The organism is Brasilonema angustatum (genome assembly GCF_059505445.1).
On sequence record NZ_JCACKO010000149.1, the window covers coordinates 57672 to 114635 of the forward strand.

Sequence of the window (56964 nt, forward strand, 5' to 3'; positions counted from 1 at the left end):
CGAGTATCGGCTCACGATATTTTGAAACTGGAGCTTTTTGTGAAGGTGCAGTTTACTTTGGATCTGGTATTCCGTTTGGAGCTGAGTTCAGTTTTATTGGCGGCGATTCCTCGCCTGTTGTGGATGAACAGCAGCAATCTAGAACGGGCGATGCCTCAGCGCGCCCTACTGCCAACCCTGTTGTGGAAGAACAGGGTTGGCAGTATACGGGCGATCGCCGCATGCGTCTGATTCAACAGTTTGATTCCTTCAATAGCCAGCTATACAGGTTAACGTTGGTTCGAGAACAACGAGCTGCAACCAACGCACCAGAACGCCCAACCTTGGTTCTAGAGGATTTACTCGGAGAGTGGCAAGGAATTGCAGTCACTTTATATTTAGATTCGCGTCCACCTGTCACCACTCCCACCACCCTCAAGCTTGCTCGCACTTCCCAAAATGAATGTGTACAAGATTTCTTCTGGGGGGGAGAGAAAACTCAGTGTACGATGGCAATTGCGGCTGATAGTAATGAATCGCGTCTGAACTTTGACCACGAGTCTCTAGCTTACCAAGTTTTGCTACTACCCGATGGCGCATCTTCCACCTGTCCAACCCAGATAAAACCGGGACACCCTTTTTTTCTTGAAGTTGGTTGGTTATTTCAGCCAGGGTTACGCCAGCGCATGATCCGTGCGTATAATGACCAAGGGAAGTGGAGTAGCTTGACTTTCGTGAGTGAGCACCGAATACGTTAGTACGAGAACGCACAAGAAAAAACATGAAGTCTGAACTCAGTGAAGCAGTCAAAGAACTTATTCAAAAAGCGAGAATTGTCAGTTTTTCCGGCTGGGAGACGACGCACCCAAGAGCAATCATTCCCCTGTTCCAAGCAGCCGATGATCAAGGGCGATATCTCACCGATGAAGATTTACAGCAGATCCAAACCATCTCTCCCCAAACCTCAGCATTCATTCCAGTTGCACGGTTGTTGCGCGATCGCGTGACTGAAATCGTAGACGAAGCCAGAGAAAAAGTCCTGATAACTTTCCCTGACATTACTCAACCCGGAGGTGGTCTTTACCCACCAGCACGTGCTGAAGCTTGTTGGCGTGATTTTTGGCACTTTCTGCGTTGCATTACGTATGGTATAGCCGGTCAGAGCACTGATAACACGAGTCCTTCAGGACTGGATTACATGAATTTACTGTATAAAGAGTTACTAGTTCCTTTAGATGCAATGGTTGTCGGCTTGGAAAATATTAAAATTGCGAGTTTGAAGCGGATTGACTCTGAGGAGCAAGCAGCACTCGCTCCTTATTTTGACCATCTGATCACTCAACTGAAATCTTTCAAGCCGTGAACAGTGAACAGTAAACAGTGAATAGAGGGAGCGATTTATTGACTCCCTGATAACTGATAACTGATAACTGATACCTGATACCTGATACCTGATAACTAATAACTGATAACTGATAACTGAACAATGGATTCCTCTGACGCAGTCAGCTCGGCAGTTGCCAAACTTTACAACACCTATCCCTTCCCTCCAGATCCGCTTCTAGATGAACCCCCACCAGGATATAACTGGCGATGGAACTGGAACACAGCTTATAACTTCTGCACGGGGCGCAAACCTGAGCGAGAAAATGTTCGTATTCTCGATGCGGGATGCGGAACGGGAGCAGGGACAGAGTATATCGTACACCTAAATCCCCATGCTCAGGTAGTCGCGATTGATTTGAGTGCAGGGGCGATCGCAGTTGCTCGCGAACGTTGTCAGCGTTCCAAAGCTGATGGCGTTGAGTTTCACAACCTGAGTCTGTATGATGTAGAACAGGTCTCAGGTCAATTTGACTATATCAATTGCGTTGGTGTTTTACACCATCTCCCCGACCCGATCAAGGGCATACAAAGTCTGGCGGGTAAGCTGGCTCCAGGGGGGTTGATGCATATTTTTGTGTATGCCGAATTAGGACGCTGGGAAATTAGCCTAATGCAAAAAGCGATCGCACTCCTCCAAGGCGATCGCCGTGGAGACTATGAGGATGGGGTGAAAGTCGGTCGGGAAATCTTTGCCAACCTGCCGGAAAATAACCGACTGCTGAAGCGGGAAAAGGAACGTTGGTCGCTGGAAAATCACCGCGATGGTTACTTTGCCGATATGTACGTCCATCCCCAGGAAATAGACTATCGCATCGATACTTTGTTTGAGTTGATTGATGCCTCTGGGTTAGAGTTCATCGGCTTCTCAAATCCTTTGTACTGGCAATTGGAACGCTTGATTGGTCAACAACCAGATTTGATGGAACGGGCAGCACATTTGAGCGAACGTCAACGCTACCGTCTCACTGAACTTCTTGATCCAGAAATCAGCCACTACGAATTCTTCCTCGGTCGTCCTCCAATATCCCGCATGGATTGGTCAGATGACGCGACTGTTCTCAATTCCATTCCCGAACGCAGTCCATGCATGGAAGGGTGGCCAAGTCAAGTCATCCTAGACTATAACTATCAAGTCGCCAGACTCAGTGAAGCAGAGTATGCTTTTTTAGAGGCGTGCGATCATGCTCAGGGACAGGAAACCGTTGAGACATTAATACAGAACACGGGGATAGATTTGGAAGGAGTGCGATCGCTCCAAAAACGTCAGTTGATTCTGCTTACACCGAAGCTGCAGTAATAAAGAAGGGGTGTAAGGGTATAAGGGTGTAAGGGTAAGGATTAATTGGATCGGTGTACCGCCTAACCCCTTCTTCTTTTCACGCCAGATACCTAGGTCGGGAAACCCTCCTACAGTACTGGCTCACGCCACATGCCTCAACGCGGGGAACCCCTTCGGGGAAGACCTCCGGTCTCGCTGCGCTAACGCCAGATGCCTAGGTCGGGAAACCCTCCTACAGCACTGGTCTCACCGCGCACGGCAGTGGCTCCCCTACACCCCTACACCCCTTCTTTCTTTCCCCTACACCCCTACACCCCTACACCCCTACACCCCTACACCCACTCGCGAAGCGAGATAATGTGAGCGAGAAGTCTACCTCAGGCTACCCGTAACCGTTCAATATCCCTGATGGGCGGCGCACCAAACATGCGAGCATATTCGCGGCTGAACTGCGAAGTGCTCTCATATCCAACCTGATAAGCAGCCTGTGTCGCATCGAGATTCTCGGCAAGCATAATCTGACGTGCTGTCAATAGTCTCAATTGTTTTTGATATTGCAGGGGACTCATCGAGGTGACTGCCTTGAAGTGGCGGTGGAACGATGCAGGAGACATATTCGCTTGCTCTGCTAGATTCTCAACCCGCAACGGTTTTGTAAAATCTGCTTTAAGCCGTTTGATCACTTCAGCTATCCGCTGCATGTTGCTGCCAGAGGTAGCAATCTGACGAACCGCTTCACTTTGTTCACCCATGAGTAAACGGTAATAGATTTCGCGGATGATCATCGGTGCTAGAAACGGGATATCCTGCGGTGTATCTAAAAGCTTTGTCAGCCGGAGGGCGCAATCAATCAACAGTGGATCGGCATCGCTAATGAACCAGCCTCTGACCGATTCTTTCTTACCGATGTCTGGGTTCGTTTGAGCAATGATGTCACAGAGTTGGGCTGGATCTAGCTTCAGTTTAAATCCCAGATAAGGCTGATCGGGTGTCGCCTTTATCGCACATCCACCCAGTGGCAAATCAACCGAAACAACTAGATACTGAGCGACACCGTACCAATAGGTTTCCTCATTTAGGAACACTTCTTTTTTGCCCTGCACCACAATGGCGAGGAGCGGTTCGCTGACACTGTGAATTGCTTTGGAAGTATTACATTCTCGCGCGAACGCTAAGGGATCGATCGCAGTTGTATGGAAACCGTTTCCCTTGCCATCAGTGTGCCTCGCAACCAATGCCGCCAGTTCTTCACATTTGGTGATGGCTGCCTGGTGGCTCAGTGTGTCAATCGTCATGTTGAATTTTTGACTGATTTAACCATGTGCCCATTATAGGAAATATTTCTTCGTTGCCAATGCCTTGCTTGAGAGGATTGGGCAATCATCTGCAAGGTTTGTGTATTTAGAGCCAATTTTTTTAAGGCTATTATGAAAGCCATGCCAAACAATGTGGCGTTTTTTCTTACCAACGAGGACATATGAAAACATGGTTTATTACGGGTGGCTCACGCGGGTTTGGTCGTGTATGGACTCAGGCGGCGCTGGAACGTGGCGATCAAGTAGCCGCGACGGCGCGCAATCTTGACAGCCTCAACGACCTGGTGGAGCGTTTTGGTGATCGGATCTTGCCCCTTTGTCTGGATGTCACTGATCGAGCGGCAGACTTCGCAGCCGTGAAGGCAGCGCACGAGCACTTTGGACAGCTTGACGTGATTGTGAATAATGCAGGCTACGGCTTGTTCGGAGCGATCGAAGAAGTCAGCGAAGCCGAAGCACGTGCGCAGATCGAAACCAATTTGTTCGGGGCGCTGTGGCTCACTCAAGCGGCGTTGCCCTACTTGCGTGCGCAAGGCAGTGGGCACATCCTGATGGTTTCCAGCATTGGCGGGATTGGTGCATTCCCGCTGCTCGGACTCTACCACGCCAGCAAGTGGGGACTCGAAGGCATGAGTGAAGCGCTCAGTCAGGAAGTTGCGCCCTTGGGCATCAAAGTCACCTTGATCGAGCCGGGTGGGTTTAGCACGGATTGGTCGGGTAGTTCGGCAGTCCACGCTGCACCAATTCCAGTTTATGACAGTTTGCGTGATGCGCGGGCAAAGCGAACTGCGGGTGTGAAAAGCGGTGATCCGATCGCATCAAGCTTGGCAATCCTCAAGCTCGTCGATGCCGAGAACCCGCCGTTGCGACTGCTGCTTGGAGAATTTGCCACCCAAATGGTGCCGCAACTCTATGAGCGGCGGTTGCAGGTCTGGGCGGAATGGGAAGATGTGGCGATCGCTGCTGACGGCGATTAATGTCCCTAGCTTATTGAGCCTACAAAGAACCTATGCCGCAAGATAAGACTGAAAATCGCAAGTTAAATCAGGAGAACTTTAGTGAAAACACGTCAACTCGGCAAAGAACTGATAGTTTCAGAACTAGGGCTAGGCTGCATGGGCATGTCTGAATTCTATGCAGGGCGTGATGAGCAAGAATCGATCGCCACAATTCACCGCGCTTTAGAACTCGGTGTCACGCTGCTGGATACGGCTGATATGTACGATCCCTTCACAAATGAACAATTGGTGGGCAAAGTAATCGGCGATCGTCGAGATCAGGTTGTGTTAGCCACAAAATTTGGTAACGTCCGTAATACCGATGGTCAGTTTTTGGGCGTGAGCGGCAAACCGGAATATGTGCATCAAGCGTGTGATGCTTCATTGCAACGCTTGGGAGTGGATGTAATTGACCTTTACTATCAGCATCGAGTTGATCCAACGGTGCCGATTGAAGAGACCATCGGGGCAATGGCAGAACTGGTGCAGCAGGGCAAAGTCCGCTATCTTGGGATGTCCGAAGCAGCTCCCGCCACGATTCGACGGGCACATACAGTTCACCCGATTACTGCCCTGCAAACGGAATACTCCCTGTGGAGCCGTGATCCAGAAGATGAGATTCTGCCGACTGTGCGCGAGTTAGGCATTGGCTACGTGGCTTACAGCCCGCTCGGTCGTGGATTTCTCTCAGGGCAGTTCACCAGCCCAGAAGATTTTGCTGAAGATGATTATCGCAAAAATTCACCCAGATTTCAGGGCGAGAATTTCTACAAGAATCTGCAACTGGTAGAACAGGTGAAAGCGATCGCTTCCGAAAAAGGGGTGACCCCCAGTCAACTTGCCCTGGCATGGCTACTGGCTCAGGGCGATGATATTGTGCCGATTCCGGGTACGAAGCGGCGGAACTACCTGGAAGAAAACATTGCCGCAACTGATATTACGCTGACTGATGAAGAGTTGAGCCGAATTGAAGCGGTTGCGCCCAAAGGCATCGCCGCCGGATCTCGCTATGCCCAACAGCAAATGAAAGCGCTCAATCATTAAAGCTTTCTACCTCTAATAAGAATGAAAAAGCGCAAAAAATAAACCGTAGAGAGCGAATTTGCGGTGTGGATGTTCCTCACTCGTTTGCGGTGGACGCTTCAGAACACAGAGGAATAAGAGTTTGAGAGACTTTTTGTGTAAGTCCTAAGAATAAAAAGCGAGGCAAAAAAATCTATGAAATACAAATTACTCGGAAAAAGCGGATTGCGGGTGTCGGAAATTTGTCTTGGCACGATGACCTTCGGCGAGGACTGGGGCTGGGGCGCGGGAAAAGATGAGAGCCGCCGGATTTTCGACGCATTTTTAGAGGCGGGCGGAAATTTTATTGACACGGCGAACGGTTACACGAACGGTTCGAGCGAAAAAATGCTCGGCGAATTTATCCAAAAAGAGCGCGAGCGCATTGTTTTGGCAACCAAATACACGCAGGCGTTGAATTTCGGCGTTGACCCAAACGCGGGCGGCAACCAGCGCAAAAATATGGTGCAGTCGGTCGAAGCCAGTCTCAAACGCCTGAACACCGATTATATTGATCTTCTGTGGATGCACATCTGGGATAAGCTCACGCCGATTGAAGAAGTGATGCACTCTTTTGAAACGCTCGTCCGGGCGGGCAAAGTTTTATATATCGGCGTTTCGGACGCGCCCGCGTGGTGGACGGCGCGGGCGAACACTCTAGCGGAGCTGCGCGGCTGGACGCAATTTATCGGGCTGCAAATCGAATACTCGCTGCTCGAACGTACGCCGGAGCGCGAGCTGCTGCCGATGGCAAAAGAATTGGGTTTGACAGTCACGGCGTGGTCGCCGCTGGCGGGCGGCGTGCTGACCGGCAAATATCTCAATCAATCAGAGGAGAATAAAGATTCCCGTTTCAGCAGCGAAATGATGCAGGGATATATGGATGATCCGGAACGCGGCAACCGCATTGCCCGCGAGATTAAAGCTGTCGCTGAAGAAACTGGAAAATCGGCGGCGCAGATTGCGCTGGCGTGGTTGCGCTACCAGGAAAATCAGATTATTCCGATTATCGGAACACGGAAAATCGCCCAACTCGAAGATAATTTGGCTAGTTTAGAAATCGAACTCGGTACAGAACATCTCACACGCCTTGACGAAGCGAGCCGCATCGAACTCGGTTTTCCGCACGATTTCTACGAGAGTGAAATGGTCAAGAATTTCGTTTATGCCGGACTCGCTGACCGGATTGAGCGTAAGTAATCCCAAAGGCTTTGGTTTGACCGAAGGATTGAGGCAAGTTTATAGTTTTTCGGTTTAACGAAGCGATAATCTCGAAACGCTCACATCAATAATGCTACAGCATCGCTTTATTTAAACAACTAAAAAACCCCGGAGGCAACAGCAATATGTCTGAGCAAACAAATCTTGGCGGTAGTTTCACGCTGCCAAATACTTCGATCACTCTGAAGCGTCTAGGATACGGTGCCATGCAACTCGCCGGTCCAGGAGTATGGGGACCGCCACGCGATGTTGACGCCGCCGTCGCCGTTCTCCGCGAGGCAGTTGCAAGCGGCATCAATCACATCGACACCAGCGACTTTTATGGGCCGCACATCACCAATCAGCTCATTCGGCAGGCGCTTCACCCGTATCCCGAGGAGCTGGTGATTGTCACAAAGGTCGGAGCTCGTCGGGCAGAGGATAAGTCGTGGCCAGTCGCCCTCTCACCGAAGGAACTCATCGCCGCCGTTCACGACAATCTTCGTAACCTCGGTCTTGAGGTGTTGGATGTTGTCAACCTCCGAGTCGGTGGCGTTCACGGACCGATTGAAGCATCCATTGAGGAACCGCTCACCGTGCTCGCTGACCTGAAGCGTCAAGGTCTCATCCGGCATCTCGGACTCAGCAACATTACCCCTCGGCAGTTTGCAGAGGCTCAAGCGATCGCCGATATCGTTTGCGTCCAGAATCAGTACAACTTGGCGCACCGTGATGATGACCCCTTTATCGACGAACTTGCAAAGCGGGGCATCGCCTTCGTACCGTTCTTCCCGCTGGGTGGGTTCACGCAGCTACAGTCGTCCAAGCTCACAGCTGCTGCATCCGCTGTTGAGGCGACACCGATGCAGGTTGCGCTGGCATGGCTCCTCCAGCGCTCCCCCAACATCTTGCTGATTCCCGGAACGTCATCTGTTGACCATCTGCGCGAGAACCTCAAAGCCGCAGATTTACAACTTCCACCTCAAATGCTCGCAGATTTGAACTTGATCGCTGCAACTGCTAAACGCTGAAGGTGGACGGTAGAACTAGGTCAAATTAGTAAAAATGAGGAAAGTCAATATGTTAAACGTTGAAAACAAAGTCATTGTCATCACCGGAGCTAGTAGCGGAATCGGGGAAGCTACTGCTAAGCTGCTAGCCAAAAACGACGCAAAAGTTGTTCTAGGCGCACGGCGCACTGAAAAACTAGAAAAGATTGTTGAGGAAATTCGCGCATCAGGTGGAACAGCAGAATTCAAAGCCGTGGATGTCGCCAATCGCGAGGATATGAAAGCGTTCATTCACTTTGCCAAGGACAAGTTTGGCCGCGTCGATGTCATCTATAACAACGCAGGCGTTATGCCCCTGTCCCCGATCAACGCTCTGAAAGTAGAGGAGTGGGATAACATGATTAACGTGAACATCCACGGCGTGCTCAACGGCATTGCTGCAGGTCTGCCCATTATGGAAGCGCAAGGCGGCGGGCAGTTTATCAATACCGCGTCCATCGGCGCGCATGTGGTGGTACCCACCGGTGCGGTCTATTGCGCGACAAAATATGCCGTTTGGGCAATATCCGAAGGACTGCGTCAGGAATCGAAAAATATCCGCGTGACAACAATATCCCCCGGTGTGGTTGAAACTGAACTTGGCTCTGATATTACAGAGGAGTCAGCAAAAGGTGCTTTGAAAGAATTCCGCAAAATCGCACTGACCCCGGATGCGATCGCCCGAGCCGTCTTGTATGCCGTGTCCCAGCCCGATGATGTCGATGTCAATGAAGTGATTGTCCGCCCAACAGCAAGCGCATTCTAACCGTGGGAGACATAGCTATCTAGTTTGTGTTTGTGACCAAGTATCGACGCAAAGCAATAACCCCACACTCAACGCTTTGTAGTGTGGGTACTTTCGCTAACCCTTAAAAGGAGAGTTGGATTTTCCATTTACCAAAACTTGTCAAAAGTCAACAATAAAAGAGACTTTTGTAAAAATTCTTTATAAATAGAGTTCAAAAAAATTAATAATTTTATGTCTGGAAATCATAACAATAGGAGTCAAAACTGCGGTTACACTACAATGAAATTGCTCAATTTTCTGCTGTAGAGTCTTTTTTGAAGAAAGATTGGGTATTTTTATTTTTTGATAAACGTCGCCAATATTATGAAAAATTATACTACATTGGTAAAAGCTTGTAAATACGTAAATAATTGCGAATAGTGTCAATATTTTTTCTTATGTTAAGTGAATATTTCATTCAGTATCGATTTATGAATCGCAATAGCTGATGAAAAAACATTATTGTATGAACTTACCTGATGAATGAAGTGAAAGAGTTAATGAAGGATAGCCGAAAAATTATAAATTGAAATATCAGTCTCGATAACTACAATCTTTGATAAGATGAACGACTTACCCCAGCAACGAATGCTGCTTTCTCATAACTTTAATGTGTCAGACAACAGTGTTCCCGAACTTGATCGAGAACAGTTTGCCACCATCTTTATTGAAGGATTCGGTGATCACAAAAATATCAAATGTCAGCCAGTGGACAATCCTCACTGGATCGTAGAAATTCTGTTTCCCATCGATGAACTTTCACCGCAGCAGGTTGGCAAACACTGCGCCCAGATACTAGCCCAAAAGCGTCAGTCGCAACAGTCTGCCGAACAAGCAATCCCACAAATTTTGGTACTGGGAGGAATGAAAACGACTCCACCAACGAGTACTTCGCCTGGCTCCCTGCAACCCGGACAATGGGGAGTGGATGTTGTAGAAACACCATCAACAGAAGAGTTTTTGCAGGCGATCGCCTGGGAAGCGACTATAGCCCAAAAGCCTGTTGATAGTGTATTTAAAGTTGAACTCAAGACTGCTTAACTCACGCAACAACTCTCTCAAGTCTCAAGTTTGTGTCCTATGCGTCGCAAGCTCCCGCACTCCTCCGAAAGCGTCCCCTTGAGATATACAAAGAACCTGTGCTTTGTGGTTTGTTCTATAGTCAGTGTAGGGGGTAGAAAACTATGTCTTCACTGAACAATGAATTGATCCGAGCAGTTGTTCGAGGAGATGCTACGACAGTGGCAGATCTGTTAGCTCAAAATGCAAATGTCAATACAACCGGGGGAGTCACCTCAGTTGGAGAAAGCAATACTTTACTCATGTGGGCAGCGGGAGAGGGTTATGCGGATGTGGTAAAAATCCTACTGACTCATGGTGCAGATGTAAATGTAAAAAATAATGCTAACTATACTGCCCTGATGTACGCCGCAGAGGGTGGGTATTCAGAAAGCGTTAACGCGCTGCTGGATTATGGAGCTGATATCCATCCGAGAAACCACTACAGTGAGACTGTGCTGATGTCTATTGCTCGCTTTGGTCTAACAGATCTCATCCTGCGTCTGATTGACTTGGGGGCAGATGTACATGCAACCAACAGGATTGGCGATACGGCGCTGTACTTGGCAGTTGACAATGGACAGTTTTATACTGTCAAGGCACTGATTTCACGGGGAGCCTCGGTGAATACGCACAACATTGGCGACTGGACTCCGTTAATGATGGCATCAGCACGGGGAGATTTGGAGGTGATGGAACTCCTGCTTGAGCATGGCGCGGACTTTCGTCCCAAAAACCGTTGGGGGGCAACGGCATTAAGTGAAGCAAAGCGATCGTTTCGTCCCGTCAGTGCAGTTCAAATTTTACAACAGGCAGGCGCAACGGAGTGAATTGACAAAACTAGGGGTGTAGGGGTTGGTCCCCGAATTGAATTCGGAGGCCAACCCCTACAAGAGCAGCTACTGGTGAGCTTTGGAGTTGAACAAAAAACTTGAAAAATGAGTTAAGAAACGTTAAGACTTTGTCAGCGCGATCGCCTGCTTGGCGACTAAAGTCTTGGATGCCACAATAGCCCAGTTTGAAGAAACCTTGATCTCCACCGTTGCCTATAGTGGCTTTCAGCAACAGTAATTTACTGCATTTTGGTGATGTCTCAGTGATGTCAAACTGATGTAACTAATCTATACAATAAAACTTAATAATTCTTAATCTTTTTGGTTACAACGTTATATGAAGATTGAGGGTGTGCAAGGTGTCAAACCTTGGTATAAAGTTAAAAAACTCACACGGTTAAGAGTTTTTCTAGCTCCCAGAGTTAATAAAAACTCTAAACTCTAAATTTCTTGCTTGAAAGAGCAATTCATAATTTACTTAATCTTTTGAGATAATTACTCTCAGCTTATGTTGTTAACCAGGAGATTTGCTTAATGCCTTTTGGACCAGCATCACGTTTAGGAGTTAGCTTATTTGACGAAACCCCTCCACTTGAGTGGGTTCCAGGTCGCTCTGAAGAAGAAGCACAAATCCTGATTCAAGCCGTTTACAGGCAAGTGCTGGGTAATGCGTACGTCATGGAAAGTGAGCGGCTGACAGTGCCAGAATCACAATTCAAACGTGGTGAACTCAGTGTTCGTGAGTTCGTTCGGGCTGTAGCAAAGTCCGATCTCTACTTCTCGCGCTTTGGTGATACCCCCCGCTATCGTTTTATCGAGCTAAACTTCCGGCACTTACTTGGTCGCGCCCCTAATAGTTACGATGAAATGAAGGCTCACAGTGCCATCCTCGATGCAGGTAATTTTGAAGCTGAAATCGACTCCTACCTTGACAGTGACGAATATCAGAACACCTTTGGTGAAAACCTGGTACCTTACATTAGAGGCTACAAGACCGAAGCATTAAGCCATATGATTGGCTTTACCCATACCTTTCAGTTGGTGCGGGGTGCTTCCACTAGCTCTCTCAAGGGAGACTTGGCAGGTAAGTCTCCGAAACTCAACTCACTAGTCATTAGTGGAATACCAACCCCTGTGGTTGCACCAGGATCAACCTTCCGCAACCCGCCAGTAAGCTCACGTGTCCGTCTTGGTGTGGGAGCAAGCGAAGAAGGCAAAGTTTACCGCATCGAAGTCACTGGCTACCGAGCAAATGCGGTTAACCGAGTTTCCAAGTTCCGCCGCAGCAATCAGGTTTACTTGGTACCGTTCGAGAAGCTTTCGGAAGAATATCAACGGATTCACAAACAGGGTGGTGTCATAGCTAGTATCACGCCTGTATAGCAAAAATGGCCATCAGTGATTAGCAGGCGCACTATAACGGCGCGCCACACGCTATGAATGAAACACCTTTTTGCCTTACACACGCCCTAGGAACGGCCACGCCTTACGGTGAGTCCAGCGCTGCGGGAGGTGAGACCAGTGCTGCGGGAGGGTTTCCCTCGTGCCGGCTCTGGCGTATGCGCAAAGCGCACGCCCAGAGGTCTAAAGCGTAGCAAGACCGATAGGCGTTTGCGCAGCGCCCCCTTAGGGGCTAGCCGTGCCGTAGGCATAGGTCTTCCCCGGAGGGCGATCGGGAACGCCCGTCGCCGTGAGAGCGGGAGATCCTCCTGCATAGCGCTGGTCTGACCAGATATCAAGTGAGAAAAAACGCGCTTGTGCTTCAACGGTCAAAGCAGCCAAGGCACAATCAACCGCTAACGTCCGGGGAAGCTTGCTCCGACAGACTTTGGGGGCGCTGAGTCGCAAAGCGACACGTGCAAGGGACGCAAACGCGCTTGCTGTACTCGCTCCCCTACACCCCTCAGTGTTTATTAAGAGCACAGACTTGGGGAACAGGTAAGCCCGTTGAGCTATGGTGATGCTCCTTTGAAGCTACCCTATGGCTCAAATCTTCGATTTGGGGAGAGAGATTTTTAAAGAATCTCTCTGGGCAAAAAAGGCGATTGCCCAAAGGGCAGACGCGACGAGCGCGTATCGCTCGTGGGGAAAACACAAAGCTTGTGCACTCGACAAGAGTATCTCCCAAGTTCTGAAGTTAGAGGCGCTTTCCCAAACCCCAGATTATGGGAGCTATTTGTTCTCACAGTTATCCTAAGCGGTTGAAACTGCAAGCCCTAACCTCTACGCAGCAATCATCGCGTGCGTACCGTAAGGCATAGCGAAGTAGGTAATCGCTACTTCAGTTGCTAATCACTGATCAGTATGAACTGAGTTTTGAATTCTGAGCAAAACAAGTGTTAGGAGTATTCCCTTAATTATGGCAACAATAGCACCAATAGAACTCTGGCCCACCCGCGACCTAGAGGATGTACAAGCAGTCATTCGGGCAGTCTACAAGCAGGTTTTAGGCAATCCTCATGTGATGGAAAGTGAGCGCTTGGTAAGTGCAGAATCACAATTGAAAGATGGCACTATCTCTGTACGGGAGTTTGTCCGCGCAGTTGCTAAGTCGGATTTCTACCGCTCGCGTTACTTTGAATCGTGTGCTCCTTATCGTTTTGTAGAATTGAATTTCAAGCACTTCCTTGGTCGTCCGCCCCAGTCGCAAGCGGAGATTTCCGAGCACATCGTTCGTTGCGTGGAAAAGGGATACGACGCTGAAATCGACTCCTACATCGATAGCGAAGAGTACCAGTCAGCATTTGGCGAAAATGTTGTACCCTACAATCGTGGGGCGAAAACGGAAGTTGGGCAGAGCCAGGTTACCTATAACCGTACGTTTGCTCTGGATCGTGGTCCTTCTCAAATCAGTAGCGCTGTTAAGTCCTCTCAACTGGTTTATGCAGTGGCAACCAACAGCCCGAACAAGATAAAAGCAGCAGATGTTAACCTGGGTGGTTCGGGTGAAGCGAACAAAAAGAAATTCAAGATTTTAGTGCGGGGTTCCAAGTTTGATAGCCCTCGTCGGATCAGCACCACCGAATACATTGTTCCTGGTGACCGCATGACCCCTCAAATTCAGCGGATTAACCGCACTGGCGCTAAGATTATCAGCATCACTGAGATTGTCTAGGCATGAACCTTCAAGAATTGCACAGGCATGTTCTTTGCGATTCTTGAGAGCAATCCTCATCTTCCTTCGCAAATCTTAGATTTGAGAAGAAGACACGCTAAGGGAGCATCGCCCAAAAGTGCTGATCAAAATACAGTCAAGAACTAGAGGGGCGGACAGGTGACTCAAATCGGGAAACCCTAACGGAGGTCGCAGCCTACGGCTCGCTCCGCTAACATGGGGAGCCAGTACAGCAAGCGCGTAGCGTGGCACTTTGTGCCATAGGAGGGTTTCCCGACAGAGGTATCTGGCGTTGGAAACCACGGCAGGTGCACTCAACGGGGGGAACCTCCGCAACGCGGTGCCTCACCCCGGCACTGTCCTCCCCTACACCCTTAGCTTTGGTCGCCAAACCCCATTCTCGCATAAAGATCTGCCCAAGGGGCGATGATCCTTTGGATCTGCCTCACACTAGCGATAAAAAAACTTTGAAGCTCTGGTTTAAGGGATTGAAATTTCGATAAGATTATGCTAGCAACTATGTGCAATGACCAATTGAGTCGTTCCATTGGAAATCACTCATACTAATCATTCGCCGTAGGAATTGAAAATCAGCTTTGAACCTATTGTCTAATCAGCTTTTTGATTATTTTCCCTTTACCGATGAAATCACTCTCGTGATTTCTCAACTTTATCAAACTGAACAATAAACACTTGATTAGGACAAATTCCCATGGCACTTTGGATTGAAAATGCAGAGTCTGTTGAACTACGCCCCAACACCTTAGAAGATGATCTACAGACGATCATTCGGGCGGTCTATCGGCAAGTGCTAGGCAATGCCCACGTTATGGAAAGTCAGCGCCTTACCAGTGCAGAATCCTTGCTGCGCAATCGTGATATTACCGTTCGAGGATTTGTCAGAGCCGTTGCCCAATCAGAACTTTACCGTTCGTTGTTTTTTGAGACTTCATCCTCCTACCGTTTCATTGAATTAAACTTCAAGCATCTGTTAGGACGCGCTCCGGCTGAGCAGACTGAGATTTCTAGACATGTTCTCATTTACAATGAGCAGGGCTACGAAGCGGAGATTAACTCCTACATTGACAGTGATGAGTATATCGCGAGTTTTGGCGAAAACGTGGTTCCTTACTCACGCGGTAATCGTACTCAAACTGGCATTAAGAATGTCGGCTTTAATCGCACCTTCGCTCTAGATCGGGGATTTGCTGCCTATGATGCTGCTAGCAAAAATGCGAAATTGATTAGTGATGTAGGAAGTAACCTGCCAACAAAAATCAAATTCCCAACAACTGGCTCTGGAGCTTACAGCAATACTGGTAAGCGTTTCCGGATTACTGTTGCAAGTGGTAGCTCTAATCCTCCTCGTATAAATATGGGCAAAGTTACCTTTGAAGTCGGCTATAACCAAATGTCGCAGAAGATTCAGAATATCCAAAAAACTGGTGGCAAGATTCTCAGTATTACTGAAGTTGCCTAGAGAATAATACAGTGAGCAGTTATCAGCGAACAGATATAGATGAGTGCTGGCTTTGGGTTTCCCTCATGCTGGCTCTGCCTCTGCCGTTGGGTTATCCTACCTTGCTCACTGATAACTGTTCGCTGCGTTTTTACATGCTTATTACTCCCTTCGCTGCTCTAAAATTACCTCTGCCAAAGCGTTGCGTATTTTCTCTGCGCTCTAATGGGGTTTTCAGATTGGTAATCTTTTAGGTCGCAAGGGAGTAGTCAAAAACTAGGGGTGTAGGGGGGTAAGGGTATGGGCGTGTAGGGGAACGTTCTTAGTAGGGGCTTGAAGCCACTACTAATTAAAGACCATCAAATTGTAAATTTGGTGGGGCTTGAACCCAAATGGCTCCGGGGTAGGGGTGTACAACAATAGAATTTCCGCGCGTTTTCACGCCAGATGCCTCAAGTCGGGGAACCCGGACGCCGGATACCTAGGGAGGGAGAACGCCAGGTGCTACAACGGGGGGAACCCCAACGCCAGATGCCTACGGAGGGAAACCCTCCGTAGGCGACTGCGAACCCGAAGGGCAGTGGCTCCCCTACACCCTTACACCCCTATACCCCTACACCCCTTTCTTGCTCACACAACGTTTCAAAATCACCGACGAAGTGGCAAACAAACACCCGAAAAGTTAGTGGTTGTTCTGTTGCTCTTAAAATTCATTGCATGAAATCGATGGATATAACGGAATTTGTTGAGCTTTCAATTGGGCGTTGGCGATCGCAGCGTAGCGCCCACCATTTAGCATTTAGCCACTTTGAAGCTGTACAATCGGTGATTGATATTATTGCACTTTCACCTGAAGACCAGGCTGTGATTGCTCTGTGTAAGTCATACAATATTGACCAAAGTCAGATTGTGTCTCCCTTTGCGATGACTTGGGAGGGACAGTCGGATTGGGATGAAGACGCACAGATGAAAGGGAGTAGTATCCTGGTACCAGTTCCCGATCCTGATGTCCCCAATCGGGGCAAATTACTTAGAGATCAAGGATACGCTGAAACTATAGCAGCAGCTGGTGACTATCACCTGACAGAAGACGGGACATTTGTGCTGCTGACGACATATGATCGGGCGGCGGCTGAAGAGAAAATTTGGTTCGCCAATCCAAACTTGCGATTTCGGGTGTCACTCATCAAAACGAGTGCTGGAACTGGAGTGGTGACTGCATCCTTTGCCTCAGAAATCCGTTCTCTCAGTAGCAAGTAGTCATTGTTACCAGTTATCTGTTATCTGTTATCTGTTGTAAATTATTAGCTATCAGTTATCAGTTAACCCTTACAACGCGCGATCATGAATTCAGTAAAAGCCAATGACTTAACAACGCTGGCTCAGTGGATGGCAGGTGATTTCAGCAATTATAAGCAATCCTACCATAACCCTCAGCAATTTGCTCATATCCATATCTTTTTTCGTCCCTTACCCTTTGAGTTTTTCAATGCGATTGGTTTTTACTCGGAACAGGTTTACGATCACGATTTATGGAGTCCCTATCGTCAGGGAGTGCATCGATTAATTGACGAGGGAAATCAAATTTATATTGAAAATTACAGTCTTAACGATCCGTTGCTGTATGCAGGATCGGCACGGGAATTAAGCATTCTCAGAACTATTACACCTGATTGTATCGAACGACGATATAACTGCTCTATGATCTTCAAACGAGAGGGCGAGATGTTTCTAGGTAGTGTGGAGCCAGGAAACAAGTGCCTAATCGAGCGAAAGGGATGTTTAACTTATCTAATCAGTGATGTGGAGCTGACGGCAACAACCTGGGTTAGCCTTGACAAAGGTATGGATGTCAATACTCATCAACAAGTTTGGGGATCTACGTTTGGGGCGTTGGAGTTTGAAAAGCGTGAAAGTTTTGCAGATGAACTTCCCCTGGATCGTCTTTGAATTAATAGTTTTATGAACGTATTAGGTGAGCAAACAGAAGCTGGGGTGAAAATAGGAATGTTGCCACCGGAAGCTGAAAAAAAAATGCAATGCTGGATCCGGAGCCGACATTTGATCAGTTCAGGAAATTTTTTTGTTTTTGAATCAGTTGATTACAGTGCGGTTGAACGATTTTCAGAGTGTATTGCGGCGCTGGGAGGAGCGTTATTATCCATTGAACCCATTGGCAAAATCTGGATGGGCGATCATCGTCAGGTGATTCTTTATCGAGCGAAGGCAAGTTTACATACGCCCCACCATACCTTAAAGCAATACTGGTTGAAATACGGTGGTTTTCGCACAAGGTTTGATGAGCGTGTTTAACAGATTAACTCACAGCTATAAAAACATCCAGATTGCCGCCTACGGCGCGGCTACGCCTAACGTTTTTATAAAAAGCCGTGGGGAAATCGAAGTTCTTAGTCCTTAGGGAATCATTGCTACTTTAATCACCTTACGATCTCTCATATCACAAAACACCTGTTCTAAATCCTGCAATGGACGGTGTTCGCTGATGAGCAACTCAAAGGGAATCTTCTGACTTGCAATCAGTGACAATGCTGCCCGAACATACTCTGGAGTGTTATGAAAAACTCCTTTGAGAGTCAGTTCGCTGTAGTGTAGTTGTTCTGTATTCACGCTAATAGTTGTATCTCGTGGACAACCACCAAACAGGTTAACAGTTGCACCAGGACGAGCACAAGCAATTGCGGTTTCCCAGACACTTGGTACACCAGTTGCTTCAATCACCACATCTGCACCCCATCCCTGTGTCAGTTCTTTAACTAAATTAGGAATCTCTGGGAACTGATGATAATTAAAGGTCTTTGCTGCACCCAGTTTTTCTCCAATTTCTAACCTTTGGTCATTGCCTCCAAAGAGTAACACCTCAGCTTTAAGATCATGAGCCAATTTAGCCACAAACATCAGCCCGATCGCCCCATCTCCTAACACCACCACAGAATCACCTGGTTTGACGTTGGAACGAGCGACTCCATGCAGCACACAAGCCAGAGGTTCAGTCATTGCTGCCAACTCATAAGGCAACTCATCAGGAATTGGCAACATATTATGTTGCACAATCGGTGCTGGAATTTTTAAATATTCGGCAAAAGTGCCGTTATTCCATGTCAAATTTGGACAGAGGGAATATTCTTGGCGTTGACAAAAAAAGCAATTCATGCATGGGGCAGAATTATTTGCTACCAGGCGATCGCCCACTTGCCAAAGAGTGACACCCTCTCCGACAGCGACAATTTCCCCCGCTGCTTCATGACCAAACAGTGTTGGTGGTTTGAGCATCTTAGCATGACCGCCGCGACGCCAAACTTTTAAATCTGTACCACAAGTTGTTGCTGCTCCCACTTGGATGACAACTTCACCAATACCGGGTGTGGGGGACGCAACTTGTTCTAAACGTAAATTTTCTTTGCCGTAAAGTAACGCTGCTAACACGCGAGCTTTAACCAATAATTTGCTCCACCTGATTTTACCAGGTGGAGCCGGGAACTTTATCAGTTACCAGTGAACAGTTATCAGTTATCAGTTATCAGGTAGGAAACGGACTCGTCCACCCGTTGTTTAGTGTTCACTGTTCACTCACTACGCTTTGAGTACTGTTTGAGCAATAGATACCTTACTTCTTCCTTCCAAGTTCGGCATCTGACTCACAGTTAACACTGGCACTTCTTGGCGACAGGTTTTGCAAAACCAGTAGAGTTCACCATGACGAATATGACGTAGCAAAGAACCCCCACAGCACGGGCAATCGTCGGATCTCATACTCATATTTATGTCCTCCATTTGAAAAGCTATTGATTTATAGATGTAATAGATGCGTTAAAAAATCGTTAATTAAACTTTGATTTTTGCATCATGAATACGACCGTTTGAATGAATGCGGTCTTGTATGATTTTTTTATAGACCGCCTCGTACCCATCCACCATTTGGCTGACACTAAACTTGTTCTCTACATGTTCTCGACAAGTTTGACGATTGAGTTCCAAAGCTGCTGGAATCATTGCCGCCATTTCATCGTAGCTTTGGCAGACAAAACCTGACACACCGTGGTCAATAACTTCTGATACGGAACCTAGATTCATCGCAATAACTGGTGTCCCAGTTGCCATTGATTCAGTCATCACTAAACCAAAAGGTTCTTGCCAGCCGATTGGAAACAAAGTCATGGCAGCATTGCCCAGCAGTTTAACTTTCTGGGCGTGGTCGATTTCGCCTAGGTATTGAATTTGCTCACCATCAATCTGTGGGGCAATCTCTTGTTCAAAGAACTCAGAGTCTACTACATCAACCTTTCCTGCCATTTTTAGATGCCAGCCAGCTTTTTTCGCAATGGCGATCGCATGATGCGGTCCCTTTTCTGGCGCGAAGCGTCCTAAGAATGCCAGGTATGGCGGTTGTTGATGTTGGGGAACAAAAGGATAATCTTCTAGATCAATTCCGTTGTAGACCGTCTCAACGTAGTTCAGGTTTATTTGACGTTGAGCGTTACTAATGCTAACGTATGGTTGCCGTTTATGGTGGATGTATAGGTTTTGGTTATCCGTTGTAAAATTGCTGTGCACGGTATGCACGGTGGGTGTTTGTACAAAACTCGCCAAAGGTAATGCCGTAATCCCCACATGGGAATGGATGATATCGAATTCCTTTGCTATTTCGTAAACCTGGCTCAGTTCCAGCATTTCGTACACTCCGTACTCTTTGACGTTCGGGTCTAAGCGCAATGCACGAGGATAAACTGCTTCTAACTTAGCCAATGTTTGCGAGTCGCCTGATGCGAACAAAGTCACATCGTGACCTCGACGTACCAGTTCATCTGTCAAGCGACTCACGACTAGCTCTATTCCTCCATATGTTGGAGGTGGAACTCGTTCCCACAGGGGGGCTACTTGAGCAATTTTCATAGGTTGTTTTGGTTCAGCAAGTAAGATGATCCTATTACTAGGACATATATCTGATGATAGAGCATTTATACTTAATCACCTGATTATTAAGTTAACCTGACTGACTCACCCGAGTGCAATTTCGGTTAACCCTACCCTGATAAAGTCGTTGGCTAATTTGATACTAGCCATTTTATTAGAGTGGAAGTATACTTTAACATTACAGTTTGCTCAGAGCACGATTCATCTATCTTGAGGCTCATAATAATTTAATTTTTTTTTAACTAAAAATAGGAAAATCTCGAAACGGAAGCAATTCTAGAGAATATTGCAGGAGGAGAAGATCGATGACGAAAGGACGCAAAAACCTGGAGAATGACGACAGACTAAGATGAAAATTGCGACTTGGAATGTCAACTCGATTCGCACTCGTTTAGAGCAAGTTATTGATTGGCTGGGTCAGAGTAACGTAGATGTCCTGTGCCTGCAAGAAATTAAAGTTGTAGACGCACAATTTCCCCGCGCACCTTTTGAGGAATTGGGCTATCACCTTTATGTATCAGGACAAAAAGCTTACAACGGTGTTGCGATCGCCAGCCGTCAACCACTAGAGAATGTCAGTTGTGGTTTTACGCCGACTTTATTGAACATCCAACCAGATTGGGATGAGCAGAAACGGGTGATTACCGGTAAGATAGATGGTATAACAATTGTCAATCTTTACGTACCCAATGGTTCAGCAGTGGGAAGCGAGAAATATGAATACAAGCTGGGTTGGCTAATAGTGCTGCAGGAGTATTTGCGATCGCTTCTTTTATCACAAGCTGCTATTTGTGTGTGTGGAGACTTTAACATTGCTCTGGAAGATAAAGATATTCATCAGAGTGCAAAGAGCGAAAATCACATCATGGCATCAGAACCAGAGCGCCAAGCCTTACGAGATATCCTCTTATTAGGATTTGCTGATGCTTTTCGCAAATTTACCCCGGAAGGCGGACACTACAGCTGGTGGGACTATCGAGCAGCATCTTTTCGCCGTAATTTGGGTTGGCGAATTGACCATCACTATCTCACGCCTGATTTGTATGATCGTGCCAAAAGCTGCACTATTGACGTAGCTCCCAGAAAGTTACCTCAACCCAGCGATCATGCACCAGTGATTGTCGAATTTTAGAATTTAGTCATGAGTCAACACTCATCCAAAATCCACGCATCCAAAATCCAAAATTGATATGTTTCTAGTCACTGGAGCCACAGGGGGAATAGGTCGCACAGTTGTGCGACTTTTACGTGAACAGGAAAAGCAGGTGCGAGCATTTGTCCGTCTTACTTCGCGCTACAGCGAGTTAGAACACCGAGGAGCTAACATCTTTATTGGTGATTTGCGCCAAGAAAAAGATATTCAAAAAGCTTGTCAGGGCGTACAGTACATTATCAGCGCTCACGGTTCTGATGGAGATGCCTTAGCTTTAGACTATCGCGCTAACATTGAACTCATAGATTCCGCAAAAGCTAATCAAGTCCAGCACTTTGTTTTTATTTCCGTGCTAGGAGCAGATAGAGGATACGAAGATGCTCCTGTGTTTAAGGCAAAACGAGCAGTGGAGCGATACCTGGAAACTAGTGGCTTGAACTACACTATTCTACGCCCATCTGGATTAGCATCCGACTTACTACCATTAGCAGAACGTTTTCGGGAAACGGGGTTTTACCTGCTTGTTGGCGATCCCAAAAACCGTACCTCTAGTGTTAGTACAGATGATTTAGCAAGGATAGTAGTAGATTCTGTGACAGTTGAAGCGGCTCGAAATCAGATATTATCAGTTGGGGGACCAGAGATTTTAATGCGAGAGGATATTCCCAAAATTATTAGTCGCATTTTTAACCGAGAGCCACTGATAATTAACCCGCCACTCTTAGCTGTAGATGGGCTGCGGGGTGCATTAGGTTTTTTCAATCCGCAAGCACAAAAAGCTTTGGGAACGTTTCGTACATTACTAGCTAACGAATTTTTCTGTACAAGAGAAGAAATTGCGAAATTGGAAGCTACTTTCAATTTTGAGCTGGAAACACTAGAAAGTTTCTTGCGACGTTATCTAGCGATTTAATTCAGTAAACAGTGAGTAAGCGTGCTTGATGAGGGTTTCCCGACAGAGGCATCTGGCGGAGCGCGTTAGCTCCGGCCCCCTTAGGGGCTAGCGGAACCGTTCGGCACGGGGCCGTGCCCGTTAGGCGCAGCCGTGGCGTTAGCCATAGGGCTCAGGTTCTCCCCGATAGCCTTACGGTGAGTCCAGCACGGCGCGGGAGGGTCTCCCTCCTGCGCCGTGCTGGCTCACTGATAACTGATAACTGATAACTGTTTAGGAGTGACTACTCACCTATAATCTAAAATCCCAAATCTAAATTCTTATGAGATATTCCCTAGCTGCAAATACGGCTACAGCACGTAAAACAAAACAGCGATTTGCAAAACCTGATGAACACCTATCCTATGAACTGGGTAAAGCAGTACAGGAACTGCCACCATTGTACACTAGATTGTTAGCGGGAACACTGAGTGTAGTGGTACTGGGAACAATCGCCTGGGCGAATTTTTCCAAGATTGATGAAGTGGCGACAGCACCAGGGGAGTTAATCGCTTCGACACAAGTACGACCGGTGACATCCATAGGTAACGGAACAATTGTCAAGGTCAACGTTAAAGAAGGCGATCGCGTCATCAAAGGTCAAACCCTAATTCAACGTGATCCAGATTTGCAACAAGTCGATGTGACTCGCTTAGCCTCATCTGCTGAATTAATTCAAGAAGATTTGCGACGTTTAGATGCAGAACGTACGGGTGGCAAAATTGCTGGAACACAACTTCAAGATCAATTGTTAAACTCTCGTTTACGAGATTATCAAGCGCGTCAAGCAGCTTCCGTTGCGGAAGCAAATCGCCAACAAGCGCTGACTAACCAGGCAAAAGTGCGCCAAACTCGCTTGCAAGAAAATCTGGTAAACGCAAGAACTAGCTTTACCAACGCCAAAACAAACTTGGTTAACGCCCAAAATATCCGCAAGAAAGTTGAAAGCGGCTTAACCATTGCTCAAAAAAGGGAACAAAGCCTCAAAACTCTAGTAACTCCTGGTGCTATTCCTCGAATCGATTACTTGGACGCCCAAGAAAGACTCAATCGAGCAACTACGGATATTACCCGAGCGAATGATGAGGTGATAAACTCCCAAAATAAGGTGACAGAAGCTCAAGACAAAGTTACATCCTTTGAAAAGGATATAGCAGCTCAAGTTCAGGAAATTCGCCAAGCTCAAGCTGCATATCAAGCTGCGCTTACTCAAGCACAACGTATAGAATCAGAACGTCAAAGTGAAATTATCACCCAGATCAACAAACGCAAAGAAGAACTAACCACCGTTCAAGGTCAACTTGAGCAAGCCCAGAAGCAACAAGAGAGGGAAACTATCAAAGCTCCAGTCACAGGTACTATCTATAGAATAAAAGCCACAAGAGGACCAGTGCAATCGGGTGAAGAGTTAGTATCTATTTTACCAGAAGGGGAAGAACTTCTCTTAGAGGTGAAAGTCCTCAACCGAGATATTGGTTTTATTCGCGAGGGAATGAAAGCAAAGGTTAAAATGGCAACTTTCCCATTTCAAGAATTTGGCATCATTAATGGTGAAGTCGTGCAAATCAGTCCCAATGCTATTGTTGACAAAGAAATGGGGTTAGTTTTCCCCACCAGAATTAAGCTGAATAAACACTCCATAATGGCTCAGGGACAAGAAGTTGCATTTACTCCTGGGATGGCTGCAAATGGTGAGATTGTCACTCGCAAGAAGTCAATTTTAACATTCTTAATTGAGCCAATTACTCGTCGATTCAGTGAGGCATTTTCTGTCAGGTAGGTGTGGAAGGGGCGAGTATGCAGCGCTTTGCGGCGCTGGGCGCATGGACAATCGCCCTACTAAGTATTAGACTTCGTGGCAGTTGTCAGTTAAAAGTGACAAGTCAAAAGTGAAAAGAAAAAGAAAATCTCTTCACCGAAAGACGGCTTCGGTTGCCCCGTCTCTATCAACTCTTTCCCCCCCCTGCCTCCCCCTGAATCAATAACTAGTAAGCTAATGTACTTTTAATTTGCATAATTAGGGAGAACCAGATGCCCACCCTACAAGAGTTTTACTTTTAGGTAACATGCAAGTTAAATGTCCAACAGCTTAACTTGGCTTAATACATATGGATAAAATAGATTTGTTGCAAGTGGATCTTAATCTTTTACTGGTGTTACATGCCTTGCTGCTTGAGCGTAACGTCACGAATACTGGAGAAAAAATTGGTTTGAGTCAATCAGCTACCAGTCACACCCTGGGGCGGTTACGCAAAATATTCAACGATCCACTGCTTGTGCGCTCAAACAAAAACATGGTTCTCACACCATACGCTCTTGAGCTACTCGAACCACTAGAGAAAATTTTGTTAGATATCAAACAGTTGATTCAACCAACCGTTTTTGATCCGAAAACAGCACAAGGTACAATCCACCTAGCGGCATCAGATTACTCAATCGTTGTGATTTTGCCAAAGGTTCTCAAGCTTATTTGTGACAATGCACCCCACCTGAATCTGGAGTGTCATCATTGGCGTTCTGACACACTAGATTTACTAAGAAGTGGAGAGATCGATCTAGGCTTAGGAGTTCTAAATCTAGCCCAAACTACGGAGTTTAAATGCCAGAAGTTATTTGTTGAAGATTTTGTGTCTGTCGTTCGGGCTGACCATCCCATCACTCTAACGGATTTTACCGTTGAATCTTACGTTGCTTGGTCACATGCCTTAATTACAATCACAAACTCCCCTGTAAACGCAATCCCCAAATCACCTACAAGGCACGTAGATACTGTGTTGTCAGGGTTAGGTGTGAAGCGTCGGGTGATGTTGAAGTTACCGCATTTTCTCGCGGCTCCTATGATTGTCGCTCACAGCGATCTCATTTTGACATTACCTCGTCGAATTGCAATGCTCTTTGCTAACTATACAAACCTTGCTATCCTGGAGCCACCGATTGAACTTGGTCAGTACGACTATATGCAGATTTGGCATATGCGTCTCGATCACGATCCGCTACACATTTGGGTACGCGAGATTATAGCGTCCCAAACGCAGCTACTCTAAAACTTTAACAAAAATGCGTGTAACCAACACAAAAGCGCCATCATTGTTTCATAACCGTGCGATCGCTGAGTCCTCTAGCATTTCTTGACGTTTCTTGAGTATGTTTTCAGAATCAATGGTACTATCATAATGACTAGTACTATAGTTCACATAATTATTCAATCCTGCTTGGTAGCTTGAGAATTGTGACCCCAGTGTAGAACTGACACTAAAGCCAGAGAATTGCAGAGTATTGCTATCATCGAACTGGTCTTGTGACCCATAAGAGTCATCCTGGTAATTTGTAACGCTGAAGTTAGAAGTTGTAGCACTGCTATTGGTTGCAAAGTTGCTCAGACCAAAGTTTGGCATTTGTGTGTCGTGTACCGCTGTTTCTGCGACAATCTGACGTACTTGAGCATCAGTAAGATTGTGATTAGCACTGAGCATGAGAGCAACTACACCAGCAACGTGAGGAGCCGCCATAGACGTGCCACTATAGGAAGCATATTTATTACCCGGAATTGTAGAATACACATTGACTCCTGGGGCCGTCACGTAAGTAAGTGGATTCACTCCCGCTTTGTTGGAGAAGTCAGCCATCTGATTATTTTTATCAACTGCTCCAACTGCAATTCCTGATTTATCTGCATAGCGCGCTGGATAGCCTGGTTGCAAGCCACCATCATTGCCAGCTGCCATAACGACAATCACTCCTTTAGTGCTGGCATATTCAATAGCTTTCTCTAAAGTACTGTCAGAAGAACCACCACCAAGACTAAGGTTAATCACGTTAGCTCCATGATCCACGGCATAGTGAATGCCATTAGAAATCGAAGTATAGGAGCCAGAACCATCATCACCAAGGACTTTGACTGGCATAATTTTGGCATCGTAGGCAATACCAGTCACACCAAAGTCATTCTTTTCCCCAGCAATAGTTCCAGAGACATGGGTTCCATGACCAAATTTATCTGAAACATCGTTGTTGTTATCAACAAAGTTCCACCCGTGAACGTCATCAACCAAACCATCACCATCATCATCCTTGCCATTGCCAGCAATTTCCTTGGGATTTGTCCAGATATTATCCTTCAAGTCATCGTGGTTGAAGTCAACCCCAGTATCCAGAACAGCAACAACTACACCCTTACCAGTGTATCCTTTTGCCCAGGCTTCTGGAGCCTTCACAAGGTCGGCTCCCCAATTGTTACCACCTAGGTTAGGAACATCAGCAAAGGTAGTTTGACCAGCTGCTTTAGCCACTGCTGCTGCTGCATTTATTAAGCCATAGCCAGAGGTGAAACTGTACCCATTGTCATTGAACAATTGTTCTTGAGCATTAGATTCTAAGCCATTCATAGCTGAGTTAAAGCTACTATGACCGTTAAGGTTTACGTTGTAATTGTTGTTATAATCAAAGGTATTTACTGAGGATAGAGAAGTAATATTTTGCCCTTGATTAAAAAGAGAACTGTTACTACTAAGACGAGTGAACATCAGTATTAATTTCCTCAATAAAATCTCGATTGATTGACAACAAAATTGACAAAAACCTTATCTTTATCTATGATCAGGGTTTTGTATTACAAATATTTTGTCCTATATAATAATTACTATTTAAATAAAATAAAAAAAGCTAATTATCTTACAAATATTATCTATATAAATAGAAATCAACATTTTATAGACGAATCCTATTTGATTTGTGAGAGTTTTTTGACAAACTGCAAAGGACATCTAGACGCCTGAAAGGTCTCCCGCAATTTTTGGGTAGAAAAGACATAAACAGAGGTTCTCACAAATCATTTAGAACTGCTATTTTTTGAAAAAATTGTATAATTTAGTATCCTAAATAAGTTAACGGTGAGGCAAGTTGCTGCTTTGAGGGTAACTCGAAGGCAGGCAACTACCTCTGCCGTTGAGTTATCAAGATTTCAGACGACAACAAGTACTGATAATTGATAACTGTTAAAATATTTTTCCCCCGTGTTCCTAAATCAGGGTTATTAAGTGATGTTTTTAAAATTACAAAATAAGCTACGAAAAAACCCAGAGTTGTACTCAAAGACACGCACTGATATTAATTTTGTCTTGCCATTGGCAACAGTATTCTTTGTCCTTTGTCTGATACTTATCCTAAATCGTTACTATAGTTTTTACGCTTCTTTTGACCAAGGAATTTTTAACCAAGTTTTCTGGAATAACCTTCACGGTCGATTCTTTCAAAGTTCCCTTTCTTCAAGTCTTTCCACTAATGTTGTTCATTCTGGAGAAGTTGCTACAGTTTATTACCACCGCCTCGGTCAACACTTTACTCCAGCGTTATTGCTTTGGCTACCAGTATATGCATTGTTTCCCTCTCCTGCAACTTTAGGGGTTTTACAGGTTATATTTATCACCGCTGCGGGTTTTGTTTTGTATGTATTGGCACGACAGTATCTACAACCACCATTAGCAGTGATGATTACTGCTAGCTTTTATGCTGCCAATGCTGTTATTGGTCCCACATTAAGTAACTTTCATGATATTAGCCAAATTCCCTTGTTTGTCTTTGGCTTGTTACTCGCAATGGAAAAGCGCTGGTGGTGGCTGTTTTGGGTGCTAGCAGTTTTGATTTTGGCAGTTCGAGAAGATGCTGGTGTGAATTTATTTGGCGTTGGTGTTTACATGATTTTGAGTAGACGCTTTCCCCGTGCTGGACTAGCTGCTTGTATTCTCAGTTTTGGTTACATGTTGGTTCTCACGACTACAATTATGCCACTGTTTTCTGAGGATGTTTCCCGGCGGTTTATGTTAGAACGGTTTGGCCAATTTGGAGATGGAGACGGTAAAGCTTCCACTCAGGAAATTATTTGGGGAATGATTAGCAATCCTTGGCGATTGATCGTAGAACTCGTTACACCAGTAGACCGGACAATTAAGTATTTACTTGGGCAATGGTTACCACTAGCGTTTGTACCTGCTGTTTCTTCTGCATCTTGGATGGTGGCTGGCTTCCCCTTGCTGAAACTCTTTTTGGGGAAGGGAGAGACGGTGCTAGCAATCAATGTTCGCTATGCTTTAACTGTGGTTCCTGGTTTATTTTACGGCGCTATTCTTTGGTGGTCGCAGCATCCAAAAAGATTTAAACTCTCGTTTCGCCGTTTTTGGGCATTCTGTCTGAGTCTTTCTTTATTATTTTCCTTCACTTCCAGTAGTTCTAGCTTAAATAGAGCATTTTATTTTCTCTTACCAGATTCTTTTAATCCTTGGGTATATGTGTCTTTACCTCAACAATGGAGTCATGTGTTGCAGTTTCGCCCAATGCTGGCACAAATTCCACCAGAGAGAAGTGTCTCTGCAACGACTTACCTTGTCCCTCAGCTTTCCAGTCGCCGGGAAATCATTCGCTTACCTGTGCTGGAGTTGCGAAACGATGCACGCCAGGTGATTAAAGTTGATTATGCGATCGCCGATCTGTGGCAGTTAAAACAGTATCAACCAGCATTTAAGGAAGAGCGTAATCTTTTACGGGAACTCGTACAATTGTTTGACCAGCTGACGAAGACTCAGGAATACGGAGTAATTGGCTTTCGGGATGGTGTTATTTTACTTCAGAAAGCTGCAACCCCTAACCCACAAGCCACAGCAGCTTGGTTAACCTTTCGCCAACAGCTAGAGAAAGAATTAATACAAAACAGGGCAACATAATAAAGAAACCAAGAGCCAAAAAATAATTTTGAGTTCTGACTTTTTCTTTGAAAGTCCTTCTACCACTACTTTTTTTTCAACAATGTTAAGAAAAATAAAAAATTTTCCATTTTGGGACTTGTTATAGTAACTAGACTTGTATCTTGAGATAAATGTAGAAGATTATAGATTTGTAAAGGGTTGGGCATAGAACTATATGAAGATATTGGTGTTAAGTTGGGAGTTTCCGCCACGGATAGTTGGGGGAATTGCTCGTCATGTCGCAGAGTTATACCCGGAACTGGTCAAGTTAGGACATGAAATCCACTTGATTACACCAGAGTTTGGTAATGCACCGATGTATGAGATCGTTGAGGGATTACGAGTTTATCGCGTGCCTGTGGCTGCTGGTAATGACTTTTTTCACTGGGTTGTTAATCTCAACCAAAGCATTGGCCATCACGGCGGTAAGTTGATGCTGGAGGAAGGACCGTTTGATATCATTCACGCACATGATTGGCTTGTTGGGGATGCGGCGATCGCCCTCAAGCACAGCTTTCAAATCCCCCTGATTGCCACTATTCACGCAACTGAATACGGACGTTACAACGGTGTTCACACTGATATTCAACGTTATATTAATGGCAAAGAAGAAATTTTTGCTTTCAACGCTTGGCGAGTTATCGTTTGCACTGACTATATGCGGCGGGAAGTAGAACAGGCGTTACACTCTCCGTGGAACAAAATTGATGTTATCTATAACGGTATCCGACCGGAGAAAAAACAGCACCACCAAGATTTTCACGCTCTGGATTTTCGTCGCCAATTTGCCGAAGACGGTGAGAAAATTGTTTATTATGTCGGTCGCATGACCTATGAAAAAGGCGTCTCTGTACTACTAAATGCTGCTCCCAAAGTTCTGGGGGAAATGGGAGGTTACGTTAAGTTTGTGATCATAGGTGGTGGCAATACCGACCATCTCAAAAAGCAGGCTAGGGATATAGGAATATCCAACAAGTGCTATTTTACCGGTTTTATGTCTGATGACTACTTAGATAAATTTCAAACCGTTGCTGACTGTGCTGTGTTCCCAAGTCTCTATGAACCCTTTGGTATTGTGGCATTAGAAAGCTTTGCCTCTCGCGTTCCCGTTGTTGTTTCTGATACAGGTGGTTTGCCAGAAGTGGTGCAACACACCAAAACAGGCATAGTTACATATACCAATAACCCAGATTCCTTGGCTTGGGGTATCCTGGAAGTGTTGAAAAATCCAGGTTATCGACAATGGCTGGTTGATAACGCTTACGAAGATTTAGACAGACGCTTCAGTTGGTCTAAATTAGCCAAGCAAACTGAGGATGTGTACAAGCGGGTGATGCAAGAGCGATCGCTAGTGAGTTGGTTATAAATGAAGTATTTTCATCTTTAACGTCAAGGACAGCTAAATTTTAGCTGTCCTTGATTATTCGTATATTTGCTAACATTATTTTTTTATTTCTACCGCTCTAAGTGAATCAGTTGATTGTGCATACACTTATAAAGAATACACAAGACTTACGCAAACAAACCCGGTTTCTACCAAAAATCGTCTGTTTCGCAACCAAAGACGAACGAAGAAACCGGGTTTCTAGCAGATGGTGCGTAAGTCCTATATTTATTATCAAACAATCATGCCACAGCAAAACCTGTATGCTGTCGTACTTTGGGATGGCGAAAACCGAGTACTATATCTTCTTTGGGAATACCTGCTTCTAGTAAATCAGCAGCAATTCCTTCTTCTGTGTCATCATATTGAATCCAGATTTTGTTACCAATTAAATTGAGGTGAATTGGCGTTGCATGGAGATACTTGTCGCCATTCCAGCCAATGTCCAAAACTAAGTAGTTTCCTCGCTCATCATCAAATAGAACTTGGGAGTTATAGTCATCAGGTAGAGCCGCGCGATATTGGGCGCATTTTTGTAGTATGCTTTTAATGATATCTCGGTATTTTAATTGGGTATCCATTGGACAATCACCTCTCTTTCATCATCAAAAACAATCAGCTTGATAATTTGGTTTTTGAGTAAAACTTGTCCTAACTCTATGGTAAACACGCTATTAAAAGTTGGTTGAGAAACGGCAAGATAAAGATATCTCTCTACACCCATTTCATTAAGTACTTGGCGATAAAGAACATACTGCCCCAAAGCCTGCTGCAAATCCTTTACATCAGACTGTCCCACAAAACTCTTAACTTCCACAACAATTTTTTGGGTTCTTTTTTCAGCACTGATTAAACGTTTTGCACCCAAATCAGCGGATAAACGCTTGTTGCCGATTTGAAGGGGAAATGGATCATGGGTAATTGTCCAGCCATCCTTCTGTAAGGCACGCTTGACAGTATCGTGATAGATATCTTTGGCTGGCAAATTGAGAAATTTGGTAACGAAAGTTTGCTCTAGTCAATGATTATACCACACCTATTGTCAAATGCTTTGTGCTACTTGCTAAAGCAAAATGTAAATTTCTCTCTACTTTAAATGTAGTTCTGAAGAACATCTAAAATAGAAATATATCAAGCAGACACTATGAAAAAACTTAGATTCATTAAGTTAAAAAACTTAACTATAGCAATGCTGACGTCTTTTGCAGTATTGTTCCTTCTCTGGTTTATTTCCCCATTACCTAAAACCCTAGCAAAACCTGAGACAAAAGTTTTTGAACAAGTCTGGCAAACTGTTAACGAAAACTTTTATGACCCCAAACTTAACGGAGTAGACTGGAAAGCAATACGGCAAAAGTATGAACCTCAAGTAGCGCGAACCAAGTCTATTCAAGAAGCTGCTGTTGTGATCAATCAGATGCTCTCTGAATTGCGAACTTCTCACACCCGCTTCTACACTCAAGATGAGCCGGCATACTACCAGCTTTTAGGGATTTTTCAGGCAAATAACCCTGATTTCCAGAAAGAATTAAAAAAGTTTTTCCCAAAAGGTAAGATTGAGTACACTGGGATTGGTGCATTCACTAAAGACATTAACGGTAAGACTTTTATTAGTGCCATTTTAGACGAAAGTCCAGCGGCAAAAGCTGGGTTAAAAGTGGGTGATCAATTATTGAGCGTGGAAGGTGGTCCTTATCAACCGATAAAATCTTTTGCAGGCAAAGCAAATCAAAAAGTCACTTTGTTGATTCAAAGAAAGCCTGATGCCAACAGCCAAGAAAAAATTGCTGTGACTCCCAAAATCTATGACGCAGCCACCATGTTTTTGGAAGCACAACAAGCCAGTACTCAGGTTATTCAACGCAACGGTAAGAAAATCGGCTACGTTCATATTTGGTCAAACGCCGCTGATCCAGACCAGGAGAAACTTCGAGAAGATTTAATATACGGTCGCTTGAGAAATGCACAAGCGTTGGTTTTGGATTTACGAGATGGCTGGGGTGGAGGAGATATCGGTTATCTCAACATATTCACTGCAAAGGAAGGTCCGAGTATAACCAGTATCCCCCGTAATGGGAGAAGATATACTTCTATTTCTCAATGGAAAAAGCCTGTAGTTATGGTGATAAATGAGGGAAGCAGAAGTAGTAAAGAAATTTTGGCTTATGGTTTCAAGCAACATAAAATAGGACCTGTGATTGGTTCTAAAACAACAGGAGCAGTTGTTGCTGGTCGTCCTTTTCTGATGTCTGATGGTAGCTTCGTTTATTTAGCAGTTTCAAATGTGTTTCTCAACGAAACACAACGGTTGGAAGGCAAAGGAGTTGCACCTGATATTAACGTTCCATTCTCATTGGAATATGCTCAAGGTGCAGACCCGCAAAAAGAACGGGCGATAGAAGTTTTGCTGGAAGCACTGAACAAATCAGTGAACAGTCAACAGTGAACAGTAAACAGCATTTGGTTTACACCCTCAAAGCCTGCTTGCGTAAACTTTGAATCGTAGAAATCGTATGTTCTGCAACTTTGTCAATTTCCTCAATTGTGTTGAAGCGTCCTATACCAAAGCGTATCGACGCATAAGCCTGTTGTTCCGAGTGTCCCAATGCCATGAGAACATGAGAAGGTGCAGTTGTGACTGAGGAGCAAGCAGAACCAGAAGACACCGCCATCACTGGTTGTAATCCTAATAGCAGTGCAGATCCATCTACCCCCTCAATGCTGATATTTAAATTTCCTGGAAGTCGCTGCGTAGGATGTCCGTTCAGATGAATTCCTTCTAATTGGGAAAGTTTTTCCCACAATCTTTGTCTTAACTGTGTCAGGCGTTGGCTTTGTGTGGTTTGTTCTTCTAAAGCAATCTCAACCGCCTTACCAAATCCTACGATTTGCGGTGTATACAAAGTGCCAGAACGCATTCCCCGTTCGTGTCCACCACCATGCTGTTGAGGAGCAAGTTGGACTCTGGGATTGCGGCGACGGACATATAATGCACCGATACCTTTAGGACCGTAGACTTTATGTGCAGTTAGCGACATTGCATCAATTTTCATCGCCTGCACATCAAGAGGGATTTTACCAATAGCTTGCGCTGCGTCGGTGTGGAAAAGGACATTTCGTTCTCGACACATTGCACCAATTTCTGCTAATGGTTGCAAAACCCCAATTTCATTATTCGCAGCCATCACCGAAACAAGAATTGTCTCAGGACGGAAAGCTTTTTCTAACTCAGCTAAATCAAGCAATCCATCTTTTTGGACTCGAAGGATTGTGATTTCAAAACCAAGAGTTTTAAGATACTTGCAAGGGTCAAGAACTGCACTGTGTTCTGTTACAACTGTAATAATATGCTGTCCTTTTTGAAAATACGCTTCTGCAACACCTTTGATAGCTAAATTATTCGCTTCTGTCGCACCACTGGTGAAGACAATTTCTTCTGGTGTGGCGTTGATTGCTGCTGCAAGAATTTCTCGCGTTTGCTTGACTGCAGCTTCTGCTTCCCAGCCGTAAAGGTGATTGATGCTGGAGGGGTTACCAAAGTGTTCGGTAAAGTAGGGTAGCATTGCTGCTACTACCCGTTCATCAACAGGTGTGGTAGCGTGAGAGTCGAGGTAAATAGGGCGATTAGACATAGTTATTGAATCAAAACTTGACTTAGCTTTTTTAAGATACTGAGAACTTTATATAATTCATTCTCGCGCTTTAACAGTGTAAATTCATCAGACAAAGCATATTTTGGTATATCTTGCTTAGTCAGTTTAAGGAAAATAAAATTACTGCCATTCAATACTAATCCAAAGGAGGGACGTTCAGGATTAGGATTACCCAGCATATAAGCGAGTGTTTGAGGAATAGCTTCTAGAAGAGAAAAACTAGCTCTTTTAGATTCAATTATCAATAACCATAATTGTTGTTGGATAACTAACACATCAATACGTCCACGTATAATTTCTCCTTCGTCCTCCAAGGCAATTTTTATCGATTCTTCACTTTTAAGAAAAAAAGGTTCATCATAAAATCCAGCTAAACTCAGCAAAGGAGATAACACCACTAATTTCACTGCTTCTTCCAATAAAGGAGGACGTTTGACTAAACGGAGAAAATGAGATTTGACTTTGTCTAAAGACTGCTTTTCTAAAACCGTAATCTCTGGTAAAGAGTCAAACCATTCTGTAAAAAAATCTTCATTTTCAGTCTGTTGCAGTCTAAATCTTTCTTCTAGATAAGCAAGAGTGACATTTTGAGCTTGGATGACTTGAATCATAGTTTTTTTAAACTCGCTATTATCTTAATGTTAAACTCTAATGTCATATTCCATTTTGGCAAAATTGTATGTTTAATCATTGACGAGTAAGATAGCTATAAGAGCAGACTCACTGTTGAGGTTTCTATGACTCTCACCATCCAGGATTTAGAAAGACTGCAAGAAAAACTACAAGAAGATCAGCGTGACTACCAGCTAGAACTACAAGAAGGTAACATCGTCGTCATGGGACCATCAGATATTGAATCGAGTGAAATTGGGGCTGAGTTTATCAGACTGCTGGGTAACTGGGTTAAGCCTCGCCGACTTGGAAGAATATTTGATTCCAGTGGTGGTTTCATTATGCCAAATACCGACCTACGAGCACCAGATGTTTCCTTTGTATCAGCACAAAGACTGAAACGCACCGTGCGCGACTTTGCTAACTTAGTTCCAGATTTGGTTGTGGAAATTAAATCGAAAACAGACCGTGTTCGTCCAATTGAAGAGAAGATTCAGCTATTTTTGCAATTGGGAGCGCAAGTTGGGATACTGATTAATCCAGATAAGCTGACTGTGAGTGTGTATCGTCCAGTTGGTGAGGTGCAACTGTTGGTAACTGAGGATAAACTAACTATTCCAGAGTTGTTTCCTGGTTGGGAAATCGCGATTTCTGAACTATGGCCTCCCGTGTTTGAGTAATATCAATCCTAGAAATGACTAAAGATATGCGACGCGACTTTGCCAACCGCGATGAGTTGGTAGACTACCTCCGCGAACAATTTCCCAAAGCCACAGAACAGGATGATCACATCAGCGAAACTGTGGGTGGACGCAAAGCTGCTGTTGAGGCACTACAAAAAGTAGATCCTGCACGCTACGCGAAAACACGTAACTTTTTCACAGGTGCGGTGACGCGGTTATCTCCTTATATTCGTTATGGCGTCCTTAGCTTGCGAGAAATTCGGGATGATGTCCTTGGGCGCGTCAAACACCAAGACGATGCAACTAAACTCGTTAATGAGTTGGGTTGGCGTGACTACTGGCAAAGATTATATGTGAAGCTAGGAGATAAGATCTGGAAAGACGAAGAAGAATACAAAACTGGCTACACTATCGCTGAATATGCCCCAAAATTACCTGATGATATCAAACAAGGCACCACAGGACGAGTGTGCATCGACAGCTTCAGTCAGGATTTACGAGAAACTGGATACTTGCACAATCATGCACGGATGTGGATGGCAGCTTACATCATCCATTGGCGACGCATTCGTTGGCAAGCGGGGGCAAAGTGGTTTCTGGAACATCTTTTAGATGGTGATCCTGCAAGCAATAATATGTCATGGCAGTGGGTAGCCAGCACTTTTAGCCACAAACCTTATTTTTTCAACCGCGAAAATCTGGAACGCTACACCGAAGGCGTTTATTGTCGAAAATGTCCTTTGTATGGAAAGTGTGACTTTGAAGGAAGTTATGAAGAACTAGAAACGCGGCTGTTTCCTAAAGGGGAATTTACGAAACAACCTAACAGCCAAAGTTGGCAAAAAGGAAAGAAAAGTAAAAGGTAAGTAGCTCAACCGAAAAAAACTTAAAATAGAAATTCTGCGATTGCTACCCTGCGGGAAGCCCCCTCCGGGGTCTACGTTTCACTTCGTTTCACTCGCAATGACATTTTACATTTAATTAAGTTGAGCTACTTAAAACGAAAATTGTCACAGTTACAAAATCTTTGAAATGGCTGTATCTATCTGTTTCAACAGCACTTCAAGAGTGGAAGAATTATCCAAGACAACATCAGCATGGGCTACTTTTTCTGCTATTGACATTTGACTTGTGATACGGGCTTGTGCTTGCTCTAAAGTTAAATGATTCCGCTGCATTAATCTTTGCAGTTGCAGTTGTTCTGAACAACTGACTACCCAAATTTCTGTGACTAAATCGGTCATTTGGGCTTCAAATAGCAAAGGGATAACTAGTACCAATGTTTGTGCAGGTGAGAGGGTGATTTCTTTGAGAAAGCGATCGCCCACATCAGGATGAATTAAACCCTCTACCCAGATGCGTTCTTGTTGATTGTTAAAAATAATCTCACCCAGCTTTTGGCGGTTGAGGTTACCGTCTGCGAGTAAAATTTCTTCTCCATAGCGTTGAGCAATTTCTTGTAAAATGGGTGAACCGACAGATACAGCTTCTCTGGCATAGATATCTGCATCTAAAATCGGCAAATTGTAAGCACTAGCCAAATAATTGGCAACAGTTGTTTTACCTGTCGCAATTCCTCCAGTTAACCCGATGATGCGTTTAGTCATGAGTTATTTTTAGTTTTTTGAATATGAAACCGCAGATGCACGAGTTTTGGACGCAGATAAATTATCTCTGTGCAAAGCTTGTACATCCGCAGTTCTGATTATGAATTTGTTGCCCATTTTATCAGTGCTTGAGTCAATCCATCTAAGGTATATTCCTCAGCTTCCACATCCACACGTCCAAATATGGAATGACAAGTTTTAGAAGTTTGGGGACCAATCGAAGCAATACAAACTCCTTCCAACGCATCAGTCACCAAAGATGGATTGTTTTGAGAGTCTTCAGAGAATATCTTTTGTGCGAGTTGATGGAAAAATTGCACAGTTTTGGAACTAGCAAAGGTAATAACATCTACAGTTCCACTTTCAAGGGCTAACTCTGCTGAGGGAGGAACACTTTTGGGACAGCAAGATTGATAAGCCGCCACTTCTATCACTTCTGCGCCTTTGGCTGTGAATTGTTGGACTAAAATTTCCCGTCCGCCGCTTTCTACTCTAGGAAACAAAACCTTTTTACCTGTGAGTTCTTCTGGAAAGTTTTCCACCAAAGAATCTGCAACAAAGTTAGGAGGAATAAAATCTGGTTGTAGACTGTGTTGATTGAGACGTTGAGCCGTTTTCTCACCAACAACGGCAATTTTGATTTTAGATAAAGCACGAGCATCTTTACCCTGTGCGAAGAGTCTTTCAAAGAAATAGCCTACACCATTGGTGGAAGTGAGAATTAACCAGTGGAACTCAGATATCTGGGCGATCGCATGATCCAAACCCTCCCAACTTGAAGGCGGACCAATTTCCAATGTTGGCATTTCAATGACATTTGCGCCAAATGAGGTGAGAGTTTGGGTAAACTGGTTTGAGTGTCCAGCTGCTCGTGTCACTACAATTGTTTTACCAGTCAGGGGGCGTGAAGAGGAGAAGAGGGGTAGATTGCTGTGCATGGTTTGGGTGTGCGAAGTGTCAGCGACTGAAGAATTCTCTAATGATATTTTCTCAGGTTGCAGATAACTACGTAGCCCCACAACTTCACCAATCACAATCACCGCTGGCGACAACGATACACCGGATGTTTGCTCAAGTATATTTTCTAAAGTGCCTGTCCAGATTGTTTGTTGAGGTGTTCCTGCCCATCTGATAATGGCTATGGGAGTTAAGCGCGATCGCCCTTGTCGCACGAGCCGGTGTAAAATATCTCCTAGATGCTGTCCTCCCATTAAAATAACTAATGTCTCTAACCGTGATAGCGCCTCCCAATCCAAAGCATCTGGATCATGAGCAGTAAACACAGCAAAACATCGACTCATAACTGGATCGGTGAGAGGTATTCCCGTCAGCAACGGTGCGGCTATTGCTGAGGAGATTCCTGGGATAACTTCAAACTCACAACCAGCTGCTTTCAACGCCTCAATTTCAGAACTACAGCGACCAAAAATAAATGGATCACCAGACTTGAGGCGAATAACTTGCTTTCTCTGCTGACAATACTTTACCATTAACTGGTTGATTTCAGCTTGCGGTGTACTCGGTTGACCACCACGCTTCCCCACATTCAGCTTTAAGCAATCAGGCGGTACACATTGCAACAACTCAGGATCTACCAGAGCATCGTAAACCAAAACCTCAGCACTTGATAACAGCCTGTAAGCCTTGAGCGTTAGATATTCTATATTTCCAGGTCCAGCACCTACAATGTAGACTTTGCCCCTTTGTTCAGCCATGAGTTAGGAATTATTCTTAGTCATTTTTTGAAGAATACGATTAATTTGCTCTGCTTTTTCTGGTTGACGCTGTGCTTGGCTTAAATCTCTCGCTTTTTGCAGAGTTGCAATTGCATCCTCTTTCTTTTCTTGTTGCATTAAAACATTTGACAGACGCAAATAAGCATCAACTTTTTTTGGAGCACGCTCAATCACTTCTTGAAACTGTTGTTTTGCTTCTTCTATTTTACCTTGCTGTATCAAAGTATCTCCTAGCAGCAAGTGAACAACATCATTAGTAGAGTTTAGAGCAATGACTTGACGAAAAGCTGCTTCAGCACTTTTGTAATCTTCTTGCTGATAGAGATTGATTGCTTTTTGAAAAACATTTGAGGTGATCAAAGTTTTCCAGGAGAAATAACCCAGGAGCACAATACTAGAAATAACAGCAGTTATTGCAATAATAGATATTGGTTGAAAGTTGTCAAACATAGTTCATATATAAAAGATAATTTTTGGCAAAAACTTGTATTTATACCAATTCTCCATGATAGCTTGCGTGGCCTAGCCATAGATGCACTTAATATTTATTAGACGAACCGCCTTAGCGCAGCGTGTCCGCAGGACATAGACGAGCCAGTGCGTTGGGGAGGACAGTGCCGTGGGCGGTGAGACCAGTGCTGCGGGAGGGTTTCCCGACAGCCAGGCATCTGGCGTTAGCGCAGCGAGACCGGAGGTCTTCCCCGAAGGGGTTTCCCGACTTGAGGCACCTGTCCGTTGAGCCAGTACTTGATGAGTGTCTCCCTCCGTAAATATCTGGTGAGACCAGTGCTTGATGAGGGTTTCCCGACCTAGGCATCTGGTGAGACAGCGCGAATGACGGCTCTCCCGACCTAGGCGACTGCGCTCTTCGCAGCGGAACCGGAGGTTCTCCCCGATAGCCGTAAGGCGTGGCGTTAGCCATAGGGCGAACCCGAAGGGCGTCCGGCTCCGCCGACTTGAAGCACCTGGCGTGCCAAGAACACCAAGAATGAAAGAGTAAGTATTAAGTGCAAGTTTACAGAGAATTGGTATTAGGATTTAGAAGCACAGATTAACATAGATTAACACAGATGAATTATCTGTGTGACTAGTTAAACCAAAAGACTCAAGCCCTGCTGTTTTGGCGATAATTCAGAGGCTTTAGCTTGTGCGTATCGCACGCAGCAATTACCTCAGGCGAAGCTCCCAAAGGGAGCTGCTCTCATGCGATCGCGTTACCCTTACAAAAATCTCATATCATTTGTTAAATACTACAAACAAGAGCGATCGCGCATGAGTGCAGAACAATAGTTAATAGAAATGTGGCGCTTCCTTCCCCCAGATAAACAACAACAAGTTTTAGAATTTGTGGAATTTCTCCACCTCAAAACAGTAAATCCGCAAATAGTAACTCGTGGGACTAAAACTGAGTTAGGGGAAAAGTTACGGCAAATCCGTGCCAAAATTGTTGCTTCTGGTGAACCATTACTCAGTCAAGATGAGATTGAAAAAGAGATGGCTAGTCGGCGAGGTGGCTTACAGGATACAGGTGAATGAAGATAACTTTTATTGATGCTGGGGTACTAGTTACTACAGCGCGTGGTGTGGGGGAAATATCCGAAAAAGCTTTAAATGTTTTAACAGATTCTGAACGCGAGTTTGCCTCAAGTGTATTTATTAAGTTAGAGGTACTTCCCAAAGCTATTTACAATCGCCAAACAGAAGAAGCAGATTTTTACGAAATATTTTTTAGTGCAGTCACTTATTGGCCTAGGGATTTGGAACAGATAATACAAGATGCTCATAACACTGCGTGTCAGTATGGTTTAGCAGCAATGGATGCACTACATATAGCAGCAGCACTTTCGGTTGGTTCTTCTGAATTTGTGACAACAGAAAAACCGACAAAACCGATGTTCCGGGTAACAGGTATTAAAGTAATTTCTATTTTTTGATTAGTGATAAGTAGATGGGTGTCAATAAACAGAATATCAATTCCTGTTTAATTATATCCACCTACTTACCTCACTTTTCTTAATTGGACTGTTCGTAATATTTTCTTGAAATCTTCAAGCCAAAAGACAAGCTATAGGGAAAATCAGATACTCCAAGAAAAACAATTTCCAGATGAACTGATAAAAACGAGCAATTTCACTTTTCTCTTGCAAATCAACTTGTCTACTCCGCCACCACATCAAAACTAGCGCGACGAGATGAGTCACCACCAAAAAAACAGAATTAACCTCAGCCAGCCGCAACACACCAACTCCAATCATCCCCAAATAGCAAACAGTGATCACCCAAAGAGCAAGATTGAAAACCGCTTGCTTACCAATTTGGAGAGTCAAAGTTTTGATATTGTACAGTAAGTCACCTTCCATATCAGGGACATCTTTGAAGATGGCGATCGCAAAAGTAAAAACCAAAACAAACAGCGTCAACACCCATACCGCAGGTGTAATTGACGAACTGTGTTCAAACACCCAAGTATAGTGCAAAAACAGCCCTAAATTCACAATCGCCCCGCGCACTGAAAAAATACACACCGCCGCCCAAAACGGAAATCTTTTCAAACGAATAGGTGGTAAAGAATAAGCAGTACCAATCGCCAAACTAATAGCCACCATTCCCAACAAAAATGGTCCTTGAAGCCACGCAACAACCAGCGCCAAAACACCAGTAATAGCTACAATCAATTTGCCCGTTGTTAACGAAAACTCCCCAGCAGCAACAGGCAAATGAGGCTTATTAATCTTGTCAATTGCCACATCCTCAAGTTGATTCAGCCCCACAATGTAGATATTGCCACACAAACAGGCAACCCATGCACCTAAAAGAGGGAATAAAGAATAAGTGCGTTGGCTAACAGCAACAGCAATCAAATACAACCCCAACACACTCAAACTCGTGCCAATAATTGTATGTGGACGCGAAAACTTCCAAAAACTATAAAACCAACTACCCTGAAACTCTGTTGTTGATGAAACCTGACTCATTGTTTGCTCTCTCTGCGCCTCTGCGGTTCGTTACTTCTTCCCACACAACAATCCAAATCGAATCAACCCGCGTTCATAACCCCGACTCATCAGCCACAACGACAGCGCAGCTTGAATTGTACCCCAACCCGAACACAGCAAACCCCAAATCGCCATTGGAGAAAACGCTGAATCAATCACAACATCCCAAAAAGGAGCAACAGCCTTCGACCAATCAGCAGTCCGAATATTTTGTAACCCCAACTGACGAGCAATAACCTCATACTCAGGCAAAGATATCACATAAGGCAAACAGTACACACGATAAATCTCTGCTAAATGCTTCTGTTCATCCGCCGTCAGGGGTACATTATCAATTGGTCGATGACACCAAGTCACCATAATCAACGTTCCACCGGGTTTGAGCACACGATAGCACTCTTGCAAGAACTTGCTCTTATCCGGCATATGCTCACCAGATTCTAGTGACCATACTAAATCAAAAGAGTTATCAGTAAAAGGCATTGCTTGAGCGTCAGCCACTTGAAAATGACTTCTTGCACTCAACCCAAACTCAGAAGCGCGTTTTGTCGCTCTTGCAGCTTGTACTGGACTCAGAGTAATTCCTGTTGTTCTGGCATTAAATTTTCCTGCCAAATACAGAGAACTCCCACCAATTCCACAACCGACATCCAAAATGTTCTCAGCTTGTTGGACTCCTGTCCAGTTGACGACTTCTTCAATTAAATCAATTTGCGCCTGACGACGATCTTTTTTCTGTGTACCATCTGCACCGTAGTAACCGTGGTGCATATGTTCGCCCCAAATCTGTTCCCACAGACTGGAGGAAGCATCGTAAAACTGCTGAATTTGCTGGTAAAGTGTTGCACTCATGGAAAAAGCGGTGTTAAGAGAAAGCAGAACCCAAATAAATCATATATCTGGTAGCCTACCATGTGTTTTTAATTTAATCAGGGTGTTTTCTCTTCTAGAGAAACAGGACGCGCTTCACCCTAATCCCAACTCCGGTACCTCTTTTTTCCCTTACACCCTTACACCCCTACACCCGTTCCCTGTTCCCTGTTAAGCGTTGCCTATTGTCGCTTCTGGCAAAATTAACATGGCATCACCAAAAGAATAAAAGCGATATTGAGATGATATCGCTTGCTGATATATATTTAACAAACGTTGCCGACCAATTAAAGCACTCACCAACATGAGTAAGCTAGAACGCGGTAGGTGAAAATTGGTAATTAAACCATCTACAACTCGCCATTGGTAGCCGGGGTAGATAAACAAATCGGTTTTGCCAGAAAATGGTTGCAACTCACCTTTGGCTGCAGCTCCTTCTAATGCGCGTGCTACTGTTGTACCTACAGCAATAATTCGACCACCAGATGCTTGAGTTGCACGGATTTGCTCTACCGTGGAGGAAGGTACTGAGATCCATTCTTCATGCATTTTATGGGTTTTTACGTCCTCCACTTCTACAGGGCGAAATGTTCCTACGCCAACGTGTAATGTGACAAATGCTTGATGAATTCCGCCATCGCCCAACCTCTGTAGTAATTCTGGCGTAAAGTGAAGCCCTGCTGTCGGAGCTGCTACTGCTCCTGGAACTTTAGCATAAACTGTCTGATACTGTTCGCCAAGGGCATCAGATGCAGTAATGTAAGGTGGTAGAGGAACTTCACCAAATACATCCAACAGCTGTACTAAAGACATCCCCTCTGGTAAATTGAATTGCAAAAGACGCCCTCCAGTCGCCTCGTCTGTTTCTAAGACTGTCGCAGTGAGGGAGGATGGGGAAGATGAGGAATTTGCCCTTGCTTCAAAAATAATCTTCGCTCCCCGTGTGAAACGTTTTCCTGGCTTGACTAAGGCTAACCAACAATTATGGTGGCGTTCTTCCAACAACAATACTTCTATTTCCGCACCAGTAGATTTACGACCATACAAACGTGCTGAATAAACTTTAGTATTATTCATTACCAGTAAATCACCAGGTTTGAGATGTTCTAGCAAATTTCGGAAAATACAGTTTAGAGGTGCTGTTTCTATACCAGTGCTAAGTGAATTTACTACCAAAAGCTTGGAATGATCTCTGGGAACCACTGGGTTTTGGGCTATGAGTTCTTGAGGTAATTCATAGTCATATCCAGTTAAGGAACGATCTAATTCCAAGTCTTCCTTCTGAGGACTAGATATTGGGTTTAAATTGGTTTTTGCTGGTTGTTGTTGCATTTATATTTTGACTGTCTTAAAACTTGTTTTGGCTTTTTTTATAGGCAATTCCGTGATCCCCACGGATTCTCCTTCCATAACTTTGCCGTGAATCTAATTAAATAACACGGAAGCACCTGTATGAAAATTGGGTAAACCTCCCTATCTAAAAACGGGGGCTTTTACCCTAGCCAGCACTAGGGTCTTTATACAGATAATAAAAAAGTAGGATTGGCTTTGATCCCAAACATACCTATGGAATACTTGTATTACCTGGCAAATGCCAGTCTAACTCTAAGAGTTGTTCAATTCTTGCACGGTAAACCCCAAATACCTGTTTCGTTCGTCACCGTCATTCATCAGATTGATGGTTGGGTGGTTAGAGTAAAACTAAGACGTCACGTCTCACCTCAAGAAGATGGGGATATTCGGGCTTTCCTCAGTGAATTAGGAATTAGCTACGAGCCAAAAATGCGAGTACAAATGGCGTTTTGGAGTTTGGAAGCAGGACAGTGTGCAGTTGACGTGATGCGTCGCTACCAGGTAGCGATCGTCTCTCATGGTAACCCAGAAAAAGAGGAAATAGAGGCGTTCCGGCAACAGTTTGTCAGAGGTTTGGGCTATTGTCCAGAAACACTGGCGTGATGCCTTTGACTTATATTACCTGTTATATGACAATATAGGTTTAAGTATCAAAAGCTGCTGGAATATATTCTTCTAGCATCAACAAATATCCATCTACTGATAAAGTGGCTATAGCTTCTTCATAAATTGTAACCGCAGCTAACCCTTGTGATATTTGTTGACAGTAGACAATAGCAACATCAAATTGACAAGGGTAGTCTGCCTTTTCAGGATATTTAGCTAAGAACATTAAAGACGTTTGTTGCAGTTTTGTTTGCTTCTGTTTTGTGATGGCGTTTCTTCCCCCCGCATCCCAATTATCTCGGCTGCGGGTTTTCACTTCCACAAATGTCAGTATGGGAGATGAGGAAAGTGAAGGAGTCAAAGAGTGAAGGAGTGAGGTTTCCCTCGTTCCCTCACTCTCTGTGTTTCTCTGTGCTTTTTCTTTCTGTTTCCTTGGCTGTTGCTGTCCATCATATTGGGCAATGATATCAATTTCTCCGTTACGGTAACGCCATCGACGGTGCAAAATGACCCAACCATTGGATTGTAACCATTCAGCTACCAGGTCTTCTCCTGCGATACCTATATCGAGATAATGATATGGAGAATGGTCTGGCATTGGTAAAAAGTACAATGAGTAAGTTCAGCAATCGAATTTGGGTAAACACACTCAGTTTATTACTTTGGGTTATCATTTGCATCACTGCATCTGTTGGTTTTGCAGGTTTTGCTCCAGAAGCTTTAGCAATTGACTACAATAAAGAAACTTTGATCGGGTCTGATTTCTCAGGACGTGACTTGACAGACTCCAGCTTTAATCAAACTAACCTCCGCAACAGTGACTTTAGCCACTCTAATTTGCGCGGCGTCAGTCTGTTTTCTGCAAAACTGGAATCAGTAAATTTTGAAGCAGCTGACTTAACAAATGCTATTTTAGACTCGGCTCTTTTCACTAAGACAAATTTGACAAATGCGGTGTTGGAGGGTGCTTCTGCTGCTAACGCCAGGTTTGATCGTGCTATTATTGACGGAGCAGATTTTACTGATGTGCTGCTGCGTAAATATGAGCAAGAGAAATTGTGCAAAGTCGCCTCAGGTACGAATCCAACCACAGGACGCAACACCCGTGACACCTTATTTTGCCCGTAGCTTCAGCGACACAACAAACGGGGAGCGTGAAAACCGCTTTTCATTTTAGTCTATCTCCCTAGCGTTGTTCAATGGTTCTGAATGATGGGACAAATTGTATCTTGCGGCTTTGTTGATAAGCTGTTCCATCCGGACAGTAATCCTCTCAATTCTTCTCGCAAGGTCAATAACTGTTCAATTTGTCTATCAATATCTAATATCTTATCTTTCAGCTTGTGATGAATTTGATCACAGGCTGGTTTCCCTCCGTCATAAACTTCAAGAATTTCGCCTATTTCTTGCAAGCTTAAACCTAAACTTTGAGCACACTTAATAAAAGAAAGACGAGTCAACACATCTGATGAGAACTGACGAAAACCTCCTTCTGTTCGTCCGATAGACTGAACTAAACCCAAACTTTCGTAATAGCGAATTGTCCTAATAGGAACTCCGCTCAAAGTAGTCACCTGACCAATTAAAAACAACTTTTCATCTTGATTTAACACAGGTCTAATACCTTATCCGTAGAGTTTTCTCTTTATTTTCAGATGTAAACTAACAAGCAAAAAAAAACTTCATAAGTCAACCTTAAAAAACATAAAATACGATTCTTGCGATCGCTTTGCTACCCTTTACGTTTAATTTGGTTGATTTACTTATTAATTGCTAATTGTCAACAAAATTTTTCTATGCGTTACTAAAGTCTCTACTTAACTAGAGACTTTAGTATACCATAAGTCTCTTAACTTATATTTCGCATCTACAGGACTTACCCTAGAACAACGTAACAACCCCTGTCCCGTCCGTTCGCCGCTAGGCGTTCTTGTGGGGTAGATGACCTCATAAAAAAACTGCACTGGCAAGGGCGGACAGGTGCGCGACTGTCGGGAGACCCGCCCACGGTGAGACAGCGCTGGTCTCACCGTAAGGCGTGGCGTTAGCCATAGGGCACTGTCCTCCCCTACACCCAAAGCTATTGGTCAAACGCAATAGCAGTCTACGCAGGCGATCATTAACTAAATTTGTAGTACTGTATAGGTGAACTGCTGAGTGGTATAGCTGTGTCCTTTGGGGTGTCGGCGACAGCTCTCATTTTTTGTGTGGATATTATTTTTGCCTTACCTTTTAGAAAAAGAAGTGGCAAAGCCACTTCTGCGTAATTCCCAGGTAGAACCTAAAAAACAGTATAACTTTTATAAAAAGATGAAATGGTATGATTGTACACTTGTTAACTAATATATTTCCTTTAATTGCCTTCGTGATGTTGCTGATGTTTGAAGTGCTTGGCTAAAACAAGCAAAAAATCTGCCAGTGGAGGTATGAGATGGAAAAATCAGCTAAGCCTTATGAAAACTGTGGGTAATGAGGACGACAAACCAATCAATCACGTTCGGTGGGCGAAGGTGAGTGGGTGTGCAGGCGCAAGAGATGTATTTTAGGGTGCAAGGATGCAGAGGTAAAAAGCGGTGAAGACGTCCTTCGTCCCCCCATCTAGCTTGCACAAGATGCACAAGATGCGGGGGAGTGGTCTAATTGTATCAACCTTAAAGTGAAACGATATAACTCAACTCATTGCAGAAGATATAGTTATCCTCCGCACTAATTTGACAATCTATTGGTTCAGATTCCTAACTTCTCGCTCGAAGTCAACAATCTTATTGTTCGCGTTCATGCGTAGCGTGCCCATAGGACTTATGATTTAGGATTGTTAGATTGCTGGCTTTTGGGGAGAAAGAATCACTTTTTTAAGAGTGCTTTATAAGCATTAAAGATGAAAAGCAAAAAAAATTATGGTTATGATTATTTTGTTACTTTTAACCTGACAAAAGTTTAGCAAAAAAATCTAGCTTGTTTTCTGCTATCTCAAAAAAAAATCTTGGGTAAAAAGAATATGAAAAATTCCTGGTATTCCTGATAAAAACTCTATTGACCTGTAACAAGTAATTAGATTATCTTAGCAGTCAGTAAAATTGGTTAAAAAACCCATGAACAGAAAACTTATACTTAATTTATTGTCTAGTTCCTCTATTTTTGTCTCGCTGATGTCTACTTTGGGAGCCATTCATCCCGCACACGCTGCTGTTAACCAGGGATTAATCCACAAAAATGGTCAGACTTGTATAGCCAGTCCTCACGCTGTCAACAAGTTAGTGTGTATCAAGGATTCAGAGAGGAAGCAACAATCTCCTTCTACACCGACATCAAGCGTGACTACAGGGCAGGCTGCTAAGAATATTGCTTCGGTAGCATTTACAGAAGAAGAAAGTGATCGTGCGATTCAGTTATTTGGCTGTGACTGTCCAGCTTGTATAAACTCTTTACGCAACTTACAGGGGACTGGAAACCTCACGTATTAAGACTTTACTATTTCGCGAGGACTGCAACTTTTGAGTGAAAGTTCAGTATATTAGGACTTAGGACTTAGGACTTCAAACTCCCAATTCCTAACTCCTAACTTATCCCCCTACCTCGTTAACTGGGAACCTATCAATAAGCTGCATTGCACGATGGGCATTGCGCTGCAAGGATTGTGACAAATAGGGTACGTGGGGAATTTGCGATAATAGATCTAACGTACGACGTAAAATTCGCACCACATCACCTTCATCCAAACTCGTATTTTCACAAAGTTCTATCCACTCCATACCAAGCGCCCACTTCTCCACAAGGGCTATTAACTCAAACTCTAACCATATTGGTAAGGCTACATTATAGCGACGTTGCAGTTGGAAGATCTTGCGACGAATCCCTCGCAATTTTGATAAAGCTTCTGCCACTGCTTCACTCAAGTCAAAGCGAACCATGCTATCTGGACGTGGGGTTTCTGTCACCAAAGCTGCGATCGCCGCTGCTAAGTGGTGTGGATCTAAGTTGTCCAATTCTCCACTCTCAAGTGCTAAGCCCAGCCACAACTCATTTTCTCCTCGAATGGCTGCAGCCATTTGTCCTAATCTTGTGGGAACTAGATTATCCAGACATTGAAACTGCTGCAAAATCTCAATGAGATTGAGAAACTCTTCCCAATGACGCTGAGATTGTTGCTGTATTTGTCCCTGCATTAATTCAATTTCAGCTTCAAGTTCAACAACCTGTGTTCTGCGTTTGAAAGCACTGACAGCGTCGCCTGATTGATGTAAGGGATGAGCCTCTAATTGCTCTTGCACACCAGTGACGCGATGAAGTTGTTCTAGGACTTCTGGAGGCATAAATACAGCTTCGCTTGGCTCAGGAATTTGTTGAGTTATGATTGCGGTTTGCTCATCACCAACAAGCGACTGTCCCCGTTTCAATGGCATTTCTGCTGGTGGTAGCAACTCAGCAGGTATGTCAATTCGCGGTAGTTCTGCAAACAAATCTATAACATCAGAGGCTGTCGCTACATACCAGCGGTTATCTCGCCCCAAGCATACCAAGTAACAAGTTTGACTAGAACCTAGTGTTTTCCCTACTAACACTGCTGTTATGGGCGCAGGCATTGTGAAGTTTTTACTCTTGAGACTCAACAGTGTTCCCGACACTGCAAAGTCCAACATCATCCCCAATTCCTGTTGTCGGGCTTCCTGCGCTTGCTCTTGCAGCATTTTCAAGTTTAAGCGTTCTACTCGCAAGCGTTGCCGCAATTTTTCATAAACAGCCAGTTCTCCTTCATCAATCGCAGCGATTTGTGCTTGAAGTTGAGCAAGTTCTGTTTGTAAGTGGGTTATGTACTCGTGTTGCGGTCGCAGGTGCAAGTTTGCCAAGTACTGCCCAAAGCTGCGTTCTACCAGTTCCTTGGCTTGTTCCAAAGTGTGAGTTTGCAGCAAGTTCAGCACCATGCCGTAACTTGGTGTAAATTGACTGACTAGAGGATCGCTTTGGGATGTTGCCAAGTACGCAGCTTCTTTGGCTCCCTCAAAGGGAGTTTGCAGCGTCACAACATGACCCCGTTCATCCATTCCCCGGCGACCTGCCCGACCTGCCATTTGCAGAAATTCGGAGGCATTCAACAGGCGATGTCCACTATCAGTACGCTTAGAAAGGGTAGAAATAACCGTTGTCCGGGCTGGCATATTAATTCCAGCTGCCAAGGTTTCGGTGGCAAAGACAACTTTAATTAACCCCTGCTGAAAAAGTTCTTCAACAAGCACTTTCCACGCAGGTAAAATTCCAGCATGGTGTGCGGCTATTCCTCGGTAAAGCGGTCCAACGTGTCCAGAACGTCCGGCTTCCGGATTACGCGTTAAAAATTCGTCAATCTGCCAGCGCAATTGCTGCGCTTCTTCCGGATTAACGAGCCACATATCGCCGCCCACCTCCGCCACCGCTTTATCACATCCCCGACGACTGAAGATGAAGTAAATTGCTGGCAGCATATCTCGTTCGTGTAGCTCGCCCAGAACTTGAATCATGCTGGGGGCTTCAGCTCTGACATTAGCTTTGCTTTTGTTTTTCTCTCCTTTTTTCTTCTTTCTTAGCAGGCGCTGGTTAATTTGGGTTTTGTCATCATTCAGTAGGGGGAATAATCCTTTGATGTTACCAAAGTGAAATTCCAAAGGTACTGGGCGATGATCGGAGTATATGAGGTCAGTCGGACCATGAACTTGATTTAACCAGTCGGTTAGTTCATCACTATTAGCAACAGTTGCTGAGAGGGCTACGAGTTGAATTTCACGGGGGCAGTAGATGATCGATTCTTCCCAAACTGTTCCCCGTTGGCGATCGTTCATGTAGTGGCACTCATCCAGCACCATAGCCTCAACATCTACTAATGAAATGCCAATTTGCCCGATAGGTGTGCCATAGAGCATGTTACGGAAAATTTCTGTGGTCATTACCAGAATCGAGGCATCTCTATTAATGGAGGCATCTCCAGTTAACAGTCCAACATTGTCAAAGCCGAATTTTTCGCGAAAGTCACGTAGTTTCTGATTGGAGAGCGCTTTTAGGGGAGTGGTGTAAAATACTCTTTTCCCACGCGATAGGGCGCGATATATAGCGTATTCCCCCACCAATGTTTTGCCCGAACCTGTGGGCGCACACACAACAACGGAACGTCCGGCATTCAAGGAAGCGATCGCATCCTTCTGGAACTGATCCAATTCAAATGGAAATATCGAACTTGGTTCAAGTTCTGGAGACAGCGCAGGGTAATTCACTCAATCAAATTTGCAACCAAAACTGTTTACTATGGTAACGACTCTTTTGTCAACTTAGTTATGAGTCATTAGTGAGCCAGCGCGGTCTTGGGGAGCCAGTCGCTTGCGGGGGTTCCCCCCGCAAGCGACCTGGCGTGGTTTCCCCCATGAGCGGCTGGCGAACCCGTAAGGGTCATGGGTCATTAGTCATTAGTTTTGGATAAAAAACAAACAACTAAGTAGATAGGTAGAAATAAACAGAACTATGTTAAGAAATGTAAAACCCTCTAGAACCCTCACTAATGACTAATGACTAATGACTGCCAAAACATCGTTAACTTTATTTTAACGATCTACTTATTTTCCCAATTCTTGTGAGCGGGCTGTTGCTGCTTTGACTGCTTCAATTAAAGCTGAGCGAAACCCGGCTCGTTCTAACTGAGCTATGCCAGCAATTGTAGTACCACCTGGACTGGTGACGCGGTCTTTGAGTTCTGCCGGGTGTATTTTTGTTTCATGTAGGAGCTTGGCTGTTCCTAAGACAGTTTGCAAGGCAAGTTGATTAGCAATTGTCCTAGGTAAACCTGCTGCGACTCCTCCATCAGCAAGTGCTTCTATAGCAAGTGCTACGTATGCAGGACCCGATCCTGATAGTCCTGTCACCGCATCCATCAGGTTTTCTGAAATTTCTACGACTTCTCCCACCGCTGAAAAAAGTTTCTTGGCGGTTTCGTGGTGGTTTGCGTTGGTATAAGCCCCTGGACATATGGCGGTGATTCCTGCTCCCACAGTTGCTGGAGTATTAGGCATTGCTCGAATGACTGGCAACTGGGGAAAAGCAGCTTCCAACTGATTTAATGTTACGCCTGCCAAGATAGATATCACCAGTGGTTTTGAAACTGTATCGATGACATCTGCCAATTCTTGGGCGATCGCACTAAACACTTGAGGTTTTATTGCCAAAAATACGACTTCTGTTGTTGGTGTGAAAATCAGACGATTATCGGCTGTCACATTAACACCATATTCGTCTTCTAGAAAACCTTGGCGTGAGGTTTGTGGTTCGCTAACTAGGACTTCTGAACGTTGATAAATTTTACGAGCAATAAGGCGGGATAAGAGCGCCTCTCCCATTACCCCGCCACCAATTAAGCCGAATTTAATAGTCATTTTTCATTAGTCATAAGTCATGAGTCATGACTTATGACTCATTAGTATTAACACAAAGAACTTTCGACAAAGGACTTTGCACTAATCACTCATTTTACGTTTATTGCGCCATTCTGTTAACTTCGTTTCCCCAAGCTGGGTTTGGTCCAGTGGAACGTGAGGGACGTACTGCAGGTTGAGGTACTTCATGAATAATTCCTGACTGGGTGCTGACTTGCACACAGCTTGGTGTGAACAAAAATATACTTTCGCCTATCCGTTCTTGATGCCCATCAAGCGCGTAGGTACCACCTGCGACAAAATCTACTGCCCGTTGCGCTTGATCGGGATCCATTATTGTTAAATTTAATACTATTGACTTCCGTTCTCGCAATGCTTGAATTGCTTGAGGCATTTCTTCAAAGGTGCGTGGTTCTAGCACCAAGACTTCTGATATTCCATTAATTACTCCAGGCATACCAATCACATTGCTCATCGGCTTTGATCCTGCGGCACTTACATCTCCCATTGTAGGCACGGGTTCCCGCCAGCGTCGATTTTGAACTGGGGGTTCTTGTGCTACTGGTTGTTGAGCAGCATTTTGTTCCTGATACAGATTTTGGTAACTTTCTGTCTCTGGTTCTTCTTCATAGTACTCGTATTCTACTTGCTCGTTTAAACCGACGAAGTCTCTAAGTTTGGAAAATATATTATTCATGGTTTACGCTCCTAGGGCTATTCACTCGTAAGGATATGCCAAAAACTGATGATGAAATCAATTTTTACCCTTGTAAAGGGCAGATTTTTGCGCTGTTCTATTCATATTTGTTCTACCCACTAGGGGTTTTTGTTTGAACAAACGCGAATAGAAAGTCTGTATATGTTTTTTAGGTAACAATGAGTCAAGATTATATCTTAACCAGTCGGTTTAGGGAAGTTATTTTCCTCTGATATTATATTGACTTTTGCTTTTGTCAATACTATATCCTTTGTCACCGATTGAACCAGTGTTTCCTGAAGTTTTTTCCAACAAAGTTTTATAAAGAGTGTCGGAGCGCAAAATGTACTGCAATAAGGTATTTAATCATACTATTAAATACCTTATTATTCCGTGATTATACTTTGAAAATCAATATTAAACAGGACGCTCTCCAAACAAGATAGTTCCTAACCTTACCATTGTTGCGCCTGCTTGCACTGCCAAATTGTAATCCCCTGACATTCCCATTGAAAGGTGATGCATTTGAACATTAGACCAGTTCTGTTCTCGAATTTCTTCTGCTAATTTACTGATACTATTGAATACGTCGAGAACCTCGGAATCATTTAATCCCAAAGGTGGAATTGTCATTAACCCCTGAATTTGTAAATTTTCACATTGATCTAGAGCAGGTAAGTCAGCCAATAGTTGTGATGGACTCCAACCTGACTTGTTTGGATCAGGTCGTATTTTGACTTGCAGACAAATCTGAGGGCTGATTTTTAACTGTTGTGCCAGTTGATTTAAGCGTTGGGCAAGCTTTAAATTATCTACAGAGTGAATCCACTGAAATTGTTCAATGGCTTTTTTGGCTTTATTATTTTGCAAATGTCCAATAAAGTGCCAAGTGATGTCTGGTAAGTCCTGCAACACAGCTTGTTTGTTGGCTGCTTCTTGGATACGACTCTCGCCAAAATCTCGAATTCCTATGGCGTAAGCACACCGTATGATTTCGGCAGAGACTTGCTTGCTAACAGCAATCAACCGGACTGAATCTGGTAGAGAAGAACGAAGGGTAATAATACGTTCGCTAATGGAACTGCTCATTGGAAAGTGCGTTGGAAAACAGTCTGAAGTAGATCGTACTCCTGAGATTGCCCTGTACGACGCAGACTACGTAAGCGATTTTCAATCATCATTCTAGCTTCAGTGCGTCCAGTGGGCTGAAACTTCATACCTTTGACATCAGTTGTTACTATGAAGAATAAGCGTTGGGCATACAGTGTTGTGAACAACTCTTGGTTCTCGTCTACCATACAAATCCTATAGAGCAAACCCCAAGTTGGATGATTGATGTAAGTTTCCGAGTTGTCTAAGTTCATTTAATACTAAGGGATGAATATATATATTTTTGCAGCTGAAGAGAAACATTTTGACGACAAAGGACGCATTTCGTCAAAATTTTTGCTAAAAATGCCAAAAACCCCAAAGTTAAGAGCAAGCAGTACCTCGCCAACATAAGTAGCAGCAGGGGCTTACGCTGGAGCGCGTGCCTCCTGTGGAGGAACTTACGAATCGCACTTAGCGTGTCCCTAAGGACAATAGAAGACTCCAAACTATACCCTGCTTTGTACGTAGCTTGCCTCTCGTTAGAATGCAGCTTATGCTAACACGAAGTGCGTGCAGTGCATACGAAAGTTTTTCCCTTTGTGCATGCTAATTGCCGTTGATCACTCAATAGCTCTAAATTACAGAAGAACAAACTACGGCGCATCGGTTCTAGTTCTTCAGTCATTTCGATCCAGCAGACTTTAGGACAACCTGTGAACGTGCCAACAAAGGAACATGAGCCGAATAACTCAAGCACGTTACAATCAGATTTTAAGCTACCTTTGATGTTGCTGACAAGGTGCATAAGGTTGCTGTAATCCTCAATTATTAGCAATTCATTGACAGCAACAGTTTTCCATTCACGCGTTAAGCGTAGCTCTGCCGTAGGCAATCGCCCTAAATTATTGCGTTTCAAACTAACTAGCATGGCGGTGTTCAGCGGGTTCTTGGCTTGTGCTCATTTAAGTCTTGTGCTTTGTAATGGTGAACATGTAGAGTGATACACAAGACTTAACAACTTAAACCCCTTACTACTTTTTTGATCTTTTGGGCTTTGTGCCAAACGACTTTGGGAGACTTTGTAGGTACGGTTGTGCCACTGTAATTTCTAGAACACTAATGTCTTCATTCCATTTTTGTACCTTGGAATTGACTGTCATTTGTGCTAATCTAGACGAAATTGGGCGATTAGCACAGTGGTAGCGCACTTCCTTCACACGGAAGGGGTCACTGGTTCGAATCCAGTATCGCCCATTTCTTTAATTATATGTAAAGTTGAGGAGCGACAAGGGTGGCTTGTTCAAATCTACCACTCATGAGATTGTTTAACTAGCTATCGTTTCTAAGGATGAACCGAAACAATGTTTGTTCTTCGTCAGTTCATATTTTCAAATAGCAACACAAGCTTTATGAAAAATTAATTTTTGAGATGAATTGCTATTATGTTGTACTTGAAATAGCGATAATCAAAATGTCTCCATGTTAGATAAATTTCCGGAAATTGTCATTGAAGAATGAAAAGCATTATTTCACGATATTTTTTGTTGATTAATCTCCTGATACTTATAGGATTACTAGCAACTGGATGCAATGATAAACAACAAGACATAAACTCGGAAAAACTAACTGTCGGTGTGGTCAGCTACGGCGAAGGAGCTGTTTCTTTAGAAAAATACGAGCGCTTCAAAGACTACATAGCAAAACAAACTCAATCAATTGTAGAACTGGAACCAGCTTACAACGAATTGCAAGCTTTAGAGCAAATTCAACGCCAAAATTGGGAAATTGTTTTTGCGCCTCCTGGTTTAGCAGCAATAGCGATCGGCAAGGAACTTTATGTTCCTTTGTTCTCGATGGAGGGAACACGTGGTAGACAACGCTCTTTACTGATAGTTCGAGATGATAAACCAATAAAAACAATAGCAGACCTGGCGAATAAAACTGTTGCTTTGGAAACAGCAGGTTCTGCAGCTGGCTATTATGTTCCTCTGTACGATTTATACGGTTTAACCCTTGCTCAAATCCGTTTCGCTCCTACTCCTATAACAGTATTGCAGTGGATCAGTGAAGGTAGCGTTGATGCTGGCGCATTATCTCAAACAGATTTTGAGCTTCATCAGCGAGAGTTTAGTACAACCAAGTTTAAAATTTTACACACTAGCCGATCAATTCCTCCTGCAGTTGTTTTACTGGCACCAACTGTAGAACGGAATCAACAGCAGCAGATTCAAAAAGCAATGAGCCAAGCACCTGGAGATATCCTAGCAGATGCTGGTTACGTCCCCGCAGCCAAAGTACCTAGTTACGAGCAGTTTATTAAATTAGTAGATAAAGTCAGACCTCTAGAAGAGCAAGTCAAGAAAACACCCGCCGTTTTACTTAATCAACAATCTACCACTCCATAAGTACCGCAAGGCGGAATTAAAAATTAAAAATTAAAAATTAAAACAGGTATACAGCGTAAGCTTTTCATTTATTTTGGATGGGTGCTTTCCTTCCGCCATGACGTAATAGAGGGTTGGGAAACAAGTGATTAACAAAAGACGACTTCAGAAAAATTCATAAAACTTAATCATTGTTTCGCGTTTTTTTGGAAAAATCTGCTGATATCTTAATTAAGCTCTCACCCGGTTGGAGTGAGGAGTAATCAACTTAGTATAATATGAGTTATCTACCAAACAGATTTATTTGCTGAAAATACTGTGTTTGATGCTGTAGTTATCATAGACAACCCTGATAGGATAAATCTATTAAATTTTTTACTTAATAGACTTTTTTGTTTTAAAAATACCAAATTACTTATAAAGAAAACAGATTACAGAGCTAGGAGTGCCACCTTATGTCTCAGTCTTACATAATAAAAGCGGAAATTCCCTCTGGGACGATAATTGATAATCGTTATATTATTCAAAAACTTTTAGGACAGGGGGGCTTGGGAAGAACATACTTGGCGTTTGATACTCGTCGGTTTAACGAAGCATGCGTCCTCAAAGAATTTGCACCCACGGG

Annotated in this window: 57 protein-coding genes and 1 tRNA gene (2 of these 58 running past the window's edge); 34 read left to right on the top strand and 24 right to left on the bottom strand. The window is 44.2% G+C overall.

Annotated elements, in window-relative coordinates; all coding sequences use genetic code 11:
- From AC5JM2_RS31335 to AC5JM2_RS31345, 3 genes are all read left to right on the top strand, one after another.
- Positions 1 to 737: the 3' portion of a DUF3598 family protein gene (locus tag AC5JM2_RS31335; RefSeq protein WP_495839343.1), read on the top strand. The gene continues 223 nt to the left of window position 1, outside the view; only the last 737 of its 960 coding nucleotides appear in the window; the start codon falls outside the window, past its left edge; the stop codon is at positions 735 to 737.
- Positions 738 to 760: 23 nt separating this feature from the next.
- Positions 761 to 1342 (top strand): phycobilisome protein, encoded by a 582-nt coding sequence (locus tag AC5JM2_RS31340; protein ID WP_495839345.1) that lies wholly within the window; start codon positions 761 to 763, stop codon positions 1340 to 1342.
- Between the two features lie 123 nt (positions 1343 to 1465).
- A complete protein-coding gene (locus tag AC5JM2_RS31345) occupies positions 1466 to 2662 on the top strand; it encodes a class I SAM-dependent methyltransferase (protein WP_495839347.1) in 1197 nt (398 codons plus the stop codon).
- 359 nt (positions 2663 to 3021) lie between these two features.
- On the opposite strand, the gene AC5JM2_RS31350 is transcribed toward AC5JM2_RS31345, so the two are convergent.
- A complete protein-coding gene (locus tag AC5JM2_RS31350; protein ID WP_495839349.1) occupies positions 3022 to 3879 on the bottom strand; it encodes an AraC family transcriptional regulator in 858 nt (285 codons plus the stop codon).
- Between the two features lie 242 nt (positions 3880 to 4121).
- Here AC5JM2_RS31350 and AC5JM2_RS31355 point away from each other — a divergent pair, with 242 nt between their 5' ends.
- The 8 genes from AC5JM2_RS31355 (at position 4122) to AC5JM2_RS31390 (ending at position 12331) form a co-directional block, all read left to right on the top strand.
- Positions 4122 to 4937, top strand: a complete 816-nt coding sequence (locus AC5JM2_RS31355; RefSeq protein ID WP_495839350.1) for an SDR family oxidoreductase — start codon at positions 4122 to 4124, stop codon at positions 4935 to 4937.
- An 81-nt stretch (positions 4938 to 5018) separates the two neighbouring features.
- Positions 5019 to 6002, top strand: a complete 984-nt coding sequence (locus tag AC5JM2_RS31360) for an aldo/keto reductase (RefSeq protein WP_495839352.1) — start codon at positions 5019 to 5021, stop codon at positions 6000 to 6002.
- A gap of 174 nt (positions 6003 to 6176) precedes the next feature.
- Complete coding sequence (locus AC5JM2_RS31365; RefSeq protein ID WP_495839354.1) at positions 6177 to 7220, top strand: aldo/keto reductase; 1044 nt, start codon at positions 6177 to 6179, stop codon at positions 7218 to 7220.
- 146 nt (positions 7221 to 7366) lie between these two features.
- Positions 7367 to 8251 (top strand): aldo/keto reductase family oxidoreductase, encoded by an 885-nt coding sequence (locus tag AC5JM2_RS31370; protein ID WP_495839356.1) that lies wholly within the window; start codon positions 7367 to 7369, stop codon positions 8249 to 8251.
- Between the two features lie 49 nt (positions 8252 to 8300).
- The gene (locus tag AC5JM2_RS31375; RefSeq protein ID WP_495839358.1) at positions 8301 to 9035 is read left to right on the top strand and encodes an SDR family oxidoreductase; all 735 of its coding nucleotides are present in this window, start codon (positions 8301 to 8303) and stop codon (positions 9033 to 9035) included.
- 585 nt (positions 9036 to 9620) lie between these two features.
- The gene (locus AC5JM2_RS31380; protein ID WP_495839359.1) at positions 9621 to 10097 is read left to right on the top strand and encodes a DUF2656 domain-containing protein; all 477 of its coding nucleotides are present in this window, start codon (positions 9621 to 9623) and stop codon (positions 10095 to 10097) included.
- Between the two features lie 143 nt (positions 10098 to 10240).
- Entirely contained in the window at positions 10241 to 10945 is a 705-nt protein-coding gene (locus AC5JM2_RS31385; protein WP_495839361.1) for an ankyrin repeat domain-containing protein, read from the top strand.
- 537 nt (positions 10946 to 11482) lie between these two features.
- Positions 11483 to 12331: a phycobilisome rod-core linker polypeptide gene (locus tag AC5JM2_RS31390; RefSeq protein ID WP_495839363.1), complete on the top strand. Its 849-nt coding sequence runs from the start codon at positions 11483 to 11485 to the stop codon at positions 12329 to 12331.
- 243 nt (positions 12332 to 12574) lie between these two features.
- On the opposite strand, the gene AC5JM2_RS31395 is transcribed toward AC5JM2_RS31390, so the two are convergent.
- The gene (locus AC5JM2_RS31395) at positions 12575 to 12796 is read right to left on the bottom strand and encodes a hypothetical protein (RefSeq protein ID WP_495839365.1); all 222 of its coding nucleotides are present in this window, start codon (positions 12794 to 12796) and stop codon (positions 12575 to 12577) included.
- 133 nt (positions 12797 to 12929) lie between these two features.
- Here AC5JM2_RS31395 and AC5JM2_RS31400 point away from each other — a divergent pair, with 133 nt between their 5' ends.
- The 6 genes from AC5JM2_RS31400 (at position 12930) to AC5JM2_RS31425 (ending at position 17835) form a co-directional block, all read left to right on the top strand.
- Positions 12930 to 13145, top strand: coding sequence for a hypothetical protein (locus tag AC5JM2_RS31400; protein ID WP_495839367.1), 216 nt, complete (start codon positions 12930 to 12932; stop codon positions 13143 to 13145).
- Between the two features lie 162 nt (positions 13146 to 13307).
- Positions 13308 to 14063, top strand: a complete 756-nt coding sequence (locus AC5JM2_RS31405) for a phycobilisome rod-core linker polypeptide (protein ID WP_495839369.1) — start codon at positions 13308 to 13310, stop codon at positions 14061 to 14063.
- Between the two features lie 712 nt (positions 14064 to 14775).
- On the top strand, positions 14776 to 15543 hold the full coding sequence (locus tag AC5JM2_RS31410; RefSeq protein WP_495839371.1) for a phycobilisome rod-core linker polypeptide: 768 nt from the start codon (positions 14776 to 14778) through the stop codon (positions 15541 to 15543).
- A 705-nt stretch (positions 15544 to 16248) separates the two neighbouring features.
- Positions 16249 to 16782, top strand: a complete 534-nt coding sequence (locus AC5JM2_RS31415) for a phycobiliprotein lyase (RefSeq protein ID WP_495839373.1) — start codon at positions 16249 to 16251, stop codon at positions 16780 to 16782.
- Positions 16783 to 16866: 84 nt separating this feature from the next.
- Positions 16867 to 17472 carry a chromophore lyase CpcT/CpeT gene (locus tag AC5JM2_RS31420; protein WP_495839375.1) on the top strand — a complete coding sequence of 202 codons (606 nt, stop codon included), beginning with the start codon at positions 16867 to 16869 and terminating at the stop codon, positions 17470 to 17472.
- Between the two features lie 12 nt (positions 17473 to 17484).
- Positions 17485 to 17835, top strand: coding sequence for a CpeR family transcriptional regulator (locus AC5JM2_RS31425; protein WP_244837828.1), 351 nt, complete (start codon positions 17485 to 17487; stop codon positions 17833 to 17835).
- 102 nt (positions 17836 to 17937) lie between these two features.
- Here AC5JM2_RS31425 and AC5JM2_RS31430 read toward each other — a convergent pair whose 3' ends face one another.
- From AC5JM2_RS31430 to AC5JM2_RS31440, 3 genes are all read right to left on the bottom strand, one after another.
- The gene (locus AC5JM2_RS31430) at positions 17938 to 18966 is read right to left on the bottom strand and encodes a zinc-dependent alcohol dehydrogenase (protein WP_495839473.1); all 1029 of its coding nucleotides are present in this window, start codon (positions 18964 to 18966) and stop codon (positions 17938 to 17940) included.
- Between the two features lie 147 nt (positions 18967 to 19113).
- Entirely contained in the window at positions 19114 to 19299 is a 186-nt protein-coding gene (locus AC5JM2_RS31435) for a hypothetical protein (protein ID WP_495839378.1), read from the bottom strand.
- A gap of 66 nt (positions 19300 to 19365) precedes the next feature.
- The gene (locus AC5JM2_RS31440; RefSeq protein WP_495839380.1) at positions 19366 to 20433 is read right to left on the bottom strand and encodes a glycosyltransferase family 4 protein; all 1068 of its coding nucleotides are present in this window, start codon (positions 20431 to 20433) and stop codon (positions 19366 to 19368) included.
- A gap of 370 nt (positions 20434 to 20803) precedes the next feature.
- On the opposite strand from AC5JM2_RS31440, the gene xth reads away from it, so the two are divergent.
- The 4 genes from xth (at position 20804) to AC5JM2_RS31460 (ending at position 25582) form a co-directional block, all read left to right on the top strand.
- Positions 20804 to 21586, top strand: a complete 783-nt coding sequence (gene xth / locus AC5JM2_RS31445; RefSeq protein ID WP_495839382.1) for an exodeoxyribonuclease III — start codon at positions 20804 to 20806, stop codon at positions 21584 to 21586.
- Between the two features lie 58 nt (positions 21587 to 21644).
- Positions 21645 to 22520, top strand: a complete 876-nt coding sequence (locus AC5JM2_RS31450; protein WP_495839384.1) for an SDR family oxidoreductase — start codon at positions 21645 to 21647, stop codon at positions 22518 to 22520.
- Between the two features lie 301 nt (positions 22521 to 22821).
- The gene (locus AC5JM2_RS31455) at positions 22822 to 24318 is read left to right on the top strand and encodes a beta-barrel domain-containing protein (protein WP_495839386.1); all 1497 of its coding nucleotides are present in this window, start codon (positions 22822 to 22824) and stop codon (positions 24316 to 24318) included.
- Between the two features lie 328 nt (positions 24319 to 24646).
- Entirely contained in the window at positions 24647 to 25582 is a 936-nt protein-coding gene (locus AC5JM2_RS31460; RefSeq protein ID WP_495839388.1) for a LysR family transcriptional regulator, read from the top strand.
- 48 nt (positions 25583 to 25630) lie between these two features.
- Here AC5JM2_RS31460 and AC5JM2_RS31465 read toward each other — a convergent pair whose 3' ends face one another.
- Complete coding sequence (locus AC5JM2_RS31465) at positions 25631 to 27061, bottom strand: S8 family peptidase (RefSeq protein WP_495839390.1); 1431 nt, start codon at positions 27059 to 27061, stop codon at positions 25631 to 25633.
- Positions 27062 to 27577: 516 nt separating this feature from the next.
- On the opposite strand from AC5JM2_RS31465, the gene AC5JM2_RS31470 reads away from it, so the two are divergent.
- Positions 27578 to 29254 (top strand): DUF2079 domain-containing protein, encoded by a 1677-nt coding sequence (locus AC5JM2_RS31470; RefSeq protein ID WP_495839392.1) that lies wholly within the window; start codon positions 27578 to 27580, stop codon positions 29252 to 29254.
- A gap of 196 nt (positions 29255 to 29450) precedes the next feature.
- Entirely contained in the window at positions 29451 to 30641 is a 1191-nt protein-coding gene (locus tag AC5JM2_RS31475; protein WP_495839394.1) for a glycosyltransferase family 4 protein, read from the top strand.
- Between the two features lie 260 nt (positions 30642 to 30901).
- Here the strand turns inward: AC5JM2_RS31475 and AC5JM2_RS31480 are convergent, their stop codons facing one another.
- Both AC5JM2_RS31480 and AC5JM2_RS31485 read right to left on the bottom strand, forming a co-directional pair.
- The gene (locus AC5JM2_RS31480; protein WP_495839396.1) at positions 30902 to 31240 is read right to left on the bottom strand and encodes a XisI protein; all 339 of its coding nucleotides are present in this window, start codon (positions 31238 to 31240) and stop codon (positions 30902 to 30904) included.
- Positions 31225 to 31644, bottom strand: a complete 420-nt coding sequence (locus tag AC5JM2_RS31485; RefSeq protein ID WP_495839398.1) for an element excision factor XisH family protein — start codon at positions 31642 to 31644, stop codon at positions 31225 to 31227. Before AC5JM2_RS31485 ends, AC5JM2_RS31480 begins: the two co-directional genes overlap by 16 nt.
- 159 nt (positions 31645 to 31803) lie before the next feature.
- On the opposite strand from AC5JM2_RS31485, the gene AC5JM2_RS31490 reads away from it, so the two are divergent.
- Positions 31804 to 33105: a S41 family peptidase gene (locus tag AC5JM2_RS31490; protein WP_495839400.1), complete on the top strand. Its 1302-nt coding sequence runs from the start codon at positions 31804 to 31806 to the stop codon at positions 33103 to 33105.
- Positions 33106 to 33124: 19 nt separating this feature from the next.
- Here the strand turns inward: AC5JM2_RS31490 and AC5JM2_RS31495 are convergent, their stop codons facing one another.
- Positions 33125 to 34291: a cysteine desulfurase family protein gene (locus AC5JM2_RS31495; protein WP_495839401.1), complete on the bottom strand. Its 1167-nt coding sequence runs from the start codon at positions 34289 to 34291 to the stop codon at positions 33125 to 33127.
- 2 nt (positions 34292 to 34293) lie between these two features.
- Positions 34294 to 34923: a type I restriction endonuclease gene (locus AC5JM2_RS31500; protein WP_495839403.1), complete on the bottom strand. Its 630-nt coding sequence runs from the start codon at positions 34921 to 34923 to the stop codon at positions 34294 to 34296.
- Positions 34924 to 35049: 126 nt separating this feature from the next.
- Between AC5JM2_RS31500 and AC5JM2_RS31505 the strand changes: the two genes are divergently transcribed.
- Positions 35050 to 35604, top strand: coding sequence for a Uma2 family endonuclease (locus AC5JM2_RS31505; RefSeq protein WP_495839405.1), 555 nt, complete (start codon positions 35050 to 35052; stop codon positions 35602 to 35604).
- A gap of 14 nt (positions 35605 to 35618) precedes the next feature.
- The gene (locus tag AC5JM2_RS31510; RefSeq protein WP_495839407.1) at positions 35619 to 36473 is read left to right on the top strand and encodes an FAD-binding domain-containing protein; all 855 of its coding nucleotides are present in this window, start codon (positions 35619 to 35621) and stop codon (positions 36471 to 36473) included.
- A 150-nt stretch (positions 36474 to 36623) separates the two neighbouring features.
- On the opposite strand, the gene coaE is transcribed toward AC5JM2_RS31510, so the two are convergent.
- The 3 genes from coaE to AC5JM2_RS31525 all read right to left on the bottom strand — a co-directional run bounded on the left by coaE (position 36624) and on the right by AC5JM2_RS31525 (position 39400).
- A complete protein-coding gene (gene coaE, locus AC5JM2_RS31515; protein WP_495839409.1) occupies positions 36624 to 37214 on the bottom strand; it encodes a dephospho-CoA kinase in 591 nt (196 codons plus the stop codon).
- Positions 37215 to 37312: 98 nt separating this feature from the next.
- The gene (gene cobA, locus AC5JM2_RS31520; protein WP_495839411.1) at positions 37313 to 38929 is read right to left on the bottom strand and encodes a uroporphyrinogen-III C-methyltransferase; all 1617 of its coding nucleotides are present in this window, start codon (positions 38927 to 38929) and stop codon (positions 37313 to 37315) included.
- 3 nt (positions 38930 to 38932) lie between these two features.
- Entirely contained in the window at positions 38933 to 39400 is a 468-nt protein-coding gene (locus AC5JM2_RS31525) for a tetratricopeptide repeat protein (RefSeq protein ID WP_495839413.1), read from the bottom strand.
- An 849-nt stretch (positions 39401 to 40249) separates the two neighbouring features.
- On the opposite strand from AC5JM2_RS31525, the gene AC5JM2_RS31530 reads away from it, so the two are divergent.
- Positions 40250 to 40486 carry a hypothetical protein gene (locus AC5JM2_RS31530; protein ID WP_495839415.1) on the top strand — a complete coding sequence of 79 codons (237 nt, stop codon included), beginning with the start codon at positions 40250 to 40252 and terminating at the stop codon, positions 40484 to 40486.
- A complete protein-coding gene (locus AC5JM2_RS31535) occupies positions 40483 to 40884 on the top strand; it encodes a type II toxin-antitoxin system VapC family toxin (protein ID WP_495839417.1) in 402 nt (133 codons plus the stop codon). Before AC5JM2_RS31530 ends, AC5JM2_RS31535 begins: the two co-directional genes overlap by 4 nt.
- A gap of 114 nt (positions 40885 to 40998) precedes the next feature.
- Here AC5JM2_RS31535 and AC5JM2_RS31540 read toward each other — a convergent pair whose 3' ends face one another.
- The 3 genes from AC5JM2_RS31540 to queA all read right to left on the bottom strand — a co-directional run bounded on the left by AC5JM2_RS31540 (position 40999) and on the right by queA (position 44148).
- Positions 40999 to 41925, bottom strand: a complete 927-nt coding sequence (locus AC5JM2_RS31540; protein WP_495839419.1) for a homogentisate phytyltransferase — start codon at positions 41923 to 41925, stop codon at positions 40999 to 41001.
- 30 nt (positions 41926 to 41955) lie between these two features.
- Entirely contained in the window at positions 41956 to 42798 is an 843-nt protein-coding gene (locus AC5JM2_RS31545; RefSeq protein ID WP_495839421.1) for a methyltransferase domain-containing protein, read from the bottom strand.
- Between the two features lie 189 nt (positions 42799 to 42987).
- Complete coding sequence (gene queA / locus AC5JM2_RS31550) at positions 42988 to 44148, bottom strand: tRNA preQ1(34) S-adenosylmethionine ribosyltransferase-isomerase QueA (protein ID WP_495839423.1); 1161 nt, start codon at positions 44146 to 44148, stop codon at positions 42988 to 42990.
- Between the two features lie 234 nt (positions 44149 to 44382).
- Here queA and AC5JM2_RS31555 point away from each other — a divergent pair, with 234 nt between their 5' ends.
- On the top strand, positions 44383 to 44772 hold the full coding sequence (locus tag AC5JM2_RS31555) for a hypothetical protein (RefSeq protein ID WP_495839425.1): 390 nt from the start codon (positions 44383 to 44385) through the stop codon (positions 44770 to 44772).
- 40 nt (positions 44773 to 44812) lie between these two features.
- On the opposite strand, the gene AC5JM2_RS31560 is transcribed toward AC5JM2_RS31555, so the two are convergent.
- The gene (locus tag AC5JM2_RS31560) at positions 44813 to 45373 is read right to left on the bottom strand and encodes a YraN family protein (RefSeq protein WP_495839427.1); all 561 of its coding nucleotides are present in this window, start codon (positions 45371 to 45373) and stop codon (positions 44813 to 44815) included.
- 14 nt (positions 45374 to 45387) lie between these two features.
- Here AC5JM2_RS31560 and AC5JM2_RS31565 point away from each other — a divergent pair, with 14 nt between their 5' ends.
- Positions 45388 to 45903, top strand: coding sequence for a pentapeptide repeat-containing protein (locus AC5JM2_RS31565; protein WP_495839429.1), 516 nt, complete (start codon positions 45388 to 45390; stop codon positions 45901 to 45903).
- A gap of 68 nt (positions 45904 to 45971) precedes the next feature.
- On the opposite strand, the gene AC5JM2_RS31570 is transcribed toward AC5JM2_RS31565, so the two are convergent.
- Positions 45972 to 46388, bottom strand: a complete 417-nt coding sequence (locus tag AC5JM2_RS31570; protein ID WP_495839431.1) for a heavy metal-responsive transcriptional regulator — start codon at positions 46386 to 46388, stop codon at positions 45972 to 45974.
- A gap of 1479 nt (positions 46389 to 47867) precedes the next feature.
- On the opposite strand from AC5JM2_RS31570, the gene AC5JM2_RS31575 reads away from it, so the two are divergent.
- Positions 47868 to 48239 carry a hypothetical protein gene (locus AC5JM2_RS31575; protein ID WP_495839433.1) on the top strand — a complete coding sequence of 124 codons (372 nt, stop codon included), beginning with the start codon at positions 47868 to 47870 and terminating at the stop codon, positions 48237 to 48239.
- 99 nt (positions 48240 to 48338) lie between these two features.
- Here AC5JM2_RS31575 and AC5JM2_RS31580 read toward each other — a convergent pair whose 3' ends face one another.
- From AC5JM2_RS31580 to AC5JM2_RS31605, 6 genes are all read right to left on the bottom strand, one after another.
- Positions 48339 to 51017 carry a DEAD/DEAH box helicase gene (locus AC5JM2_RS31580; RefSeq protein WP_495839435.1) on the bottom strand — a complete coding sequence of 893 codons (2679 nt, stop codon included), beginning with the start codon at positions 51015 to 51017 and terminating at the stop codon, positions 48339 to 48341.
- Between the two features lie 336 nt (positions 51018 to 51353).
- Entirely contained in the window at positions 51354 to 52166 is an 813-nt protein-coding gene (gene proC / locus AC5JM2_RS31585; protein WP_210612819.1) for a pyrroline-5-carboxylate reductase, read from the bottom strand.
- A gap of 100 nt (positions 52167 to 52266) precedes the next feature.
- The gene (locus tag AC5JM2_RS31590) at positions 52267 to 52863 is read right to left on the bottom strand and encodes a cell division protein SepF (RefSeq protein ID WP_495839437.1); all 597 of its coding nucleotides are present in this window, start codon (positions 52861 to 52863) and stop codon (positions 52267 to 52269) included.
- Positions 52864 to 53280: 417 nt separating this feature from the next.
- On the bottom strand, positions 53281 to 53952 hold the full coding sequence (locus tag AC5JM2_RS31595; protein ID WP_495839439.1) for a YggS family pyridoxal phosphate-dependent enzyme: 672 nt from the start codon (positions 53950 to 53952) through the stop codon (positions 53281 to 53283).
- Positions 53949 to 54227 carry a transcriptional coactivator PipX gene (pipX, locus tag AC5JM2_RS31600; protein WP_495839441.1) on the bottom strand — a complete coding sequence of 93 codons (279 nt, stop codon included), beginning with the start codon at positions 54225 to 54227 and terminating at the stop codon, positions 53949 to 53951. The genes AC5JM2_RS31595 and pipX overlap by 4 nt, the downstream gene beginning before the upstream one ends.
- A gap of 284 nt (positions 54228 to 54511) precedes the next feature.
- Entirely contained in the window at positions 54512 to 54883 is a 372-nt protein-coding gene (locus tag AC5JM2_RS31605) for a chorismate-binding protein (RefSeq protein WP_495839443.1), read from the bottom strand.
- Positions 54884 to 55137: 254 nt separating this feature from the next.
- Between AC5JM2_RS31605 and AC5JM2_RS31610 the strand changes: the two genes are divergently transcribed.
- The 3 genes from AC5JM2_RS31610 to AC5JM2_RS31620 form a co-directional block, all read left to right on the top strand.
- Positions 55138 to 55209: transfer RNA gene (locus tag AC5JM2_RS31610), tRNA-Val, on the top strand.
- 260 nt (positions 55210 to 55469) lie between these two features.
- The gene (locus AC5JM2_RS31615; protein WP_495839445.1) at positions 55470 to 56360 is read left to right on the top strand and encodes a phosphate/phosphite/phosphonate ABC transporter substrate-binding protein; all 891 of its coding nucleotides are present in this window, start codon (positions 55470 to 55472) and stop codon (positions 56358 to 56360) included.
- Between the two features lie 434 nt (positions 56361 to 56794).
- A protein-coding gene (locus tag AC5JM2_RS31620) for a protein kinase domain-containing protein (RefSeq protein WP_495839447.1) crosses the window boundary here: on the top strand, positions 56795 to 56964 show its start. It continues 1183 nt past the right edge of the window; only the first 170 of its 1353 coding nucleotides appear in the window; it begins with the start codon at positions 56795 to 56797; its stop codon lies off the right edge, out of view.

Bases quoted from the DNA above. Each gene is read 5' to 3' on its own strand.
- AC5JM2_RS31340 (WP_495839345.1), top strand. From the start codon at position 761: ATGAAGTCTGAACTCAGTGAAGCAGTCAAAGAACTTATTCAAAAAGCG.
- AC5JM2_RS31345 (WP_495839347.1), top strand. From the start codon at position 1,466: ATGGATTCCTCTGACGCAGTCAGCTCGGCAGTTGCCAAACTTTACAAC.
- AC5JM2_RS31355 (WP_495839350.1), top strand. From the start codon at position 4,122: ATGAAAACATGGTTTATTACGGGTGGCTCACGCGGGTTTGGTCGTGTA.
- AC5JM2_RS31365 (WP_495839354.1), top strand. From the start codon at position 6,177: ATGAAATACAAATTACTCGGAAAAAGCGGATTGCGGGTGTCGGAAATT.
- AC5JM2_RS31370 (WP_495839356.1), top strand. From the start codon at position 7,367: ATGTCTGAGCAAACAAATCTTGGCGGTAGTTTCACGCTGCCAAATACT.
- AC5JM2_RS31375 (WP_495839358.1), top strand. From the start codon at position 8,301: ATGTTAAACGTTGAAAACAAAGTCATTGTCATCACCGGAGCTAGTAGC.
- AC5JM2_RS31380 (WP_495839359.1), top strand. From the start codon at position 9,621: ATGAACGACTTACCCCAGCAACGAATGCTGCTTTCTCATAACTTTAAT.
- AC5JM2_RS31385 (WP_495839361.1), top strand. From the start codon at position 10,241: ATGTCTTCACTGAACAATGAATTGATCCGAGCAGTTGTTCGAGGAGAT.
- AC5JM2_RS31390 (WP_495839363.1), top strand. From the start codon at position 11,483: ATGCCTTTTGGACCAGCATCACGTTTAGGAGTTAGCTTATTTGACGAA.
- AC5JM2_RS31400 (WP_495839367.1), top strand. From the start codon at position 12,930: ATGGCTCAAATCTTCGATTTGGGGAGAGAGATTTTTAAAGAATCTCTC.
- AC5JM2_RS31405 (WP_495839369.1), top strand. From the start codon at position 13,308: ATGGCAACAATAGCACCAATAGAACTCTGGCCCACCCGCGACCTAGAG.
- AC5JM2_RS31410 (WP_495839371.1), top strand. From the start codon at position 14,776: ATGGCACTTTGGATTGAAAATGCAGAGTCTGTTGAACTACGCCCCAAC.
- AC5JM2_RS31415 (WP_495839373.1), top strand. From the start codon at position 16,249: ATGGATATAACGGAATTTGTTGAGCTTTCAATTGGGCGTTGGCGATCG.
- AC5JM2_RS31420 (WP_495839375.1), top strand. From the start codon at position 16,867: ATGAATTCAGTAAAAGCCAATGACTTAACAACGCTGGCTCAGTGGATG.
- AC5JM2_RS31425 (WP_244837828.1), top strand. From the start codon at position 17,485: ATGAACGTATTAGGTGAGCAAACAGAAGCTGGGGTGAAAATAGGAATG.
- AC5JM2_RS31435 (WP_495839378.1), bottom strand. From the start codon at position 19,299: ATGAGTATGAGATCCGACGATTGCCCGTGCTGTGGGGGTTCTTTGCTA.
- AC5JM2_RS31440 (WP_495839380.1), bottom strand. From the start codon at position 20,433: ATGAAAATTGCTCAAGTAGCCCCCCTGTGGGAACGAGTTCCACCTCCA.
- xth (WP_495839382.1), top strand. From the start codon at position 20,804: ATGAAAATTGCGACTTGGAATGTCAACTCGATTCGCACTCGTTTAGAG.
- AC5JM2_RS31450 (WP_495839384.1), top strand. From the start codon at position 21,645: ATGTTTCTAGTCACTGGAGCCACAGGGGGAATAGGTCGCACAGTTGTG.
- AC5JM2_RS31455 (WP_495839386.1), top strand. From the start codon at position 22,822: ATGAGATATTCCCTAGCTGCAAATACGGCTACAGCACGTAAAACAAAA.
- AC5JM2_RS31460 (WP_495839388.1), top strand. From the start codon at position 24,647: ATGGATAAAATAGATTTGTTGCAAGTGGATCTTAATCTTTTACTGGTG.
- AC5JM2_RS31465 (WP_495839390.1), bottom strand. From the start codon at position 27,061: ATGTTCACTCGTCTTAGTAGTAACAGTTCTCTTTTTAATCAAGGGCAA.
- AC5JM2_RS31470 (WP_495839392.1), top strand. From the start codon at position 27,578: ATGTTTTTAAAATTACAAAATAAGCTACGAAAAAACCCAGAGTTGTAC.
- AC5JM2_RS31475 (WP_495839394.1), top strand. From the start codon at position 29,451: ATGAAGATATTGGTGTTAAGTTGGGAGTTTCCGCCACGGATAGTTGGG.
- AC5JM2_RS31480 (WP_495839396.1), bottom strand. From the start codon at position 31,240: ATGGATACCCAATTAAAATACCGAGATATCATTAAAAGCATACTACAA.
- AC5JM2_RS31490 (WP_495839400.1), top strand. From the start codon at position 31,804: ATGAAAAAACTTAGATTCATTAAGTTAAAAAACTTAACTATAGCAATG.
- AC5JM2_RS31495 (WP_495839401.1), bottom strand. From the start codon at position 34,291: ATGTCTAATCGCCCTATTTACCTCGACTCTCACGCTACCACACCTGTT.
- AC5JM2_RS31500 (WP_495839403.1), bottom strand. From the start codon at position 34,923: ATGATTCAAGTCATCCAAGCTCAAAATGTCACTCTTGCTTATCTAGAA.
- AC5JM2_RS31505 (WP_495839405.1), top strand. From the start codon at position 35,050: ATGACTCTCACCATCCAGGATTTAGAAAGACTGCAAGAAAAACTACAA.
- AC5JM2_RS31510 (WP_495839407.1), top strand. From the start codon at position 35,619: ATGACTAAAGATATGCGACGCGACTTTGCCAACCGCGATGAGTTGGTA.
- coaE (WP_495839409.1), bottom strand. From the start codon at position 37,214: ATGACTAAACGCATCATCGGGTTAACTGGAGGAATTGCGACAGGTAAA.
- cobA (WP_495839411.1), bottom strand. From the start codon at position 38,929: ATGGCTGAACAAAGGGGCAAAGTCTACATTGTAGGTGCTGGACCTGGA.
- AC5JM2_RS31525 (WP_495839413.1), bottom strand. From the start codon at position 39,400: ATGTTTGACAACTTTCAACCAATATCTATTATTGCAATAACTGCTGTT.
- AC5JM2_RS31530 (WP_495839415.1), top strand. From the start codon at position 40,250: ATGTGGCGCTTCCTTCCCCCAGATAAACAACAACAAGTTTTAGAATTT.
- AC5JM2_RS31535 (WP_495839417.1), top strand. From the start codon at position 40,483: ATGAAGATAACTTTTATTGATGCTGGGGTACTAGTTACTACAGCGCGT.
- AC5JM2_RS31540 (WP_495839419.1), bottom strand. From the start codon at position 41,925: ATGAGTCAGGTTTCATCAACAACAGAGTTTCAGGGTAGTTGGTTTTAT.
- AC5JM2_RS31545 (WP_495839421.1), bottom strand. From the start codon at position 42,798: ATGAGTGCAACACTTTACCAGCAAATTCAGCAGTTTTACGATGCTTCC.
- queA (WP_495839423.1), bottom strand. From the start codon at position 44,148: ATGCAACAACAACCAGCAAAAACCAATTTAAACCCAATATCTAGTCCT.
- AC5JM2_RS31555 (WP_495839425.1), top strand. From the start codon at position 44,383: ATGGAATACTTGTATTACCTGGCAAATGCCAGTCTAACTCTAAGAGTT.
- AC5JM2_RS31560 (WP_495839427.1), bottom strand. From the start codon at position 45,373: ATGCCAGACCATTCTCCATATCATTATCTCGATATAGGTATCGCAGGA.
- AC5JM2_RS31565 (WP_495839429.1), top strand. From the start codon at position 45,388: ATGAGTAAGTTCAGCAATCGAATTTGGGTAAACACACTCAGTTTATTA.
- AC5JM2_RS31575 (WP_495839433.1), top strand. From the start codon at position 47,868: ATGAACAGAAAACTTATACTTAATTTATTGTCTAGTTCCTCTATTTTT.
- proC (WP_210612819.1), bottom strand. From the start codon at position 52,166: ATGACTATTAAATTCGGCTTAATTGGTGGCGGGGTAATGGGAGAGGCG.
- AC5JM2_RS31590 (WP_495839437.1), bottom strand. From the start codon at position 52,863: ATGAATAATATATTTTCCAAACTTAGAGACTTCGTCGGTTTAAACGAG.
- AC5JM2_RS31595 (WP_495839439.1), bottom strand. From the start codon at position 53,952: ATGAGCAGTTCCATTAGCGAACGTATTATTACCCTTCGTTCTTCTCTA.
- pipX (WP_495839441.1), bottom strand. From the start codon at position 54,227: ATGAACTTAGACAACTCGGAAACTTACATCAATCATCCAACTTGGGGT.
- AC5JM2_RS31605 (WP_495839443.1), bottom strand. From the start codon at position 54,883: ATGCTAGTTAGTTTGAAACGCAATAATTTAGGGCGATTGCCTACGGCA.
- AC5JM2_RS31615 (WP_495839445.1), top strand. From the start codon at position 55,470: ATGAAAAGCATTATTTCACGATATTTTTTGTTGATTAATCTCCTGATA.